General features: G+C 67.8%; 50 protein-coding genes (1 of these 50 running past the window's edge). 22 read left to right on the forward strand and 28 right to left on the reverse strand.

The genetic code is table 11. The features are described from left to right. Nucleotides 1–936, forward strand: a 936-nt coding sequence (locus ACTHQX_RS16745; protein WP_440158453.1) for an L-idonate 5-dehydrogenase, incomplete at its 5' end; no start/stop codon positions are given. A gap of 43 nt (nucleotides 937–979) precedes the next feature. Further along, nucleotides 980–1492, forward strand: a complete 513-nt coding sequence (locus tag ACTHQX_RS16750; protein WP_440158452.1) for a gluconokinase — start codon at nucleotides 980–982, stop codon at nucleotides 1490–1492. Nucleotides 1493–1494: 2 nt separating this feature from the next. Here ACTHQX_RS16750 and ACTHQX_RS16755 read toward each other — a convergent pair whose 3' ends face one another. The 6 genes from ACTHQX_RS16755 to ACTHQX_RS16780 all read right to left on the reverse strand — a co-directional run bounded on the left by ACTHQX_RS16755 (nucleotide 1495) and on the right by ACTHQX_RS16780 (nucleotide 8402). Next, nucleotides 1495–1947 (reverse strand): hypothetical protein, encoded by a 453-nt coding sequence (locus tag ACTHQX_RS16755; protein WP_440158451.1) that lies wholly within the window; start codon nucleotides 1945–1947, stop codon nucleotides 1495–1497. Nucleotides 1948–2252: 305 nt separating this feature from the next. Then, nucleotides 2253–3680 (reverse strand): DUF3100 domain-containing protein, encoded by a 1428-nt coding sequence (locus ACTHQX_RS16760; RefSeq protein WP_440158450.1) that lies wholly within the window; start codon nucleotides 3678–3680, stop codon nucleotides 2253–2255. After that, nucleotides 3677–4903: a M20 family metallopeptidase gene (locus ACTHQX_RS16765; protein WP_440158448.1), complete on the reverse strand. Its 1227-nt coding sequence runs from the start codon at nucleotides 4901–4903 to the stop codon at nucleotides 3677–3679. Before ACTHQX_RS16765 ends, ACTHQX_RS16760 begins: the two co-directional genes overlap by 4 nt. A gap of 13 nt (nucleotides 4904–4916) precedes the next feature. Further along, nucleotides 4917–6464, reverse strand: coding sequence for an aldehyde dehydrogenase family protein (locus ACTHQX_RS16770; protein WP_440158447.1), 1548 nt, complete (start codon nucleotides 6462–6464; stop codon nucleotides 4917–4919). 61 nt (nucleotides 6465–6525) lie between these two features. Next, on the reverse strand, nucleotides 6526–7458 hold the full coding sequence (locus tag ACTHQX_RS16775; RefSeq protein WP_440158446.1) for an NAD(P)-dependent oxidoreductase: 933 nt from the start codon (nucleotides 7456–7458) through the stop codon (nucleotides 6526–6528). A gap of 50 nt (nucleotides 7459–7508) precedes the next feature. Further along, nucleotides 7509–8402, reverse strand: coding sequence for a MurR/RpiR family transcriptional regulator (locus ACTHQX_RS16780; RefSeq protein WP_440158445.1), 894 nt, complete (start codon nucleotides 8400–8402; stop codon nucleotides 7509–7511). A 188-nt stretch (nucleotides 8403–8590) separates the two neighbouring features. On the opposite strand from ACTHQX_RS16780, the gene ACTHQX_RS16785 reads away from it, so the two are divergent. The 3 genes from ACTHQX_RS16785 to ACTHQX_RS16795 all read left to right on the forward strand — a co-directional run bounded on the left by ACTHQX_RS16785 (nucleotide 8591) and on the right by ACTHQX_RS16795 (nucleotide 12531). Continuing rightward, the gene (locus tag ACTHQX_RS16785) at nucleotides 8591–9229 is read left to right on the forward strand and encodes a GOLPH3/VPS74 family protein (RefSeq protein WP_440158444.1); all 639 of its coding nucleotides are present in this window, start codon (nucleotides 8591–8593) and stop codon (nucleotides 9227–9229) included. Nucleotides 9230–9352: 123 nt separating this feature from the next. Then, nucleotides 9353–11863, forward strand: coding sequence for a sensor domain-containing protein (locus tag ACTHQX_RS16790; RefSeq protein WP_440158442.1), 2511 nt, complete (start codon nucleotides 9353–9355; stop codon nucleotides 11861–11863). Nucleotides 11864–11970: 107 nt separating this feature from the next. Further along, nucleotides 11971–12531, forward strand: coding sequence for a DM13 domain-containing protein (locus ACTHQX_RS16795; RefSeq protein ID WP_440158441.1), 561 nt, complete (start codon nucleotides 11971–11973; stop codon nucleotides 12529–12531). Between the two features lie 256 nt (nucleotides 12532–12787). On the opposite strand, the gene ACTHQX_RS16800 is transcribed toward ACTHQX_RS16795, so the two are convergent. From ACTHQX_RS16800 to ACTHQX_RS16860, 13 genes are all read right to left on the reverse strand, one after another. After that, nucleotides 12788–13738 (reverse strand): sugar kinase, encoded by a 951-nt coding sequence (locus ACTHQX_RS16800; protein WP_440158440.1) that lies wholly within the window; start codon nucleotides 13736–13738, stop codon nucleotides 12788–12790. Further along, nucleotides 13735–14421, reverse strand: coding sequence for a bifunctional 4-hydroxy-2-oxoglutarate aldolase/2-dehydro-3-deoxy-phosphogluconate aldolase (locus ACTHQX_RS16805; protein WP_440158438.1), 687 nt, complete (start codon nucleotides 14419–14421; stop codon nucleotides 13735–13737). The genes ACTHQX_RS16800 and ACTHQX_RS16805 overlap by 4 nt, the downstream gene beginning before the upstream one ends. Nucleotides 14422–14519: 98 nt before the next feature. Beyond that, entirely contained in the window at nucleotides 14520–15911 is a 1392-nt protein-coding gene (locus ACTHQX_RS16810; protein WP_440158436.1) for an MFS transporter, read from the reverse strand. 98 nt (nucleotides 15912–16009) lie between these two features. Next, complete coding sequence (locus tag ACTHQX_RS16815) at nucleotides 16010–17062, reverse strand: NAD(P)-dependent alcohol dehydrogenase (RefSeq protein ID WP_440158435.1); 1053 nt, start codon at nucleotides 17060–17062, stop codon at nucleotides 16010–16012. After that, nucleotides 17059–18582, reverse strand: a complete 1524-nt coding sequence (locus ACTHQX_RS16820; RefSeq protein WP_440158434.1) for a mannitol dehydrogenase family protein — start codon at nucleotides 18580–18582, stop codon at nucleotides 17059–17061. Before ACTHQX_RS16820 ends, ACTHQX_RS16815 begins: the two co-directional genes overlap by 4 nt. 2 nt (nucleotides 18583–18584) lie before the next feature. Further along, nucleotides 18585–19802, reverse strand: a complete 1218-nt coding sequence (gene manD, locus ACTHQX_RS16825) for a D-mannonate dehydratase ManD (protein WP_440158432.1) — start codon at nucleotides 19800–19802, stop codon at nucleotides 18585–18587. Further along, nucleotides 19799–20779 (reverse strand): 2-hydroxyacid dehydrogenase, encoded by a 981-nt coding sequence (locus ACTHQX_RS16830; RefSeq protein WP_236805198.1) that lies wholly within the window; start codon nucleotides 20777–20779, stop codon nucleotides 19799–19801. Before ACTHQX_RS16830 ends, manD begins: the two co-directional genes overlap by 4 nt. A gap of 2 nt (nucleotides 20780–20781) precedes the next feature. After that, the gene (locus ACTHQX_RS16835; RefSeq protein ID WP_111905488.1) at nucleotides 20782–21771 is read right to left on the reverse strand and encodes a LacI family DNA-binding transcriptional regulator; all 990 of its coding nucleotides are present in this window, start codon (nucleotides 21769–21771) and stop codon (nucleotides 20782–20784) included. A gap of 265 nt (nucleotides 21772–22036) precedes the next feature. Then, entirely contained in the window at nucleotides 22037–23689 is a 1653-nt protein-coding gene (locus tag ACTHQX_RS16840) for an FAD-dependent oxidoreductase (protein ID WP_440158431.1), read from the reverse strand. After that, entirely contained in the window at nucleotides 23686–24771 is a 1086-nt protein-coding gene (locus ACTHQX_RS16845) for a zinc-dependent alcohol dehydrogenase (protein WP_440158430.1), read from the reverse strand. Before ACTHQX_RS16845 ends, ACTHQX_RS16840 begins: the two co-directional genes overlap by 4 nt. Nucleotides 24772–24780: 9 nt before the next feature. Further along, entirely contained in the window at nucleotides 24781–25101 is a 321-nt protein-coding gene (locus ACTHQX_RS16850; protein WP_440158429.1) for a YciI family protein, read from the reverse strand. Between the two features lie 141 nt (nucleotides 25102–25242). Beyond that, entirely contained in the window at nucleotides 25243–26139 is an 897-nt protein-coding gene (locus tag ACTHQX_RS16855) for a LysR family transcriptional regulator (protein WP_440158428.1), read from the reverse strand. Nucleotides 26140–26245: 106 nt separating this feature from the next. Then, a complete protein-coding gene (locus ACTHQX_RS16860) occupies nucleotides 26246–27574 on the reverse strand; it encodes an MFS transporter (RefSeq protein ID WP_236805193.1) in 1329 nt (442 codons plus the stop codon). 206 nt (nucleotides 27575–27780) lie between these two features. Here ACTHQX_RS16860 and ACTHQX_RS16865 point away from each other — a divergent pair, with 206 nt between their 5' ends. The 10 genes from ACTHQX_RS16865 to ACTHQX_RS16910 all read left to right on the forward strand — a co-directional run bounded on the left by ACTHQX_RS16865 (nucleotide 27781) and on the right by ACTHQX_RS16910 (nucleotide 38701). Continuing rightward, complete coding sequence (locus tag ACTHQX_RS16865) at nucleotides 27781–28566, forward strand: IclR family transcriptional regulator domain-containing protein (protein WP_236805192.1); 786 nt, start codon at nucleotides 27781–27783, stop codon at nucleotides 28564–28566. Next, the gene (locus ACTHQX_RS16870; protein WP_440158427.1) at nucleotides 28566–29363 is read left to right on the forward strand and encodes an IclR family transcriptional regulator; all 798 of its coding nucleotides are present in this window, start codon (nucleotides 28566–28568) and stop codon (nucleotides 29361–29363) included. The genes ACTHQX_RS16865 and ACTHQX_RS16870 overlap by 1 nt, the downstream gene beginning before the upstream one ends. A gap of 177 nt (nucleotides 29364–29540) precedes the next feature. Beyond that, nucleotides 29541–30932, forward strand: a complete 1392-nt coding sequence (locus tag ACTHQX_RS16875) for an MFS transporter (RefSeq protein WP_440158426.1) — start codon at nucleotides 29541–29543, stop codon at nucleotides 30930–30932. A gap of 60 nt (nucleotides 30933–30992) precedes the next feature. Continuing rightward, nucleotides 30993–32156, forward strand: coding sequence for a Gfo/Idh/MocA family protein (locus tag ACTHQX_RS16880; protein WP_440174631.1), 1164 nt, complete (start codon nucleotides 30993–30995; stop codon nucleotides 32154–32156). 2 nt (nucleotides 32157–32158) lie between these two features. Continuing rightward, nucleotides 32159–34294, forward strand: coding sequence for an oxidoreductase (locus ACTHQX_RS16885; RefSeq protein ID WP_440158424.1), 2136 nt, complete (start codon nucleotides 32159–32161; stop codon nucleotides 34292–34294). Further along, nucleotides 34291–35139 (forward strand): sugar phosphate isomerase/epimerase family protein, encoded by an 849-nt coding sequence (locus tag ACTHQX_RS16890; protein WP_440158423.1) that lies wholly within the window; start codon nucleotides 34291–34293, stop codon nucleotides 35137–35139. Before ACTHQX_RS16885 ends, ACTHQX_RS16890 begins: the two co-directional genes overlap by 4 nt. Beyond that, nucleotides 35136–35975, forward strand: coding sequence for an aldo/keto reductase (locus ACTHQX_RS16895; protein WP_440158422.1), 840 nt, complete (start codon nucleotides 35136–35138; stop codon nucleotides 35973–35975). The genes ACTHQX_RS16890 and ACTHQX_RS16895 overlap by 4 nt, the downstream gene beginning before the upstream one ends. A 20-nt stretch (nucleotides 35976–35995) precedes the next feature. Continuing rightward, nucleotides 35996–37813, forward strand: a complete 1818-nt coding sequence (locus ACTHQX_RS16900) for an FAD-dependent oxidoreductase (RefSeq protein WP_440158421.1) — start codon at nucleotides 35996–35998, stop codon at nucleotides 37811–37813. 33 nt (nucleotides 37814–37846) lie between these two features. Continuing rightward, nucleotides 37847–38179, forward strand: coding sequence for an ArsR/SmtB family transcription factor (locus ACTHQX_RS16905; RefSeq protein ID WP_440158420.1), 333 nt, complete (start codon nucleotides 37847–37849; stop codon nucleotides 38177–38179). Nucleotides 38180–38209: 30 nt separating this feature from the next. Then, complete coding sequence (locus tag ACTHQX_RS16910) at nucleotides 38210–38701, forward strand: SRPBCC family protein (RefSeq protein ID WP_440158419.1); 492 nt, start codon at nucleotides 38210–38212, stop codon at nucleotides 38699–38701. 88 nt (nucleotides 38702–38789) lie between these two features. Here the strand turns inward: ACTHQX_RS16910 and ACTHQX_RS16915 are convergent, their stop codons facing one another. After that, the gene (locus ACTHQX_RS16915) at nucleotides 38790–38972 is read right to left on the reverse strand and encodes a hypothetical protein (protein WP_111905501.1); all 183 of its coding nucleotides are present in this window, start codon (nucleotides 38970–38972) and stop codon (nucleotides 38790–38792) included. A gap of 272 nt (nucleotides 38973–39244) precedes the next feature. Continuing rightward, nucleotides 39245–39913, reverse strand: coding sequence for a GntR family transcriptional regulator (locus ACTHQX_RS16920; protein WP_440158418.1), 669 nt, complete (start codon nucleotides 39911–39913; stop codon nucleotides 39245–39247). A 79-nt stretch (nucleotides 39914–39992) separates the two neighbouring features. Here ACTHQX_RS16920 and acnA point away from each other — a divergent pair, with 79 nt between their 5' ends. Next, on the forward strand, nucleotides 39993–42635 hold the full coding sequence (acnA, locus tag ACTHQX_RS16925; protein ID WP_440158416.1) for an aconitate hydratase AcnA: 2643 nt from the start codon (nucleotides 39993–39995) through the stop codon (nucleotides 42633–42635). A 90-nt stretch (nucleotides 42636–42725) separates the two neighbouring features. Here the strand turns inward: acnA and ACTHQX_RS16930 are convergent, their stop codons facing one another. The 3 genes from ACTHQX_RS16930 to ACTHQX_RS16940 are packed head-to-tail and all read right to left on the reverse strand — an operon-like array spanning nucleotide 42726 to nucleotide 47030. Continuing rightward, entirely contained in the window at nucleotides 42726–44489 is a 1764-nt protein-coding gene (locus tag ACTHQX_RS16930) for an acetyl/propionyl/methylcrotonyl-CoA carboxylase subunit alpha (protein ID WP_440158415.1), read from the reverse strand. Further along, nucleotides 44489–46270: a 5-oxoprolinase/urea amidolyase family protein gene (locus tag ACTHQX_RS16935; RefSeq protein ID WP_440158414.1), complete on the reverse strand. Its 1782-nt coding sequence runs from the start codon at nucleotides 46268–46270 to the stop codon at nucleotides 44489–44491. The genes ACTHQX_RS16930 and ACTHQX_RS16935 overlap by 1 nt, the downstream gene beginning before the upstream one ends. A gap of 1 nt (nucleotide 46271) precedes the next feature. Further along, complete coding sequence (locus ACTHQX_RS16940; protein WP_440158461.1) at nucleotides 46272–47030, reverse strand: LamB/YcsF family protein; 759 nt, start codon at nucleotides 47028–47030, stop codon at nucleotides 46272–46274. Between the two features lie 104 nt (nucleotides 47031–47134). On the opposite strand from ACTHQX_RS16940, the gene ACTHQX_RS16945 reads away from it, so the two are divergent. The 3 genes from ACTHQX_RS16945 (at nucleotide 47135) to ACTHQX_RS16955 (ending at nucleotide 50349) form a co-directional block, all read left to right on the forward strand. Continuing rightward, a complete protein-coding gene (locus ACTHQX_RS16945) occupies nucleotides 47135–47809 on the forward strand; it encodes a GntR family transcriptional regulator (protein ID WP_440158413.1) in 675 nt (224 codons plus the stop codon). 348 nt (nucleotides 47810–48157) lie between these two features. Next, on the forward strand, nucleotides 48158–49519 hold the full coding sequence (locus ACTHQX_RS16950; RefSeq protein WP_440158411.1) for an MFS transporter: 1362 nt from the start codon (nucleotides 48158–48160) through the stop codon (nucleotides 49517–49519). Nucleotides 49520–49533: 14 nt separating this feature from the next. After that, entirely contained in the window at nucleotides 49534–50349 is an 816-nt protein-coding gene (locus tag ACTHQX_RS16955; RefSeq protein WP_236805172.1) for a putative hydro-lyase, read from the forward strand. A 74-nt stretch (nucleotides 50350–50423) separates the two neighbouring features. Here the strand turns inward: ACTHQX_RS16955 and ACTHQX_RS16960 are convergent, their stop codons facing one another. After that, the gene (locus ACTHQX_RS16960) at nucleotides 50424–51218 is read right to left on the reverse strand and encodes a carbon-nitrogen hydrolase family protein (RefSeq protein ID WP_440158410.1); all 795 of its coding nucleotides are present in this window, start codon (nucleotides 51216–51218) and stop codon (nucleotides 50424–50426) included. A gap of 32 nt (nucleotides 51219–51250) precedes the next feature. Between ACTHQX_RS16960 and ACTHQX_RS16965 the strand changes: the two genes are divergently transcribed. Then, a complete protein-coding gene (locus ACTHQX_RS16965) occupies nucleotides 51251–51907 on the forward strand; it encodes a GntR family transcriptional regulator (protein ID WP_440158408.1) in 657 nt (218 codons plus the stop codon). Between the two features lie 7 nt (nucleotides 51908–51914). Here the strand turns inward: ACTHQX_RS16965 and ACTHQX_RS16970 are convergent, their stop codons facing one another. After that, nucleotides 51915–53309 (reverse strand): MFS transporter, encoded by a 1395-nt coding sequence (locus ACTHQX_RS16970; protein ID WP_236805169.1) that lies wholly within the window; start codon nucleotides 53307–53309, stop codon nucleotides 51915–51917. A gap of 148 nt (nucleotides 53310–53457) precedes the next feature. On the opposite strand from ACTHQX_RS16970, the gene ACTHQX_RS16975 reads away from it, so the two are divergent. Further along, complete coding sequence (locus tag ACTHQX_RS16975) at nucleotides 53458–54144, forward strand: DUF2848 domain-containing protein (RefSeq protein ID WP_236805168.1); 687 nt, start codon at nucleotides 53458–53460, stop codon at nucleotides 54142–54144. 71 nt (nucleotides 54145–54215) lie between these two features. Here the strand turns inward: ACTHQX_RS16975 and ACTHQX_RS16980 are convergent, their stop codons facing one another. Next, a complete protein-coding gene (locus ACTHQX_RS16980) occupies nucleotides 54216–55088 on the reverse strand; it encodes a phosphatase PAP2 family protein (protein WP_440158460.1) in 873 nt (290 codons plus the stop codon). 254 nt (nucleotides 55089–55342) lie between these two features. Continuing rightward, nucleotides 55343–56620, reverse strand: coding sequence for a pyridoxal phosphate-dependent aminotransferase (locus tag ACTHQX_RS16985; RefSeq protein ID WP_236805165.1), 1278 nt, complete (start codon nucleotides 56618–56620; stop codon nucleotides 55343–55345). Nucleotides 56621–56750: 130 nt separating this feature from the next. Between ACTHQX_RS16985 and ACTHQX_RS16990 the strand changes: the two genes are divergently transcribed. Continuing rightward, a protein-coding gene (locus tag ACTHQX_RS16990; protein ID WP_440158407.1) for a hypothetical protein crosses the window boundary here: on the forward strand, nucleotides 56751–56768 show its 5' portion. Its footprint extends 450 nt past the window's final position; only the first 18 of its 468 coding nucleotides appear in the window; the start codon lies at nucleotides 56751–56753; its stop codon lies beyond the right edge, outside the window.

Raw genomic sequence — 56768 nt, forward strand, 5'->3', positions numbered from 1 at the left:
GGGATTTGCGGGTCGGACCTGCATTACTGGCTGCACGGCGCGGCGGGCGAGTCGATCCTGAAGGCGCCCCTGGTGCTCGGCCATGAGATCAGCGGCCGGGTGGTCAGGGCCGCCGCCAATGGTGCGGGGCCTGCTGCGGGGACGCCGGTGGCGGTGCACCCGGCCACCCCGGGCCCTGGGACGGGCCCGGACGCGCCGCGGTATCCGGCGGACCGGCCGAACCTGTCCCCGGGGTGCACGTACCTGGGGTCCGCGGCGCGGTTCCCGCACACGGACGGGGCGTTCAGCCGGTACGTGAACCTGCCGGTGAGGATGCTCCGGGCCCTCCCGGAGACCCTGGACCTGCGCACCGCGGCTTTGATCGAACCGGCGTCGGTGGCTTGGCACGCGGTGGGCCGGGCCGGGGACGTGGCCGGCAAGACCGCGCTCGTGATCGGGTCCGGCCCGATCGGGGCGTTGGTGGTCGCGGTGCTCAAACGCGCCGGCGCGGCCCGGATCGTCGCGGTCGACATGCATGAGAAACCGTTGGAGATCGCCACGGCGGTGGGCGCGGACGAGGTCCTGAACGCCGCCGATGGTGAGGCGATCGCCAGGGTGCAGGCCGACGTCGTGATTGAATCCTCCGGGAACCACCACGGCCTGGCCTCCGCGATCCAGGGCGCGGCCCGGGGCGGGACCGTGGTCATGGTCGGGCTGCTGCCCACCGGAGCGCAGCCGGTCCTGATCTCCCTGGCCATCACCCGGGAACTGGACCTCAAAGGCTCGTTCCGGTTCAACGACGAAATCGACGAGGTCATCACCGCCCTCGCCGACGGCACCCTCACCATCGACCCCGTCATCACCCACGACTACCCCGTCACCGACGCCCTCGAAGCCTTCGACACCGCCCGCAACTCCGCCCAATCCGGCAAAGTCCTCCTCAACTTCGCCAGCTAAACCGAGGCGCAGCTGAACAGGGCCATAGACGGAAAGAACAACAATGATCACAAACCTGCCGCCCCTGGTTGTCATGGGCGTCTCCGGTTGCGGAAAGTCGACCGTGGGTGCGTTGCTCGGCGAGCGGCTGGGCGTGCCCTTCTTCGACGGGGATGACTTTCATCCGCCGGCCAACAAGGCCAAGATGGCAAGCGGCACGCCTTTAAATGACGAGGACAGGGCACCGTGGCTCGCGAAGATCGGCGCCGCCCTGGCAACGCCCGGCGACGGAGCGCGCACGCGCATCATCGCCTGCTCGGCGCTTAAGCGGAGCTATCGGGACCTGCTGCGCAGCTACGCACCTGACCTGGTGTTCGTCCACCTTTCCGGCGAGGCCGCCACCATTTCCGGCAGAATCAGCGGCCGGGCGCACGAATACATGCCCAGCAGCCTCCTGGCTTCGCAGCTTGCCACGCTGGAGCCGCTGGGAACTGATGAGGCGCATATTCCGGTCGATATCGTCGGCGATCCGGCATCGCTGGTGGACGGCATCGTCCGCGAACTGGAACTTTCCTAGCCCTACCTCTGGGGCAGGATCCCGGAGGCCGTGGCCTTGGCGAGTTTCATCTCGGTGTTGATGATCTCTACGGAGCACTGAAACTGCGCGTTGCAGCTTTGCAGAACGACGGTGGCCGCGGCCGTGCCTTCGTTGAACGCCATCGCGTTGGGAACCACCCGGAGCGTGATGGTCTGGGCCTGCCTGGTGCAGCTGAGCTGTTCGTTGCCGAAGCCGGCGGCTATCCGTCCGTCACTGACTCTTTGGGTGAGCTGGATGACGGGTATCGCGATGAGCAGGGTGGGATCGGTGTCGCAGACGAAGGTCACCGGAATATCGACGGCGGCGCCGTCGGCGACGAGGATTCCGGGTCCCGCACTGACTAGCGTCGCGGGGGCCGCGTGGGCAGGGGCGGCGATGCCCATGAGACCGGCGGCGAGAGCGACGGCGGCGAGGCGGCTTGTGGTGCCTAACATCAGGTTCTCCCTTTAATCGGAAGCGTGGCGTCCTGCGTCGCCCGTGGCCGTGCCACCGCGGTGAGCGGGCGCCTGGATTTACGGGACCATGATTGTGCGGGTCGTGGCCCCTGACGGCGGCGCCGTTTTGGGGCGCCGCGCTGTACTGCCAAACTTCCGGGACCGCCGATCCTCCGGCGCGGCCGAAAGTCCGGCTGGCCGCACCATACTCATGTACCGGTTGCGCTGACAAGAGCCAAAAACAAAGGAAGCGGACGACGGCGGGAGGGCCCGCCGTCGTCCGCTTCTGTTTGTGCGTTAGGCCATTAGTGCCACAGGCCGAGGGCGAACTCCGCGATGACGGTGGACAGCAGGAACGATGCGGTGACGGCCACCAGACCCACCGGGATGATCTTCCAGCCGATGTTTTTCAGCAGCGGAATGTCCTTGCCCAGGGACAGGCCGGCGAGGGTCAGCATGACCGTGGCGATGGACAGGAAGTCGACCGACTTGATGGGCCCGGCGAGTGCTGCGGCGCCGAAGAACCACGGGCTGGAGATGTAGGCGCCGATGGTGGTGATGTAGACGATCGCCGAGATCTTCTTGGTGAGCTTGGCCAGGGCAATGCTGACCAGAACGAGGGCGAGCATGATCGCGTACCCGGCGACGATGGCCAGGCTGAAGCCCTTGGCCGCCACCGACGCGGTTCCGATGCCGAGGACGGTGAGGACCGAGAGGGAGAGCCACAGTGGCAGGTGCATGGCCGCTGACGATTCGGCCACACGCTCGCGGAACCGCCGGTTTTCCTCCGCCTGGGCTGCTTCCCGTGCGGTGCCGGAGCCGCCGAGCTCCGCATCAGCAACCCGGTGCCTGGCGGCAGCGCTGCGCTGGGTGTCCGCATGCTGTGGCGGGGCGCCGGCCGTGACCGCGGCCTCTTCCCGGGTCTGCCTGCGCGTGAGGAACCGGTAGAAACGGTCCGCCAGCGGAAGGGCGAGGTAGATGCCGACGTAGACGCCGAGGATGGTGGTGATCAGGTTGGAGATGGCCGCCATGCCGAGGATGGCCTCCTGGTCGCCGGGGTAGGCGGCGATGATGCTGGCGGAGGACGCTGCCATCATGGATCCGGACCCCACGCCTGCACCCATGGCCAGGGCCAGGGGGTCGAAGATCTTCCAGTTGGACACGAGGGAGGTCAGCAACGTGATGTACACGGCGCCGAACAGGGTTCCGAAAACGTACATGGCCAGGACGCCGCGGTACTGGTCGGAATCGGGGCCGTACTTTTCGGAGACCATGGCGAAGGACGGTTCCCGGTCAAGGGAGAACGTGGCGCCGACCGTCGCCTTGCCCATCCGGAGCAGCACGGCCAGCGGCAGCGCCAGGGCAATGGTGCCCAGCAGGTGGCCCACCTCCTGCAGGAGCAGCGCCGGCCCGGCCTTGAGCAGCGTGGGAAGGCTCGGCCCGATGTTGAACGCCAGCCTGGCCACCAGCAGCAGCACGGCAACGCCCACCAGGGCCGCGGCGACCCGCTGCAGGTCCAGGCCCAGCGGCTTGAACTTCTGGACCGAAACGAGCAGCCCGAGGATGAGGCCCCAGACCATGGGGAAGATGACGATCGCGCCGATGCCGACGTCGATCTTGGCCTGGCCGATCAGCTGGACCGCGAGGGCAATGACAAAGGCCAATGCGGCGATGGGAAGCGTCAGCCGGGTACCAGCCCTGTCTGTCCGCGCGGGTGTTGTGCTGGTGCTCATGATGTGCCTTCCTGTGTGACAGTCTGACGGCGGTAAGCCGCTTTGACCAGGCGTGCCCGTTCGGTGGGGGTGGTGGACGCGGCGGCGACTGTCCAGGCCAGCGCGACGGCGGCCTCGTGCATCACGGCGTAGGCAGCCGGGGAGTCTGCAAGTGCTGCGAAGCTGTGTGAGTGAATGGGCACGTCCGCACCGGGAATGCTGAGCCAGGGATGCAGGCTGGGGATGACCTGGGAGATGTTGCCCATGTCCGTGGAGCCGCCGCTGATGCCGGCCGAGGGGGAGGTGTCCTTGCCAAACATCACCATGGCCTCCGTCCAGTGCGCTGCCAGGGCGTCGTCCTGGATCAGCGGTTCGTAGAGCGGTTCCGTGTTCTCGACGGCCAGTGTGGTGCCGGTGGCCAGGGCGGCCCCCTCGAAGCAGCGGCGGACCCGCTCCAGCAGTGCCTCGTATTCCTTCAGGGTGAAGGCCCGGCATTCGAACTCCACCACCGCCCGTTCCGGAATGATGTTGGTGACGTGACCGGCCTCTGCGACATACATGGCGATGCGGTGGTCGCCGGGGATCTGCTGGCGCAGCAGCCCGACGGCCACCTGGCTCAGCACGGCGGCGTCCGCGGCGTTCACGCCCTGGTGCGGGGCTGCCGCCGCGTGGGCTGCCTGTCCGGTGAACGTCGCCCGGTACCGGCCGACGGCCTGGGCACTGGTGCCCGCCGGGTTGTAGGTCACCCCGTCCTGGACCGGATGGACCATCAGGGCCAGGCTGACACCGTCGAACGCGCCGCGTTCCAGCAGCAGCGCTTTGCCGCCGCCGTGTTCTTCTGCCGGCGTGCCGATGACCTTCAGGGTGATGCCCAGCTCATCCACGAAGGGCTGCAGAGCCAGGGCGGCACCCACGGAGGTGCCGGCTATCAGGTTGTGCCCGCACGCGTGTCCGATGTCCGGGAGTGCGTCGTATTCCACGCACAGGGCCACCGTCAGGTCGCCGCTGCCGGCGGTGGCGGTGAAGGCTGTCGGAAGGCCGCCCGTGCCGCGCTCCACCTCGAAGCCGCCCTCGGCCAGCAGGTCTGCAACCGCTTCGGCCGAGCGGACCTCCTCGAAGGACACCTCCTTGAATGCATGGACCTGGTGCGCCATTTCCTGCACGCGCGGTTTCCACCTGCTGGCCTCCTCGGCAAGGGCGGTGCGCAGGGTCTGCATGGACGGCATCGGTTCTGTCAGTTCCATGAGCGTGCCTGCCCTAATAGGAGAGGGACGGGAAGGGGGCGCCTGCTGCACGGGTCGGCACCCAGATGGCCTTGGTTTGCGTGTACTCGTCCAGGACGCCCGGGCCGGAGGAGCGGCCGTGGCCGGAGTCCCCGAAGCCGCCGAACGGAACAGCGACGTGGATGGTTTTGTAGGAGTTGATCCAGAACGTGCCGGCCTTCACCTGGCGCGCCACGTGGTGGGCACGGGAAACATCCGAGGTCCACACCGCGCCGGCCAGGCCGAAGTTGGTGTTGTTGGCCCGGGCAATCGCCTCTGCCTCCGTGTCGAAGGCATCGGCCCCGACGACGGGCCCGAAGACCTCCATGGTTTCCAGCCTGTTCTGCGGCGTCACGCCGTCGAGCAGGGTGGGCATGACCCAATGGCCACCGGCCAGCGGCGACCCCGCCAGGGCGTCGGGAAGCGTTCCGCCCGTGACCCGGCGTCCGCCGTCGTTCATTCCCGCCTCGATCAGTGAGGTGACGGTGGCGAACTGCTGGGCCGTGATGATGGGACCCACCTCGGTGTCCGCGCTCAGCGGGTCGCCGACGCGCAGCCTCGCTGCGCGGGCGGCGACCAGCTCCACGAACTGGGCGTGCACGCTGCGCTCCACCAGGAGCCGCGATCCGGCTACGCATGACTGCCCGGCTCCGGAGAAGATCGCCGCGATGGCGCCGTCGGCGGCCCGTTCCAGGTCCGCGTCCGCGAAGACGATGTTGGCGCTCTTGCCGCCAAGCTCCAGCAGGGCGGGAATGCCGGCCTGCGCGGCGGCGACGGCGACCCGGCGCCCGGTGGGGACGGAGCCGATGAAGCTGACCTTGCCGACCCGCCGGTCGCTGGTGAGGGCCGCGCCCACGGTCTGGCCCAGCCCCGCCGCCACGTTGAACACGCCGGCCGGCAGGCCAGCCTCGTGGGCCAGCTGGGCGAGGCGGATGGTGGAAGCCGGCGTGAATTCGCTGGGCTTGATGATCACGGCGTTGCCCGCGGCCAGGGGCGCGGCGGAGTTCCAGCCGGCGGTGAACAGGGGCGCGTTCCACGGGGTGATGGCGACGACGACGCCCCAGGGCACGCGTTCGGTGTAGGTGTGCCACGGGCCGGGAACAGGGATGGTCTGGCCGGTCAGCTTGTCTGCCCAGCCGGCGTAGTAGCCGAACATTTCGGCAACCTTGGCGGCCTCCACCCGGGCATCGCGGATGGGCTTTCCGGTGGTGGCCGATTCGAGGATGGCCAGCTCCTCCGCGTGCGCTTCGACGGCGCGGCTGACGTTGCGGAGGATGGCGGCCCGTTCGAACCCGTTCATTTCGCCCCAGGCTGTGGCGCCCGCCGCCGAGCTCTCCAGGATGGCGTTGGCGCCCTCGGTGCCGGGGTCGGCATAGGTGGCGAACGGTTCCCCGGTGGCGGCTGCGGTGAGGGTGATGTTCTCGCCGCTGCCGGGGACTGTCCGGCCGTCAAGGAATGCCCCGAGGCCGGCGGGGAAGGCTGCGTCCAGGACGGCCCGTGCGGTGGCCGCCGAGGAGGAGGTGGGTGCTGTGGTGGTGCTCAATGTGGTGGTCCTCTTTGTTGGGGAGTCGTTTTTGCTCAGTTTTGTCCGTGTGGGGGAGCCGTCAGGCGACGGCGGTGGTGTCGTTTGCGGTGCCGGGGGCGCCGGGTGCTCCGGCGGGGGTGATAGCCGGGGCGACGGTCCGCGCGATCTCGGTGAAATCCGCACCCGGCCCGAGGGCGGCCAGGGCTTCCTGCCACTGGCCGGCGACGGCGGCCAGCAGCGCCGGGTTTTCGCCGATCTGGGCGGCGACGTCGACGGCGAGGGCGGCGTCGCGTGCCATCAGCCCCAGTGCGAAACCGGAGTCGTGGGTTCCGGACAGCACCCAGTTGGGGTACATGTTCGCGGAGACCTTGCTGCCGCCTGAGGCTTCGCTGATGCTTGCGGCCGCCTTGGCCGGATCGATGCCGTAGGCCTTGGCGACTCCCAGGGCCTCGCCCACCGAGACCAGGTTGGCCGCCGCCAGGACGTTGTTGAGGAGCTTGACGACGTTGCCGCTGCCGGGTCCGCCGATGTGGTTGTACTTGCCGCCGGTGAGTGCCAGCAGAACAGGTTCGGCGGCGGCAAGCGCCGCATCCGTTGCCCCGACGAAGGCGCTCAGCGTTCCGGTTGATGCGCCGTCGCGGCCGCCGGAGACCGGTGCATCGACGAATGCTGCGCCCCGCGCTTCGGCGAGTTCAGCCATTTGCTTGCTCGTTGCCGGTTCAGAGGTGGTGGTGTCGATGATTGCGACGGTTCCCGGTGATGCCAGGAGCTGCGGGACGGTGGATTCCACCACGCTGGCCGCGGGCAGCGAGAGCACCGCGTAGGGGGTGCCGGCGAGATCTTCCACGCTGGCGGTGGTGGCGATGCCGGCGCCGGACGCCGCGGTCCGCGCTGCCTCGGAGGGGTCGAAGCCGGTGACCTCCCAGCCGGCCTTGTAGAGGGTGGCTGCCATCGCCCCGCCCATGGAGCCGAGGCCGATGACGGCGACGCGGCGTTCGGTGCTGGTGTTCATAAAGTTGCTCCTGGAAGAAGGTACGTGGGGTTCAAGCAGGGCGTGGGCGGTCAGTCGAGGTAGATGTCGAGGTCTTTCCACAGCTGCTGCGTGCGGCGGATGGCTGCGCGGCTGCGCTCGGGGTGCGCGGCCTCCATGCCTGCGAGCAGGCCGTAGACCAGTGAGTTTGCGGCGGTGACGGACTGGAAGAAGGAGATCCCTTCCGAGGCCACCACCAGGAGGTGGTCCGCGACCGCTGCCAGGCGGCCGCGGCGCATGTCGCTGATGGCGATGACCGTGGCGCCGGCCTGTTTCGCGGCTTCGGCAGTGACGATGATCTGCCGCATGGACCGCCACATGTTGATGACCACCAGGACGTCGCCCGGTCCCAGGGCGTTGGCGCTGGACGCGAGGTGGACCGCGCCGCGGTTCTCGAGGGTGATCGGATACCCCATGGTTGAGCCCAAGTGCACCATCACGCTGGCAGGGCCGGCGAACGAACCCAGTCCCAAGACGATGATGGACTTGGCCGCTGCCATGGTGGCGATGGCTGCCTCGGCGTCGTCTCCCGTGTTGGAGTCCAGGGTCAGCCGCAGGTTCTCGATGTCGTGGCTGAGTGCGTCATGGAGGGGACTGCGGTGCTCCCCGTGCTCGGTCAGGGTGTCCTCCGTGGAGATCATCACCAGGTAGCGGGACCGCAGTTCCCGCTGTAGGTCCGGCCAGCCCCGGTAGCCAAGGTGCTGGGCCGCGCGGACCACGGTCGAATTGTTGACGTCGGCCCGCTGGGCGATCTCGGCGATGTCCGCATACGAGGACAGCTGCGGGTTTCGCGCAATCACATCCACCACCCGGCTCTGTGCCTTGGAGAGCGGTACGTCCGGAAGCGCGTCGCCGAGCCACGCGTGGGAAGCGGGGGCGGACCCGGTTTCCGCGCTGGCTTCCAGCCGGGCGGTACGGGGGTTCAAGTCAGGCCTCTTTCTCTGCGCAGGATCTGTGACGCGTGCGGGATCTGTAACGCAGATCACTATGCAAGGGCGATTGCATTAAATGTACTCTGCAATCCCGTTTGCGAAAAGGGTTTCCGGTTTCCGCCCTGAAAATCAGGACCCAGCCGCCCATTGCAGCGGTGGTGTGACCGCGCCACCATGAAGGTATGACCTCGGAAAATCCGGGCGCCGGGGAGCTGAACCTCCCGCAGGCGTTCCTTCTTCTGGCGACAAATGACAAGGACGGCGAGCCGGAAGTGCCGCAGAGCGTGCTCAAAGCAGGCCTGGCCGGCGCAATCCTGGCCGAGCTGGATCTGCTGGGCGCGATACAGCTGCAGGGAAAACACGTAAGGGCCACCGGCGCTCCGCCGCAATCTGACTTCCGGCACCAGTGGGAGCTGATCCACGACAAGTCACGGCCGCACAGTCCGCGGCGGTGGATCGCCATGCTGGAAAGCCGCGCCGAACTGCACCGTGTCTATGAGGGAATGGCGGCTCTCGGCGTCGTGAGCCATGTGGGCGAAAAGCATCTTGGCGTCTTCAGGACCACCCGCTACCCGGAGAAGGACCACGCTCCCGAGGCGGCACTTCTGGCGAGGATTGAAAGCATACTCAACGGATCGGCGTCGGACGCCAGAACCGTTGCACTGATTGGAGTGCTGCACGCGGCAGGGCTCATGGACAAGCTTTTCCCCGGCGCCGGTCCCGCTCGGCTCAGGGAATTGACCGGTGACCACTGGCCTTCCCGTGCGGTGCGGGATGAGCTTCGCATGATGCGGCTTGCGGAGGCGGAGGCCGCCACGTAGCCGATACCCTTGCGGGAAAGACAGCCTACTGATTTACTTCCAGCACGGTTCCTAAGCAAACGGACCCGCCTCTTAGCGTGTCTTAGCGCGCTGCCATTGGGGGAGCACCTGTCGGAGGGGTTTATGGCCGGGGAACATCGTGACGACCTAGTGATGCAATCGCTGCTGCTGGACGAGATCGGCCAGTCGGTGATCGGCATGGACGGTGACTGGCGCATTACGTACTGGAACCGTGCGTCGGAGCGGTTGTACGGTTTGGGCCCGGACGAGGCGCTGGGGCTGAAGATCACGGACCTGCGCATCATCGGCGGTGCCGAGGGACGGGCAGGCGGTGCCACCGACAGGGAAATCGCGCACCGGGTGGCCCGCGGCGGGGACTGGGCCGGTGAACTGTGGGTCCGCCACAGCACGGGCCGGGAGTTTCCGGTCCACGCGACCGTCAGCCGAATCAGGGGCAGGCATACCGTACCCGTTGCGGTCGTGGCGATTTCGAAGGACATCACGGACCGCAAGCACACGGAGGCCATCCTTCGCAGGCTCTCCGCCATGGTCGAATCCTCCGGCGATGCCATCATCGGCGCCGACCTCACCGGCAAGATCACCAGTTGGAATGCGGGGGCGGCGAGGATGCTCGGCTGGAGCTCCTGGGAGGCCGTGGGGCAAACTCATGGGCTGGTGACCGCCGACGCCGGCGCCTACTTCGGCACGGAAGTCACCTCCCGTTCGGGGAACGGGGCGTTTGTCACCGGTGTGGAAGCCCGCTGGCGCTGCAAGGACGGGTCCGTGATCGACGTGGAACTGACAGTGTCCCCCGTCTACGACCAGGACGGCATCCGGGTGGGAGCGTCCGCCATTGCCAGGGACATCACCGAGATCCAGCGCCTGAAAGCCGCGGCCGAAGCCGAACGCGAGCGGCTGCTGGCTGCCCAGGAGATGGCCCATGTTGGAAGCGTCGAGCACACGGTGGCCACCGGCGAGACGTGGCATTCGGAGGAGTTCGACAGGATCTTGGGAATGCCGGCAGATTGCCCGAAGGACAGGGAAACCATCCTGGCTCGGACGCACCCCGAGGACCGCGACCGGGTCCGCGAGGTGTGGGCACGCCTGGACCACGGACTTGGCTTCGCCGACTTCGAGTACCGCATCATTCGGCCCACCGGCGAACAGCGGTGGCTGCACTCACGCATCAAGAGCATGAAGAGCGCCGACGGAAAGCCGATCCGCTTCCTCGACACCGTCCTGGACATTACAGACCGGAAGAACGCGGAACAGATCCTGGAGTGGCAGGCGCGCCATGACGCCCTGACCGGCCTGCCGAACAGGTACATGGTCACCGAGGTCCTGCAGGGGTTCCTCGACCGAACCGCCCGCCCCGTGGTGATGTTCGTCGACGTCGACCGGTTCAAGCTGATCAATGACGGCATCGGCCACGGTGCCGGCGATACGATCTTGGTGCAGCTGGGGGAGAGGCTGAAGGCCGCCGTCCGGGGCGGCGATACGGTGGGCCGGTTTGGCGGGGACGAATTCGTGGTGATTTGCGACAACCTGCAGATGGCCGGGGCCCAGGCCGTGGCTGAAAGGATCCGGGATGCAACCCGGCAGCCGTTCGACGTGGATGGCCGGCAGATTTACCTTAATGTCAGCGTGGGCATCGCCTTGGCGGACGAAGAGGACACCGCAGAATCGATGCTGCAGGGGGCCGATGCGGCCATGTACCGGGCCAAATCCGCCGGCGGGGATTCGTCAGCGATCTACGACGTCCGCATGACCGGACGGGCCACCGGGCGTTTGGACCTCGAGTCCGACCTGCGGCTCGCGCTGGAACGCAATGAGCTCTCACTGAACTACCAGCCGATCATTGACGTTTCCACCGAGGAGGCCGTTGGGTTTGAGGCATTGCTGCGCTGGCACCACCACGAGCACGGCCCCATCATGCCGGATGCCTTTATCCCCATTGCCGAGGAGACAGGCCTGATCCTGCCAATCGGCGCCTGGGTGCTCCGCGAGGCGCTGCGCCAGGTGCAGCAGTGGCGGACGCAGGTTCCGGGGGCGGAAAACTTCACGGCGGCAGTGAACATCTCCGGCCGCCAGCTCGTGGCCTGCGACTTTCCCGATATCGTGGAAGCGGCCATCCGCGACACCGGCATCGACCCGGCCGCCGTCCACCTGGAGATCACCGAGACCGTCCTCATGGACCAGCCGGACCTGCCCAAGGAAACCCTGCAGCGGCTGTCCCGCCTTGGCGTGGGCCTGTCCATCGATGACTTCGGCACGGGCTACTCCTCACTGAGCTACCTCAAGTGGCTCTCGGCCCGCACCCTTAAGATCGACCGCACCTTCGTCGAGGAGCTGGGCACCGATCCGCACGGGGCCACGATCATCGAACTGGTGCTCGGCATGGCGGAGAGCCTGCGGCTGGATGTGGTGGCCGAAGGCGTGGAGACCGCCGTTCAGCTGGCCGAACTCCGCCGGCTGGGTGTGCGCCTCGCGCAGGGCTACCTGTGGAGCAAGCCGTTGCCTGCCGAGCGGATCCCGGCCTGGCTGCAGTCCCATCCGGCCACGCGTCCGGCGGCGATTTCCGCCCCGAGGCCGTCGGGGATGTCTGCGGGGGAACCGATGCCCCGCGTCGGCTAGCCTCACTTTCGGTTCCGGTTTGTGTCCAGATATTGGCCTCTAAACGACCTTGAAGTCGCGACAAGTGAACAAAAACTCGCGTCCGGCGCCGGGTGTAGATTTGCAGCATGGAGGCCCGCACTCGCCAGCGCCGCTGGTTGATCGCCGCCGCTGCTGGTGCCGTAGTGCTGGCAGTGGGACTGGCGTTTTTCAAGCCGTGGCTTCTGTTTGTCGACGTGCTGGTGGATGAGCAGCTGCCCACCGTTGTGACTTCACCGGCTGCCCCTTCCCCCACCGGGGAGCCGTCCTCCGGAACTCCAACCACGGAACCTGCGGGGCCGGTGCAACTTGCCGAAGGCACGTTCATCAGCCACGAACACGCCACCACAGGAACAGTCCGGATAATTCAGCAGTCCGGCGGGAAGCGCGTGTTGACTTTGGAGAACCTCGATACGTCCAACGGCCCGGATGTGCACGTCTGGCTCAGCGCTGCCGACGTGGTCGAGGGAACAGCCGGATGGTTCACGGCCGGTTCTGCCGAATACTTCGACTTGGGCATGATCAAGGGAAACCAAGGCAATCAGGTCTACGCGCTCCCCGACGAGCTTGACCTGGCCAAGTTCAAGTCGGTGGATCTGTGGTGCGTCCAGTTCAGTGTTTCCTTCGGAGCAGCCCAGCTCACGCAGTGAACCAGCACTGCCGCGCATTGGAGTTTTTGTCCAGATCATGGCCGATAGACACCCCTGAAGCCGCGATACGTGTACAAAAACTCCTCACATGGGTCGCGGCGGGTGCCGAACTGCCAACAGACGCAAAAGGACGACGGCGGGTGGTCCCGCCGTCGTCCTTCGTTTGGTTTGAGTTTTTGTCCAAATAATGGGCGCTAAGCGCCCCTGAAGTCGTGACAAATGGACAAAAACCTCCAGGGGAAAGGGGAGGGGCCCGCTAGCGGGACACCGGCTCCTTTGATTCCAAAAGCGATAGTTCGTGGCGGCGGGGGAAGCCTTCCCAGTCGCCGGTGACCAGGCAGGCAAAGGCTCCGGTTGCCGTGGCGGTGCGGAGGCGTTCCTCGGGGCTGCCGCCTTCCATGAGTTCGGCCAGGTAACCGGCTACGAAGGCGTCGCCGGCGCCGACCGTGTCCACCACTGAAACGGGAACAGCCGCCTGCCGGAACACCTCGCCGTCAATCAGCGCGAGGGCTCCGTCGGCACCGAGCTTGATCACGGCCTGGCTGGGCCCCAAAGCGGCAATTCTTTGCGCCAGCTGCTCCGGGTCACCGGGGCCGACGGCGATTGCTGCCTCGTCTTCGCCCGCGAACACGATGTCGGCCAGTGGAATGATGTCGCGGTATACGCTGCCGGCACCCTCGGCTGACCAGAGGTTGCCGCGGAAGTTCAGATCGAAGGACACGGGGACGCCGGCATCCCTGGCCACGCCGATGGCATGCCGGAGCGTGCCCTCCGCCTGTGCGGAGAGTGCAGGGGTGATGCCGCTGACGTGCAGCAGCCCGGCGCCGGCAATAAGCTCCCGGGAAATGTCCTCGGGCGCAATCCGGGAGCCGGCGCTTCCGGCACGGTAGTAGCTGACGCGCTGCGCCTCGGGTGTCCGGCGTTCCTTGATCATGAGGCCGGTGGGGGCGGAAGGGTCGACGGTGATGCGGACGTCCACGCCCTCGGCGCGGATTTCGCGCTCGACGAGCTGGCCGAGGGAGTCCGCTCCGATGCGGCCGCACCAGACGGCCTGCACGCCGAGGCGGCTGAGGCCGATGGCGACGTTGGACTCGGAACCGCCCATGCCCAGGCTCATGGTGGAGGCGTGCGCGAGCGGGCCGACCTGGTCGGCCCGCATCAGCGCCATGGTCTCGCCGAACGTGAGCACGTACGGTGCGGTGCTCACTTGCCGGCCCTCAACTGCTCCGCGGCCTGGTCGATCAGCTCGCGGACCCGCCGTGCCCTTGCCGTGAGGTCCTGCAGGTCGCCGCCCTTAAACGCGTCGCCCAGCAGCGGTCCGCCGAGGCTGACCGCAAGGGCGCCGGCACTGATCCAGGCAGGCACGTCCTCGATGTTGACGCCGCCGGAGGGGATCACCTCGATGTCCGGGAACGGGCCGCGCAGCTGTGAAACGTAGCCGGCGCCGACCGTGGACGCGGGGAAGACCTTGACCGCGGTGGCGCCGAGCTTCCAGCCCGTGTGCAGTTCGGTGGGCGTCAGGCCGCCCGGAAAAACCGGGACGCCGCGGCGAACGCATGCGTCGATGACGCCGGGATCCGTGACAGGGGTAACGATGTAGGCAGCCCCCAGGTCGAGGGCCGTCTCCGCTTCCGCTGCTTCGGTGACCGTCCCGACGCCGATCTCCAGGGAGTGCCCGAACCGCTCCCGGAGGAGGGGAAGCTCCTCCCAGACGCCGGGCGTGCTGAGCGTGAGCTCGATGCTGAGCACGCCGCCGCGCTGCAGGGCCTCGATGACCGGCGCGTAGTCCGAGGCGTGCCTGGCCCGGAGGACCGCTACAGCCCGGGTGTCGCGGAGGGTTGCGGAGGGCGCCGGCCGGGCCACCGTGCCGGGGTTTTTGAGGCGGAGCATGGGATTCCTTTGGGGTTGGCGGGGCCTGCGATGGAAGTGCTGTAAAGCGGAACTGACAGTGCACGACGGCGGCGCGTGCCGCCGTCGTGCACCGGGCGTTACTTGACGGTCTGGGCGGCGGCTAGTTCAGCCGCCACCGTAGGGGTGGCGACCACGCCGCCGTCGCGGCGGGCGTCCTCGGGGTCGGTCAGGTCGCGGTTGACGGTCTCCGGGGAGAGTCTCGTGGCGATGAAGCTGATGAGCATGGTCACTGACATGTAGATGGCCACCGGGATCCAGGAGTTGCTGAAGAGGCCCAGCAGTCCGGCGCAGACCATCGGGGCGATGCCGCCGCCGATGATGGAGGAGAATTCGCGGCCGAGGGTGACGCCGGCGTAGCGGTAGCGGCTCCCGAAGATCTCCGGGAAGTAGCTCATGTGCACGCCTACTACACCCTGGCAGGCCAGCATGAAGCCCACAATGATCACCAGCACGATGGCCACGGGGGAGCCGGTGGTCAGGAGCATGAAGGCCGGTGCCGGGAAAAGGATCAGTGCTCCGGTGATGACGGAGACGACGCGCCGGCGGCCGATCTTGTCGGACAGGATTCCGAAGGACACGGCCGCGACGCCACCGCAGAGCGCACCGATGAGGAGCACCGGCGGGATGAACTTGGGGTCGGTGCCCACGACGGTGATCAGGTACGAAGCCATGAAGACCTGGATGGTGTAGGACTGGGTGCTGACGCCGAAGTTCATCAGGATGACGCGCAGGACGTTGGCCTTGCCGAACTTGGCGACTTCCCTGAGAGGCGCGGGAGGCTCGGTGCGGGCCTGCTTGATCTCTTCAAACACGGGGGACTCGTCGAGCTTGCGCCGGATGACGAGGGCGGCGATGGTGACGAAGATGCTGGAGAGGAAGACCAGCCGCCAGCCCCAGGTCAGCATGTCGTTCGGAGCCAGCGACTGCGCGGCGATCCACACCAGCGCGCCGAGGGCGGTACCGGCGGCCGCGCCCACCATGATCAGCGAGGCGAGCTTGCCGCGGGTGCCGGGAGAGGCGGATTCGGTGAGCAGCGTGGCGCCGCCGGATTGTTCGGCGCCGGCGCCGAATCCCTGGGCCGCGCGGCACACGCACAGCAGGATCGGGGCGAACAGGCCGATCTGGTCGAAAGTCGGCAGCAGGCCGATGGCCAGCGTGGCGCCGCCCATCAGGAGCAGCGTGACCACGAGGATCCACTTCCGGCCGAGGCGGTCGCCGAAGTGGGAGAAGAAGATGCCGCCCAGCGGACGGAAGAGGAAGCCGACGGCGAAGGTGGTGAAGCTGGCGATCAGCGCGGCAGCGGGGGAAACGTTGGGGAAGAACAGTTTGCTGAAGACGAGCGCCGAGGCGGTGCCGTAGATGACGAAGTCATAGAGTTCGAGGGTGGTGCCGATGAGGCCGGCGACGGCGGCCTTCCGGACTTTGCTTTGATCGACTTCCCCTGGGGGAACGTGCGCTGCTGTGGTCATTGCCAAACTCCTTTGAATGGATGTCCTGCGGTGGCTGAACTGGGGCCACGACCGCCGGGTTCCCTGGCCGAGCGTGCGAGGCTAGGGAGCGGTTGGGATCAGTAGGTGATGAGTACTTTGAGGTTGGTGGGGTCGGTCACCGGGGCTGTGAGGGCGGCCGCGGCGTCTTCGAGCGGGAACGTGCTGGTGATGATGGATGGCAGGTCCACGACGCCCGAGGAAGCGAGGTCTATTGCGGCCGGGAACGCATTGGCGTAGCGGAACGCGGTGACCAGGTCGATCTCGTAGCGCTGGAGGAACCCCAGCGGGATGCCGTCCACCGTGGGCTTGGCCTGGCCGACGACGGTGGCTCGGGTTGCCGGCGCCAGGGTCTGGATGGCGTCCGCCAGGGCCCTGGTGTTGCCGGAGCATTCGATCAGGCGGTCCATGTCCGTCAGGTCCAGTGCCGTGGTTGCGGTGTTGATGGTGCGGGTGGCGCCGAACTTTGCGGCGACGGCGAGGCGGTCGTCGTTCACGTCCGTCACCATTACTTCGGCAGCGCCCCGGGCGGCGGCTACCTGGGCCACCAGCAGGCCGATGGGCCCGGCACCGGTGATCAGCACGCGGTGGCCTTTCTCGACCTGTGCCCGTTCGACGGCCCAGACGGCGACGGCGAGCGGTTCGATCGCCGCTCCGACTTCCGCCGGGATGGTGTCCGGCAGCCGGTGGACAGCGGCGTCTGGCACCACGACGTGGCGGGCGAACAGCCCGTCCGTGGGCGGGGAGCCGAAGCAGGTTCCGGCCGGGCAGAGGTTGTAGCGCCCGGACAGGCAAGTGGGGCATTCCCGGCAGGGCAGGGCCGGTTCAATGGCGACGGCGGTGCCCGTGGCGACGGTGGCCTGCGGTCCGGCGGCGATGACGACGCCGGCGCCCTCGTGGCCCAGGACGGTGGGCTGGCGCAGCACGTTGGTGCCGTTGCGGCCGTCGGCGAAGTAGTGCATGTCCGAGCCGCAGATCCCGCCGGAGCGCATCTCGACCAGCAGGTCCTGAGGGCCGAGGGCGGGCAGCGGCCTGTGCTCGATGCGCAGGTCGCGGGCGCCGTGCAGCACCGCGGCCTGGGTACCGGTGGGAAGCCCCGTTGTCTCGGTTGACGGGATGGCTTGCGTGGTCATGGCGTGCTCCGGGTGGCTTGAAGGGAGGCGGCGGGAGCCAGATCGGTGTTCGCCTCGGCGATGCCGGCCAGCGGGCCCGCCGAGTGGATGATGTCGATGAACTCGCCGGTGCGGTGGATAAACTCGTCCCGCTCGGCCAGCTCTTCGCCGAGGAGGTGGTGCTCGCCGAGGACCTTGCTTGCGAGGTCCCTGCCCGAGCGGGACCCTGACGCCAGTCCTGCCAGCAGCCCGCGGGTCGGGTCCTCCATCGCGTGCGCCTGGGGCCCGGGATCGAACCCGGGCAGCGGGGCGATGCATGCGAGATACGCGGCGGTGGTGAGGGCCAGCAGCTGCGGCATCCGGCCGTCGTCGAGCATCTGCAGCGCCGGCAGCGGGATCCGCTGCCGGAGTTTGACGGCTCCGTCGGAGCCCACCTGGCTGGTGCGGTGGCCCAGGGCCGTGTTGCGCCAGCGGGAGAAAAGCTGTTCCTCGTAGGCGTCCACGTCCACGCCGGACGGCACCGAGACGCTGGGCAGGTATTCGTTGCGCAGTACGGAGCGGGCGGCCAGTTCGATGTTCGGGTGCGAGACGGATTCGGGGATGGTGACTGCGCCGGTAAGGGCTCCGAGGTAGGCAATCAGGGAGTGCGTGCCGTTGAGCAGGCGGACTTTCAACTGCTCGTAGCCGGCCACTTCGTCGGAGAACACGGCGCCGCCCGCTTCCCACGTGGGGCGTCCCGCAACGAAGTTGTCCTCGACGATCCACATGGTGAACGGCTCGGCGGGGACCGGAATCCGGTCAGTGTACCCGCGGTGGGATGCAACAAGGCTGCGGTAGTGGTCCGTGGTGGCGGGCACGATCCGGTCCACCATTGAGGACGGGAAGCTGGTGCGGGTGTCGATGAAGGCCAAAGCGTCGGCCGCTTCGGCGGGCGGGAGCAGGGACGCGAATTCGCGGACCAGCCGCTGCGTGTGGTGGCCGTTGTCGGCGAGGTTGTCGCAGCTGAGGATGGTCACCGGTTCGGCGTGGGTCCGGGACCGGTGCTGCAGGCCGCGCACGATTTGTCCGATTGGCGTCTTCGGTGAATCGGGGTGGGCGAGGTCGTGCCGGATGGCCGGGTCCTGCAGGTTCAGGGAGCCGGTGGCGGGGGTGTAGTTGTAGCCGTTCTCGGTGACGGTGAGGGACACAATCCGGGTGCCGGCGTTCCCGATGTCCTTGACCACCCGGTCCGGGTCGGCGGCAGCGGTGAATGCGTCTGTGTGGACCTGCGGAACGGAGAACTTGGAGCCTTGGGGTGAAATTTCCACGACGGTGTAGAGCATGTCCTGGGCGTGCATGGCATCCGGGATGGCGCTGGAACGGCTGGCGACGCCGATGATGCCCCAGTCGCCGCCGTGTGCGGTGACGGCGGCGTCGGTGTAGACGGCCTGGTGGGCGCGGTGGAAGTTGCCCAGGCCCAGGTGCACGATCCCGGCGGCCGGTGCCGCCGGGCGCCGCAGAATACCGGGGGTGGCTGCGGACAGCGGGGGAGTGGAGGTCATGGTTACCAGTCCTTCATGGAGCCGTCGACCTCACGGGCGATGGGCAGGTAGGCCTGCTTGTAGGGAAAGCGTGCGGCCGCGTCCTCATCCACGTGCACGCCCAGGCCTGGCTCATCGCCGGGGTGGAGGTAGCCGTCCTCGAAGCGGAAGCTGGACTGGAATACCTCGGACACCAGGGGGTCGTAGCCCATGTATTCCTGGATGGCGAAGTTGCTGGTGGCAAGGCCAAGGTGCAGCGAGGCGGAGAGGTTGATCGGCGAGACGTCGGAGGGGCCGTGCGGCGCGCCCTTGATCTGGTAGACCTCGGCCAGGGCGAGGATCTTGCGGACGTGCGAGATGCCTCCGGCATGGACGACCGCGGTGCGGATGAAGTCGATGAGGCGTTCGGTGATGAGGTGCTCGCAGTCCCAGATGGTGTTGAAGACTTCGCCGATGGCCAGCGGGATGGTGGTCTGCTGGCGCAGCGTGCGGAGGAGCCGCTGGTTTTCCGCTGGCGTGACGTCCTCGAGCCAGAACAGGTCCACGTCTTCCAAGGACCTGGCCAGCCGGGCGGCTTCGGTGGGGTTGAGCCGGTGGTGGACGTCGTGCAGGAGCTTGAGGTCCGGGCCGACATGCTCGCGGACCGCTGCCAGGACCTTCGGGGCATGGCGGAGGTAGGCCGAGGTATCCCAGTCCTCTTCGACGGGTCCGGCGCCGCGGCCGGCCGGCTCGTAGCTGGCGGCGCCCTTCGTTACGCCGTAGACCTTGTCCAGCCCGGGGACGCCGGACTGGGCGCGGACGGCGCGGAAGCCCTGTTCGCGGCGGCGGTCCACGGAGTCGAGGAGCTCGGGCACATCCCAGCCCGTCGCGTGGGTGTAGGTGAGGATTTTGTCCCGGGCGGCGCCGCCCAGCAGTTGGTAGACCGGGACGTCCAGGGCCTTGCCCTTGATGTCCCACAGTGCCAGGTCAATGGCGCCGATGGCGGCCATGGTCACCGGTCCGCGACGCCAGTAGGCGCCACGGTAGAAGTACTGCCAGGTGTCTTCGATGCGGTCGGCGTCCCGGCCGAGCAGGGCGGGGGCGAGGTGGTCACGGAGGTAGCTGGCGACGGACAGTTCGCGGCCGTTGAGGGTGGCGTCGCCCCAGCCGATCAGCCCGTCGTCGGTGGTGATCTTCAGGGTGACGAAGTTGCGGCTGGGGCTGGTGACGAGGACGTCGACGTCGACGATTTTTCGGGTCATCGGGAAATCACTACATTCTTGAGTGGCTGGTTCTCGGACAGGCGGGTGATGTTTTCGGCGATCTCGCGGGCGCGGCCGCGGAAGGTTTCGGCGGTGACACCGGAGGAGTGCGGGGTCATGATGACGTTGTCGAGCCGGCCGAACGGCAGGGCGGAGGGTTCGCCGCGGCCGTCGGTGGCCGGGTACTGGTACCAGACGTCGATGGCGGCGCCGGCGATCCGGCGGTCCTTCAGGGCCTCGTACAGCGCGGTTTCGTCGACGACGGGCCCGCGGGCGACGTTGACGATCTGCCCGTCGGGGCCGAGGTCGTCCAGTTCGGCCGCGCCGATCAGGGAGGTGGTTCCGGCGTCGAGCGGGATGCTGACCACCAGCACATCGGATTCGCTGAGGGCCTCGCCCAGGCGGTCCGTGGCGCCGGTCCAGCGCAGCGAGTTTTCCTCCGCGTCGACGGATCCGCTGCGGGTGATGGCAATGCCTTCCGCGCCGAACGCCTGCAGCAGTTTCCAGGCGGCGCTGCCGATGTGGCCGAAGCCGAGGAAGGTCACCACGGCGCCGCGCAGCGTTTCCGGCTGGCGGATGTCGGGGGAGTAGACCGAGGAGGACCAGACGCCGGTGCGCAGGGCGGCGTCCTGCCCCAGCAGGTTGCGGCGGAGGGCGACGAGCACGGTAGCGATGTGCTCGGCGATGGAGCCTTCGTGGTGGAAGGTGTTGGCGCAGACGGATCCGGCGGGGAGGGCATCAGCGTCGATGCCGTCGTAGCCGGCGCCGGCCACGTGCACCAGCCGGAGGTTCCGTGCTTCGGCGCCCATGGCGGCGGTGAACTTGGGTCCCACATAGACGTCGGCGTCCTTGAGGTCCGTCAGGACGGAGTGTTCGTTCCAGCTGTCGTGCCAGGAGGTGACGGTGCCTTCCGGCAGTGCCGCCTCGAAGGTGGCGCGCTGGGGCATCAAGTTGGAGTCTGCGATGACGATTCTCATGGTTACTTTCCCTGGAGGGTTTGGTCGGCGGTGCGTGCGGCGAACGTGGAGCCGCGCACGATGAGCTGCGAGTTGAGGTGGACCGCCTCGGTGGCGGTGGGCTTGCCCGCGATCTGTTCCAGGAGGAGTTCGAGGGCGAGGGCGCCGCTGCGATTGATGGGGACGCGGACGGAGGTGAGTCCGGGTTCGGCGGCCGCGGCGATGTCGAGGTCGTCGATGCCCACCACGCTGATGTCCTCGGGGCAGTGGTAGCCGAGCGTCCGGGCGCCGGCGAGCATGCCGATGGCGACGAGGTCGTTGTAGGCGATGACGGCGGTGGCGCCGCTGGCGACGACCGAAGCGGCGGCGGCCAGGCCGCCGTCGACTGTGGCGTTCTGGTTGCCCACGGTGACCAGTTCGATGCCCCATTCCCCGCAGAGGCGGGTGATGGCCGCGAGCCGCTGGCCGTTGGCCCAGGAGGAGGCCGGGCCGGGAATGTAGGCAAGCTTGCGGTGGCCGAGGGCGTAAAGGTGCTCGACGGCCTGCCGGATCCCTTCGCCGGCCTCCATCAGCACGCGGGCGGCCTGGTCAGCCTCGCCGTTGATCACGACGAGCGGTGCGTTGCCGGCCAGGTTATGGATCTGTTCCGACGGGAGGCGCGGGGAACAGAGGATGATGCCGTCCACTCCGGTGGCGAATGCCGCGAGGTGGTCGCGCTCGCGGGCGGAGGATTCGCCGGTGTCGGCTAGGACCATGCGGTGCCGGCCGTGCCAGGCCTGGTCCTGGATGGCCTTGATGAGTGCCGCGAACACGGCGTTTGAGATGTCCGGGACGACGACGCCGAACGTGCGGCTGCCGTTCAGCCCGGGGACGTCGTACCCCAGCTGGGCGGCCGCGTCCATGACCTTCTGCCGGGTTTCAGCGGCCAAGCGACCGGGGTCGCCGAACGCCCGTGAAGCTGTGGCGAGCGAGACGCCCGCGAGCTTTGCGACGTCCGTGAGTTTTGCCGCCATCGGTCCTCCAGTTGCTTCGTTGAAACCCTTCCCTCCAAGTATGGAAAAACTTGTACAAACTTGTCAAGGGATTTCCATGAGTTGCATCACAGGCGGGCGGTGCGGCAGGTCGGGACGGCATTAACGCAAGAAGGACGACGGCGGGAGGTCCCGCCGTCGTCCTCTTCGGTTGGAGTTTTTGTGCAGATAATGGCCGCTGAAGGCCCTAAAGTCGCGACAACTGGACAAAAACTCCCTCGAGGGGGCGGCCTAGTCGTGGGGCGCGTCAGAGGGTTGCCGCGAGGTGCTCACCTACTGCGAAGGCTCGCGTGATGGCCGAGCCAAGGGTTGCTCCGCCGCCGGGGTAGTTGTTGCGGAAAACCCCGGCGGAGACGTTGCCCGCGGCATAGAGCCTGGGGATCGGCTGCCGGTGGCGGTCCAGGACGCGGCCTCTGAAGTCGGTGTCCAGGCCGCCGGAGGTTCCCAGCACGCCGGCGGAAATCCGGACCGCGTAAAACGGGGCCGTCGCCAAAGGGGCGAGGCACGGGTTGGGCGTGTTGGCGGCGTCGCCCAGGAAGCGGTCCTGCGCCGTCGCGCCGCGATGGAACTCCGTATCCACGCCCTTCGCGGCGTCGGCGTTAAAGCGGCTCACCGTGGCGGCCAGCCCGGAGGGGTCGATTCCCACCTTGCCGGCCAGCTCTTCCAGCGATCCCGCGGCCGTCATCCAGTCGGCCGGAATGCCAGCCGCCGAACCAGCCACCGGGTATTTCGCCAGGTACGACGCATCGAACACGAGCCAGGCCGGATTGTTCTGCTGCCGGCCGGTCAGCGGGTCGACGGAGGCGAACACGCGGCATGCGTCGTGGTAGTTCAGCGCTTCATTGACGAACCGCTTACCGGCCGCATTCACCGTGATCGAGCCCGGGAGGGTCATTTCCACGTTTCCCATCCGGCCGGACCGAACGCCGTCGTACTGGTGGGCGGCCTCGGAAATCACCGGCACTCCCCAGATGGCGGTCATGTCCGCCACCGCGGCGCCCGCCTTCAGCCCCAGCTCCAGGCCGTCGCCCTCGTTGGACGGCGCGCTGATGGGTGTCACCGGAAACGGCAGGAACGCCTGGCGGAGCCGCGGGTTCCATTCGAAACCGCCGGAAGCGAGTACGACGGCGGCCGCTGAAGTAGTCTTGCCGGCTGCGGTGCCGCCGAGGGTCACGGTCCATATGTCCCCGTCGCGGGCCAAGCCTTCCATCGGCGCGGAGACCGCAATCTCCACGCCGCGGTCCAGCGCGCTGGCCAGCAGCGACCCCACCAGGGCGCCGCCCATGGTCCGCACGCCCGTGGCAGCACGCCGGGCCAGCAGCTCCGGATCCGCCGCCCGGCCGTTCAATTGGTCGCGTTCGGTCATGGTCAGAAGCGGAAAATACGACGACGGCCGAATCGCCTCCGAGAGGCCCGGGTACCCGGACGGGTCGAAGGCGCCGTTGTCCAGGCCGCGTCCGCCGTCGGCCGCACCGCGCCATTCCATGTGGTAATCCGGGCGTGCGATCGGTATCAGGGACAGCCGGGTTTCGCCGTCGAGATACGCGACGGCGCGCGGTGCCGTGCTGACGTACCACTCCACTTCCGCTGGGGTCAGCACGTGCCCGGCGGCCTCGGTGAGGTACGCGACCCCGTCCTCATGGCTGTCCCGGTATCCGGCCTGGAGGGCGAGGTGGTTGTTCGGTGCCCACATCACTCCGCCTCCGGCCGCTGTGGTGCCACCCAGCAGCGCCGCCTTCTCGGCCACCAACACCCTCAGGCCGGCGTCGGCCGCCCGGATCGCGGCGACCAGGCCGGCTGCTCCACTGCCCGCGACCACCACGTCGTAGGTGCCCGAGATGTTCCCGGCGGGGGTAAGGAGGGGGCCTGCTGCACCGCTCACGCCGTCGCCCGCGCTCACGGCTGGACCTCCGTAAGCGCGGCAGTTCCGGCCGGGGGAGTGGGCTGCCCGGCCGGCATGTCCACCACGATCTTGCCAACAGGCTCGGTGCGGCTGCGCATGAGTTCGAAGGCTTGCTGCAGGTCCTCGAAGCGGAAACGGTGCGTCATCAGCGCGCGGGCCTGGTCCCGGTGCCCGGCCAGCAGCTCCAGTCCTGCCGGGATGAGGTTCAGGCTGTTCCGGCTGCCCAGCAGGTCGATCTCCTTGAAAGGAATGGTGTTCATCGGAACGGACGCGGTCCGCGCCGAAATCCCTACCTGCACGATCCGTCCGGCGCTCGCCACCAGGCGGATGGCGGTCTCCAGCGAGGACGGAACACCCGTGGCCTCGATGACCAGCTGCGGCCCGGACGAATCCGTCAGCGCATCCAGCCGGACTGCCTGGTCGGCGCCGGGGAAGCCTGCCCGGGGATCGACGAGCAGCGTGTCCACGGCCCCGAACATGGAAGCCAGCGCCAGCCGGTCCGGTTCCGTGTCGGCGCAGACGACCCGCACGCCGAGGTCTGTCAGATGCAGCGTGGCGAGCAGCCCGATCGGACCGCTGCCCAGCACCAGGGCGGTCTCGCCGGGCGACGGCCTGCCCCGGTTCACCGCCTGCATGGCGATGGACGCGGGCTCCGCCATGGCGGCCAGATCCAGTTCCAGGCCCTCCGGCACGGGGCATAGCTTCTCGACCGGCACGCTGATCAGCTCCACGAGCGCGCCGTCCGAATAGCAGCCGATGCAGCCGATGTTCTCGCAGACGTTGAACCGGCCAAGGCGGCACGGCCGGCACTCCCCGCAGTAGACCATCGGGCTCACAGCAACCCGGTCACCGGCGCGGATGCCGGCGCCGTTCTGGCCGATGGACTCGACGACTCCCGCGAATTCATGGCCCTGGATGACGGGCAGCCCGGCCGGGTAGTCGTCCTCCCAGATGTGCAGGTCGGTGCCGCACAGGGTGACGTTGTGGACGCGGACCAGGGCGTGGCCGGGTTCGATTGCCGGATCCGGAACGTCCTCGTACCGGATGGTTTGCTTGGCGACGGTGCGCGCGATCAGCATGGCGCGCTCCTACTTCCGGGCGGCGTCGGCGTCGGCGTCGGCACCGGTGTTGGCGCCAAAAAACACGTTCCACTGCCGGATGCGGCGCTGCGCCACGAGGCCGTTGCGGTAGAACGGGTCCTGGTCCATCAGCGCTTCGACGGCGGCTTTCGAGTCCGCCTCGATGATCAGCAGCGCGCCCGGATCCTCCTCCGGCCCGAACGGACCGCTCTTTACCAGCCGGCCGTCGTCGAACTGCTTCTGCAGGAATTCGACATGGCGCGGGCGGTGTTCGTCCCGTCCCGCGGTGGAGGCGGCGGCGTAGTCGTAGGTGACAGCGAATGTTCCCATGGGGTGTGTCCTCATCGTTGAGCGGGTGGATGTTCCCCTCCATCGTGGCCACCGGGATTGTGCCGCGTCCAACACTTATTTGGTCAGTGAGTATGTGCGGAAAACACATAATGCACGACGGCGGGAGCCGGGTTGGGTGCCTCAGCTTGCCGGCGTCGGGAGGACTTCCTCGGCGACCGCCAGGGCCAGTGCCAGGGCCGGCGAGATGCCGGCCGGGTTCCACGCAAGGCCCGATTCCAGCAGCGGCGCGGTGCCGGTCAGCGGGATGAACACGGTCCCGCCGGGCATGATGCTGGCGACGGAGGCGGGCATCAGGCTCACGCCCACGCCGCCGGCCACCAGGGACAGGGCGGTGTAGGGGTCGGTGACCTCCTGGGCCACTTTGGGCCGGAACCCGGCTGCGGCGCAGGCCGCGAAAGTGGCCTCGCGGAGGGTGGATCCCTGGGCGGCGCGCATGGTGACGAACCCGTCGTCGGACAGCTCAGCGAGCCCGATTGCCGGCCGCTCGGCCAGCGGGTGGTCCACCGGCACGGTGGCACCCAGCGCTTCGAGGGCGATGGCGCGGGTGGACAGCGTGCCCGCGTCCAGCGGCAGCCCCACGAAGGCGAGGTCCAGCGAACCGTTCCGGAGCTGCTGCAGCGCGTCCTGGGTCAGCAGTCCTCCGGTAAGGGTCAGGTCCAGGGAGGGGTAGCGGTGGCGGAGGGCCCGGGTCAGCGGGGGAAGGGTCCGGTGGTTCAGCGCCCCGGAGAAGCCGATGCTGAGCCGGCCGTAGAACGTACCGGGTTCGGTGACGGCGGAACGGCGGGCGAGATCAAGTTCGTCGATGATCCGGCGGGCGTGGGGGAGGAAGGCGACGCCCGCCGTCGTCATGGCCACCGAGCGCGTGTTGCGCTCAAACAGGTCCGAGCCAAGCTCCTTCTCGAGCTTCCTGATGGTCTGGCTCAGCGGGGACTGGGCCATGCGTAGGCGGTGCGCTGCCCGGCCGAAGTGCAGTTCCTCGGCCACGGCAAGGAAAGCCTCGATCTGCCGAAGCTCCATGCAGTTCCTCCTGTGCCCCCGAAGCGGCCGACGCCGAACTCGCAGATAATGCCCTCAAATTAGCAATCTGAGGGCATTATCTGCTCGTTCGTGCTTCGGGGGGTAGCTACTTGACCGGGTTGCCCAGCTGCCGCAGCGGGGTCTTGTGGGTTTCGCGGGCCCAGTACGCGCCGGCCACCGCCAGCAGGGATGATGCGGCGACAATCCAGGCGGCCGGGCCCCAGTTGGCCTTGTCGGCGCCGACCAGCGCGGTGCCCAGCAGCGGCGTGAATCCGGCGCAGAGGATGCCGACCTGCAGGCCGATGGCCATGCCCGAGTAGCGGACCTTGACGTTGAACAGCTCGGAGAACCACGCCGGGTAGATCGCGTTGGACATAGAGTACGTGCCGGCGGTGATCACCGTGCTGGCGAGGAAGATCATGGGGATGTTGCCGGTGGAGATGACGGAGAAGTAGACGAAGATCATCAGCCCGGACCCCAGGACGCCGGCGATGAATACCGGTCGACGGCCGAAGCGGTCCGAGAGCCGGGCCAGCAGCGGCTGGCTGAACATGGCGATGACGTTGCCCACGATGCTCACCCACAGCATGGTCGACGCCGGGACGCCCACGGACACGGCGTAGGCCAGACCGAAGGACTGCATGAACGTGTTGGTCACGGTCTCGAAGGACATCAGGGCAACCTGGAAGAACTGCGCCGGGTGCGTCTTGAACATCTTGGCAAACGGAAGCTTGACCAGTTCGCCGTGGTCGTGCTTTTCCTCGAAGACCTCGGGTTCTTCGAGGGAGCGCCGGACCAGGTAGGCGACCACCAGCACCACGAGGGACAGCCAGAACGGGATGCGCCAGCCCCAGGCGAGGCGGTCGGCCTCGTTCATGGCGGCCACGGGAAGGAAGGCGAGGGAGGCCAGGACGATGCCGGCGGAGATGCCACTCATCGCGAAGCTGGCAAAGAAGCCGCGGTGCCCCTCAGGTGCTTCCTCGGTGGACAGGGCGGAAGCGCCGGCCGTTTCGGCGCCGGCGGACAACCCCTGCATGAGGCGCAGCACCACCAGCAGTGCCGGTGCCCAGTAGCCGGCGGCGTTGAAGTCGGGCAGTGCGCCGATCAGGAACGTGGCCGACCCCATCAGCACCAGGGTCAGGACGAGGGTGTTCTTGCGGCCGATCTTGTCCCCCAGGTGGCCGAAGACGACGGCGCCGAAGGGCCGTGCCACGTAGGCCACGCCAAAGGTGGCAAAGGAGGCGATGAGGGCGACGGTGGGGTCGCCGGAGGGGAAGAAGATCTTGGAGAAAACCAGTGACGCCGCTGTGGCGTAGATAAAGAAGTCGTAGTACTCCAGCGCGCCGCCCAGGAAAGCGGCGAGGGCGGCCTTCTTGGCGCGCTTCAACTGGTACTGCTTCGCCTCAGCGGTGGCAGTGGGGGCGAGATCGGTCATTGCAGGGGGTCCTTCCGCACTGAAAGACGGGTCCGGATTTTGGATTTGTGCGTATCGCGAACAGGCGTACGATATGCGACTAGAAAAAGGATAGCGCAGAGTGAAGTGACTCACAATCCGTTGTTTGCCGTCCTGCTCCCCGCCCGACCCCGGCCCGTATTCTTGGTAGGTCAGGAAAAGCGCGCAGCTTGAGGTGCAGGGAGCCCATGGACGAACAGCCGGCCTACTTCGTCAAATCGGTCGAGAAAGCGTTCGACGTGCTCCGGGCCTTCACCCCGAACCAGCCACGGCTGACGGTGTCCCAAGTGGCCGCGGCCGCAGATACCACCAGGGCTTCCGCCCGGCGGTTCCTGCTCACCCTGGCAGACCTCGGCTACCTGCGAACGGACGGGGCACACTTCGAGCTGACTGCCCGCTCACTGGAGATCGGGCGGTCCTTCCTGGCCAACCTCGAGCTTCCGGCCATTGCGGACCGGCATCTGAAATCCCTCGCAGCCGAGCTGAACGAGACCACCTCCTTATGCATTCTTGACGGCGTCGACGTCGTGTATGTCGCGTGCGTGCCCTCGCCGCGGCTGCTCAGCGTCACCATCACCGTGGGCACGAGGTTCCCCGCCTGGGCGACCTCCATGGGCCGGGTGCTGCTGGGAGCACTGACCGAGGCGGATCTGCAGTCCTACTTCGAAACCGTCCGGCTGCAGAAGCTGACCGAACACTCCATTGCCAGCGCCGAGCAGCTGCGGGTGGAGATTGACCGTGCCAGATCAAGGGGGTGGGCAATGGTGTCGCAGGAACTGGAAGAGGGGCTGCGTGGCGTGGCGGTGCCGGTGTGGCGAGGCCAGGACATAGTGGCGGCCGTCAACGTTTCCCTGCAGACGCACCGTTCCCCTGCCGAGGACATCGAAAAGTCCGTGGTGCCGCGCCTGCAGGAGGCTGCCCGGCAGATCGGCCTGGACTACGGCGGGGACGCGTCCGGGCTGCGGCGGGCCTGATGGCCAACTCGCCCTCCGGCGAATCAGTCATCCAGCGCGTGGTGAAAATCCTGGACGCCTTTTCGAAGGGCCGCCCGCGGATGTCGTTGAGCGAGCTAGCCCGGGCCACGGGCATGTCCAGCAGCACCGCGCACCGGCTGGCCAACGACCTCGTGGACAGCGGGCTGCTGAACCGCAGCAATTCCGGCGACTACGGCGTTGGCATGAAGATGTGGGAGCTCGCGTCCCGCAGCAATCCGCTGGAGGAATTCCGACGCCGGGGCCTTCCGTTCCTCGAAGGCGTCCACGCCGCTGTGCGTGAGCAGGTCTCACTTTCCATTCCCGACGTCGGCTCCGGCACCGTGCTGTACCTGGAGCAGCTGGACCGGCACGGCACCGCCACCAATCTTGCTGCCGTGGCCGGCCGGCTCCTGATCCACAACACCTCGTCCGGGATGGCCATGATGGCGCACATGCCGCGCGACGTGCAGGAGCGGTTCCTGGCCGGGCCGCTAGAGAAAACCACTGCCGCCACGGAGACCGACCCGGCGCGGCTGCGCGCCCAGCTCGCCCTGACCCGGGAACGCGGCTACGTCCGCATGGCCGGTGTCCTGGTGGAGGAAAACACCGCCTATGCTGTCCCCGTCTTTGGTGAGGGCAACAGCGTGATCGGCGCGATCGCCGTCGTTATTCCGACGGCGGACGAGGACCCCAAGGTGGTTCTTCCCGTCCTGGTGGCTGCAGGGCGCGGCCTGTCCCGGACCATGGGCGCAGAGCGCCGCCCGTACGGCACGAGGCCCTGGCTTCAGGGTTCCTGAACGGGGGCTTCCTCCTCTCAACCAGCTTCCCGTTGAACGGGAAGTTCGGCCACTGAGCTTCTCCCTGCTCCTAGTGTTTTTCCCCAGAGCGACAGCCACCCGGACAGGGTGCACGCTCAACTCTTCGGCCCCCGCCAGCAGGTGGCGGCCGCCCTGGAAACTCAACGAGGAGAACCTATGGGACACGTCCAGCCCCCCGCCCCCGTCGCGGAACCTGCCGTCCTGCAACGCGCGGACAGCCTCCCGGCGAAGACCCCAAAGAAGGCCGCACTGGCTTCCTTCCTTGGCTCCACGCTGGAGTACTACGACTTCTTCATCTACGGCACCGCAGCAGCGCTGGTGTTCCCGAAGATCTTCTTCCCCGGCGGAGACCCTGTAGTTGCCCTGCTCGGCGCGATGGCCACATTCGGCGTCGGCTACCTGGCACGGCCGCTGGGCGGCGTCATCATGAGCCACTTCGGGGACAAGATCGGCCGCAAGCAGGCGCTGATGATCACCCTGGTCATCATGGGCGTTGCCTCCATCGGCATCGGCTTCCTGCCCACCTATGACCAGATCGGTTACTGGGCCACGGCGCTGCTGCTGGCGGGCCGGCTGGCACAGGGATTCTCCGCCGGCGCCGAGGCCGCGGGTGCGTCCACACTGACCATGGAACACTCCCCGGAGGGACGCCGCGGCTTCTTCACCAGCTTCGTGATGACTGGCTACGCATCCGGAATGGTCCTCTCCACCGTGGTGTTCATTCCGCTCGCCGCCCTCCCCGAGGAACAGCTGCTGGGCTGGGGCTGGCGAGTCCCGTTCTGGCTGTCCGCCGTGGTGCTGCTGGTCGCCTACTGGATCCGCACCCGGCTGGACGAGCCGCCAGTGTTCGAAGAGACCGTGGAAACGAAGAAGCCCAAGGGCATTCCGGCGGCCGAGGTGCTGAAGACGCAATGGCGCGACGTCCTGCGCGTGGCCCTCGTGATGCTGTTCTCCGTCATGCAGACCACCTTCACCGTGTACGCCCTGGCCTATGCCACCGGCAAGGGGATCGGCCTGGACCGCACCCTCATGCTCACGGTCAACGCAGTCACCATCGGCCTGTCCATGTTCACCATCCCACTGGCCGGCATCATCTCGGACCGGTTCGGCCGCAAGAAGGTGCTCCTGGTGGGCTCCCTCGGCTGCGCCGTCACCTCGTTCGGCTACTTCTGGGCCATTAGCGAGCACAACATCGCCATGATCTTCGTCTTCGGGTTCCTGAACATGTCCGTCTTCTACTCGTGCTGGAACGGTGTCTGGACTGTCTTCTTCCCCGAGATGTTTCCGGCACCCGTCCGCTACTCCGGAATGGCCATCGGCAGCCAGGTGGGCCTGATCCTCACCGGCTTCGCTCCTGCGATCGCCACGGTCCTGGCCCAGCCGGGACCCGGCGGCTGGATCCCGGTGGCGGTCTTCACCGTGGCCTGCCTGGCGGTCTCCGCGATCGCCATCGCCACGGCCCGCGAAACCCACAAGACCCCGCTCGAGGAGCTTGGCCTGCCGCGGGAGCAGAGGCCGGTCCGCAGCTCCGTTTCCGCCGACGCCTAGCCCGGCCGCGCCCTCGCCAGTCACCAGCGCCCCCCGCCACTCAGAAAGAAAGTTGGAACCATGACCCAGCCAGCAACCGCCCCCCGCACGTACCGAGCCGGAATCGTGGGCTGCGGCGCCATCTCCCGCAACCACCTCGAGGCCTTCGGCGCCCTGGACAATGTGCAGGTGGTGGGGGTGTGCGACATCGACCTGGACCGGGCAGGCGCCACCGCCCGGCACTGGGACGTGCCGAACGCGGTGGACACCGTAGACGAGCTGCTGGCGCTGGGCGTGGACATCGTGTCGGTCTGCACGCCGCACCCCACCCATGAGCAGGTGGTGCTCAAAGCAGCGGCGGCCGGGGTGCATGTGCTGTGCGAAAAGCCGATTGCCACCCGGCTGGACTCGGCCGAGCGGATGGTTGAGGCGTGCGAGGAGGCCGGCGTGCACTTCGGGGCATTGTTCCAGCGCCGCTTCTGGCCTGCAGCCCAGAAAATCCGGAAGGCGATCGACGACGGAACGCTGGGCCGGCCGCTCATGGCCCAGTGTTCCGTGATGCTGCACCGCGCGCCGGAATACTACAACCGGGACGCGTGGCGCGGCACCTGGGAGAACGACGGCGGCGGCGTGCTCATGACGCAGGCCATCCATCAGATCGACCTGCTGCAGTGGTACCTCGGCGACGTGGCGGAGGTCTACGGCAAGGTCAACACCTACCGCCACGGCGACTACATCGAGGTGGAGGACTCCGCCACGGCGGTCATCACCTTCACCTCCGGCGCCATGGCAACGCTCGAGGCGTCGACGGCGGTGTCCCCCAACCTGGGCATCCAGCTGCGGATCACGGGCGAAACGGGCGCCTCGGCATCGCTCACGGAGTTCCCCGAGGGCAGCGACGGCCGGCTGGACCTGTGGGCCGTGGGGGAGAAGATCACCGTGGAGCCCGTCCATCCCGAGGGCGTGGAGCCGAATATTGACCTCTCCACCATCAACGGCCAGCTGATTCCACACCACACCAGCCAGGTCCGTGACTTCGTGCAGGCGCTGGACGGCGGCACCGAGCCTGCCATCACGGGCAAGGACGCCCTCAAATCGCTCCGCATCCTGCTCGCGGTTTACGAGTCCTCACGCACTGGCCACCCCGTCCGCTTCGCTGATGTCGAGGCTCCGGGCCGCGTCCAGGTGCCGGCCAACGTCGTGGTTTCAGCAGATCCCCGCGTTCCTGCGGAAGCGGCAGGCTAGCCATGACGGAACACGAAACCCGCCACGCCGCCCGCCCGCTCACCCTGGGCCGGAACGGCCGCACTCCACGGACCCTCCGCAACCGGCTCGCCTCCGCCCCGATGGAACGCAACTACGGCACGGCGGACGGGCATATCACCGAGCAGTACATTGACTACCTCGTCACCCGCGCCCGGGCCGGCCTCGGACTGGTCACCACCGAAGCTACGTACGTCCGGGCCGACGGCAAGGGCCGCACCCACCAGCTCGGCCTGCACACCGACGCCATGGTTCCCGGGCTGCGCAGGCTCACCGACGCGCTGCACGCCGAAGGTGCGCTGGCCGCCGTCGAACTTAACCACGGCGGCCGGACTGCGCAGACAGCGGTGTCCGGGCACAAGAACGTGGCGCCGTCGCCGGTGCCGTGTGCGGTGGCCGGCGGGGAGATTCCGCGCGAACTGACGGCCGGGGAATGCCACGACCTCGTGCAGTCCTACGCCGCGGCCGCCCGCCGGGCCGTGGCCGCGGGCTTCGACGTGATCAACATCCACGGCGCCCACGGCTACCTGATCCACCAGTTCATGTCGCCCATCTCCAACCACCGCACGGATGAGTTCGCCGCGCCGGAGCACTTCCTGAACCTGGTCATCGACGCCGTGCGCGGGGCCGCGCCGGACGCCATCCTCGGGGTGCGGGTGTCCGTCGTCGAGGGCCCGGCGGACGGCATCACCGCCGAAGACCAGGTGGCCGTCATGGCCAAGGCACACCTGGACCAGCTGGACTTTCTCGACCTGTCCGCCGGCAGCTACGACGCCGGTGAATGGATCGTCCAGCCCGGCGAATGGAAGCCCGGCCTGCTCCGGGACTACGCCACGGAATACCGGCAGTTCGGCCTTCCGCTGGGCATGGCCGGGCGGCTGAACTCGCCGGCCGTCATCGAAGAGGTTCTCGGCGACGGCGTCTGCGACTTCGTCAGCCTGGCCCGCGCCATCCACGCTGACCCCGCGTTTGTGCGCGGCGTCCTGCACGGCGAGACTTACCGTCCGTGCATCGCCTGCAACGTCTGCATCGACACCCTCGGCCAGGGGCAGGTCACGTGCACCGTTAACCCCGCCGTCGGACGCTCGCGGGTTCCCGTTCCGACGCCGGCTGTGCGGCCGGGTGCCCGCGTTGCCGTTGTGGGGGCCGGCCCGGCCGGCCTCACCGCCGCCCGGGAACTCGCCGTGGCAGGTGCGCAGGTTACCGTGCTCGACGGCGGCGTCCGGCTGGGCGGGCAGTTCGCCCTCGCCGAACAGATGAAATCCACCCCTGATTTCCACCGCTTCACCGACTGGTCCGCCGCCGAGAACGACAGGCTGGGCATTGACGTCCGGTTGGGCGGGCAGGTGGATCTTTCCGATCCGGGCGACGTTGCGGCGCTGGTCCGGGAAACCGGGGCCGACGCCGTCGTGCTTGCCACCGGCGGGACCCGGCCCGGGGCAGGCTTCCCCGGAGCCGATTTACCCGGTGTGACGGACGTGCGGGACTGGCTCGCCGCCCACCCCGAGGTGCTGCGCCCGGATGGGCAAGGTGGGAGCATTCCGGACGCCGTGACCATCTGGGGTGCGGACTCCGTGGCGATGAGCGTGGCCGATACCCTCGCGGGCCGCGGCACCGCCGTGCTGCTGGTGGGGCCGCAGGAGGTCCTCGCGCCGGAATCCGGGCGGCGGGCGAAGATCCTTGCCGTGCCCCGGCTCGAACAGAATCCGCGGGTGCGGGTCCGGCTCGGTGCCACGATCGAGGAGTACGACGGCGACCGGATCCGGATCGCCGGCACCTCCCCGGATGGGGCTCGAGACGGGTCCGGCCCGGAATGGCTGGACGCGCCTGGTCCGTTGCTGGTATCCCGTTCGGTGCTGCCGCTGGACGGTTCCGTTCCCGCGGCGGACCGTGAGGCCCACTTGGCCGGAGCGGCCGGTGTGCCGCTGGCGTTGGCCGGAACGGTGGTGGACCGGACCCCCGCCATCGCCTCAAACGCGGTGAAGAGCGGTTATGACGCCGCGCAGCGCATCGCGGCTGCGCTTGCCGCCGAGCCGTTCGCACCAGCCGCCGAATCGGCAGCGCCAGCCAGTGAATCAGCCCGTCCCGTAGAACTCAGCATGAACGGAGCAGCATCATGAGCGCACCGCGCCGCCCGCTGGGCCTGGCCCAGCTGTCCCTCCTCAACACCGCACCGCCGCAGCTGGTGGCCATCGCCGCCGAAGCCGGCTTCGACTTCATCGGCGCCCGCGTCTGCCCGGTCACTCCCACTGAGCGGCCCTATGACCTGCAGCCCGGGTCGCCGATGCTGAAGGAGACCCTGGCCCGGATGGCCGACACCGGCGTCACGGTCCGCGACATCGAGTTCCTGCTGCTGGACGGCACTGACCAGCGCGATGCCTGGCTTGCCATGATGGAGGCCGGGCAGGCCCTCGGCGCCGTATCCCTGACGGTGGCCGGGTCCGACCCCGACACTGCACGCCTTGCCGACACCCTGGCTCGCATGGCCGAGGACGGCCGCAGCTACGGCATCGTCCCCACCCTGGAGCCCATCTCCTACCAGGCGGTGAACTCCATTCCCGCCGCGGTGGCTCTTGCCCGGTCCTCGGGCTGCAACCTCGTGGTGGACGCGCTCCATTTGAACCGCTTCAGGGCCGTTCCGGGGTCCGCGCAGTGGGAGGACCTCCAGGCGAACCTCGACCTGGTGCCGCTGCTGCAGCTGTGCGACGGGCCGGCACAGGGTCCGGCTGGCCGGGAGGCGCTGGTGGCGGAGTCCCGCTCGGAACGCGGTGTTCCAGGCGAGGGTGGCTTCAACCTGGCCGCCCTGGTCAACGCCTTCCCCGCTGATCTTGCCGTGAGCGTCGAGGTGCCCTCGGACAGCACGGTGGCCCGGCTGGGGGAGCTGGGCTGGGCACGGAAGCTCAAGGAGGCAGCCGACACGGTGCTGCAAGCGGCAGGCAACCTCCAGAATGCAGGAACCAAATGAGCCAAAAAACAGAGGAAAACACGACGGCGGAACTGGCGCCCGGCGTCGTAATTCCCCTCATCGGCCTGGGCACCTGGCCGATGACCGGCGAGGAGGCCGCCGATGCCGTGGCCCGGGCGATAGCCAACGGGTACCGGCATATTGATACGGCGGAAAATTACCGCAACGAGGAGGCCGTGGGGGAGGGGATCCGCCGCAGCGGCATTACCCGCAGGGACCTGTTCCTTACTACCAAATTCAATAAGCAGTGGCACGGCAGGACGGGTGCGCGCGAGGCCTTCGGCGCGGCAACCCGGCGGCTCGGCACCGAGTACCTGGACCTCTTCCTGATCCACTGGCCGAACCCTGCCCAGGGCCGGTTTGTCGACGCAGCGGAAGGGCTCACCCGGCTGGCCGAGGAGGGGCTGATCAGGTGCTGGGGCGTTTCCAACTTCAAGCCGGCCCACCTGCGCGAGCTGCAGGCGGCAGGCCTCGACGTCCCGGTCAACCAGGTTCAAATCGACCCCGAACACCAGCAGCTCGACCAGCTGGCCTTCCACCGTGAACACAACATCGCCACCGCGGCCTACAGCCCGCTGGGCCGCAACGGCGGCTTCCTCGCGGCCCCTGCCGTCACCGGTCCCGCCGAGGCATACGCCAAGACGCCGCCGCAGGTGGTACTCCGCTGGCAGGTCCAGTCCGGCCGGGTGGCCATCCCCAAGTCCGCCGACGACCGGCGGCAGCGCGAAAACCTTGATGTCTTCGGCTTTGCCCTCACCGCGGCGGAAATGGCCGGCATTGATGCCCTGGACACGGGCGCGCCGCCGCGGCTGGACTCAGACGAATTCGGACACTGAAAGAACAACTGGAGCAAGAGATGACTTTCCCGACTGATGCAACAACCCCCACCGCTGCCGTAGCCAACCTGCCCGCGCTGAACTGCGACGTCCTGGTGGTGGGCTCCGGCGCGGGCGGCCTGGCCGCAGCCGTGACGGCCGCGTACCACGGGCTGAAAGTTGTGGTGGTGGAAAAAGCGGACGTCTGCGGCGGTGCCACGGCCTGGTCCGGCGGCTGGGCCTGGGCGCCGGGCAACCCGCTGGCCCGGGCCGCCGGCGTCAGCGAGGACAAGGAGACCTTCCGAACCTACCTGCGCGGAGTCCTGGGGGCCGACTACCAGGCGGACAGGGTGGACGCGTTCCTGGAGGCCGTGCCCCACATGGTGGGCTTCTTCCACCAGAAGACGTCGCTGCAGTTCGTCCCGGGTGCCAAGATCAATGACGTCTATGGCGGGCTTCCTGGCGCCGGGACCGGTCACCGCTCAGTTGGGCCCCAGCCCATGAACGCCCGGCGGATCCGTCCGGAGCTGCGCGCCAAGCTGCGGCACCAGCTGTATGAAACCTCGTTCCTGGGAATGGGCATCATGGCCGGACCGGACTTGACCAAATTCCTGTCCGCGTCCCGGGGCAATCCGCGCGGGCTCTTCCATGCAGGCTGGCGCTTCGGCTTGCACCTCCTGGATCTGCTGACGCATCGGCGCAACATGCAGCTGGTCAACGGCACGGCCCTGACCGGCCGGCTGCTGCAGTCGGCAGACCGCTTTGGCGTGGACATCCGCGTCTCCACACCGGCCCGCCGGTTGCTGACCGACGCGGCAGGCAAGGTGACGGGCGCCGTCGTCGGAACCCCCGAAGGGGAACTGCGGATCAACGCCGTACGTGGAGTGGTCCTGGCGGCCGGCGGCTTCCCGCAGGACGTGGAGCGCCGGAAGGAACTGTTCCCGCACACCCCAACCGGGCATGAACACTGGACGCTGGCGCCTGCGGAGGCCGGCGGCGACGGCATCAGCCTGGGCCAGTCGGTGGGCGCCCATTTCAGGACCGACGTGAAATCCGCAGCCGCGTGGTGTCCGGTGTCGCTGGTTCCGTACCGCAGCGGCCGGACCGGCACGTTCCCGCACATCATGGACCGTGCCAAGCCCGGCAGCATCGGCGTCCTGCGCAGCGGGAAGCGGTTCGTTAACGAAGCTAACGGGTATCACGACTACGTGGCGGCAATGCTGGCGGCCACGCCGGCGGGGGAACAGGCGGAGGCCTGGCAGATCGCCGATTCCCGCTTTGTGCGGCGCTTTCCGTTGGGCATGGCGAAACCGCTGCCCGTGCCGCTCTTCCCCTACGTGCGCTCGGGCTACCTGAAGAAGGGCCGCACGCTCGAGGAACTCGCGGCCCGCTGCGGCATCGATCCCGCCGGGCTGAAGGAGACGGTGGAGCGGTTCAACCGCCATGCGGCCGCCGGCACGGACCCGGACTTCGGCCGCGGCTCCACGCCCTTCAACTGCTATGGCGGCGACGCCTCGGTGAAGCCGAACCCGTCGCTGGGCCCCATCGAGAAGGGCCCGTTCTACGCCGTGCGGGTGGTGCCGGGGAGCTTCGGCACGTTCGCCGGGCTGGATGTGGACGGCCGCTCCCGCGCCCTTGACGACGGCGGCCGGCCCATCCCGGGCCTGTACGTCGCCGGCAACGACCAGGCCAGTGTGATGGGCGGGCACTACCCGGCCGGGGGCATCAACCTCGGCCCGGCTCTGGCGTTCGGATACGTTGCCGGCCGCGATCTGGCTGGGGCCGTGGAGTACGAGGACGACGGGACCGTGCCCGCAAAAACCGTGCCCACTGACGTGGCCACCGCTGCAGCCCATTGACACCCTTCCCCGGTGGTCATATCCTACAACCAAATGGTTGTAGATCAGCTTAGCGATGCCGAACTCGACCGCCTCTTCCAGGCGTTCGCGGACACCACCCGGCGGGACATTATGCGCCGGGTGACAGTGGGCGAGTATTCGGTGAGCGGCCTGGCAGCGCTCTACGCCATGAGCTTTGCCGCCGTCCAGAAGCACGTGGCGGTGTTGGAGCGCGCCTCCCTGGTCACCAAGGAGAAGCGCGGAAGGGAGCAGATCGTGCGGGGCAACCATGATGGCCTGGAGAAAGCCCGCCGGCTGCTTGATGAGTACGAGGCGATCTGGCGGCAGCGCGTCGCCCGGATCGCAGACATCCTGGCTCAAGAGTAGGACTGGCTGAAGAATAGGAAGGGTCCGGCAATGACGGTTATCAGTTCCACCAAGAACCCCGAGGCGCTTAGCTTCACCCTCGTGGCAGAATTCGACGCCGACGTGAAGCGCGTCTGGCAGATCTGGGAAGACCCGCGGCAGCTCGAGCGCTGGTGGGGCCCGCCCACCTGGCCGGCAACGTTCAGCCAGTACGAGTTCACTCCCGGCGGCGAGGCCAACTACTACATGACCGGCCCAGAGGGTGAGAAGGCCGGCGGCTGGTGGCGCATCACCGATATCCAGGCGCCGAACCACCTCGAGTTCGACGACGGGTTCGCCGACGCCGACGGCGCTCCGGTCGAGGCCATGGGCTCCTCGCACGCCACCGTCACCCTTGAGGACATCGGCGGCCGCACCCGGATGACGGTCCAGTCCGTCTTCGAGTCCGAAGAGCAGATGAAGACGATGATCGAGATGGGCATGGAGGACGGCATGAAGGAGGCCGCCGGACAGATCGACGCACTGCTGGCCGAGCACTCCTAGCGCGCTGCTCCGCTATTCAGGCAAAAACGCAAGAGGACGACGGCGGGAAGTCCCGCCATCGTCCTCTTGCGTTGTGTTTGGGTGCTGACTAAAGGGCAGCGGTGTTCAGGCTGAGCGTGAAGGTGTTCGGGCCGCTAAGGGTGACGGCGACGTCGCTCTTCTTTGCGTTGGCCCGGCTCGAGAAATCGTGCACCAGCGTCTCCAGCGTGTGGTTCACTGCAGAACGGTCCCAGATCTTGATCGTCATTGATTCGGCGGTCTCAAAGGTCATTTTTCAGTGCTTTCGTGTCTGGGCATGGCGCCAATGCGATGCCGCGGAACAGGTCAGCCCAGGAACGCTCGGAGGCCTTAGGCAGCTCGACGAGCTCACCGGTTTGGCCTCATTGCGTCCACCAGGATTTTGTTGTGTTTGAACTTCTGAACCACTTGCAGAAAAGCGTATTCCTCTGTGGTTCCTTTCCATGATGCACAGGCGCGATGGGGCTTTTCAAACGATTTGGCCCCAAATGGCGGGTGAGGTTTGCCACATACAGGGTTACAGTGCTACTCCTCGGCGAGGACGGCGATGGCGCGGCGGCCCAGGCTGCCCACGACGTGGCGCTGCATGATCTCGCGGGCGCGGACGGCGTCACCGGACACCACGGCGTCGGCGATCTCGATGTGTTCCTCGCGGACGCGCTTCTGGTCCTTCTGGGAGTCCTTCTGGCCCTGCAGGCCTATCTGGCGGTACCGGTCCGCCTTGTCCCACAGGCCCTCCAGGATCCCGATGAGCAGGGGGTTATGCGAGGCCATGTAGACAGCGCGGTGGAATTCGCGGTGCGCCGTCATGGCGTCCAGGTCCGCGGCGTCGTGCAGCGGTGTCAGCTGCTTGAGCGCGGCTTGGATGTTCTCGATGTCCCCGGGTGTCCGGCTTTCCGCCGCGAGCCCGGCGGCCAGCGGGTCCAGATTCTCACGGAGGATGTACAGGTCCTTTGCTTCATCCGCCGTGAGTGCGGCGACCCGGGCATCCCGGTGGGACTCCAGCTGGACCAGCCCCTCCGCGGCAAGCCGGCGCAGCGCCTCGCGCAGGGGCGTGGTGCTCACGCCGATTTCGTGGGCGAGCTGGGCCTGGCTGAGCACCGACCCGTGGGAGATCTCCCCGGTCAGGATCCGGCGCCGCATTTCCTCGTAGGCGTAGGCGCTCTTGGTCAGTGCTGGGGGCTGGTGTGCCACCGCTTGCTCCCTTCGGTTTGTCACCCTTGTTATAGGTTATAACCTATAACAAACCGCTGCTCCATGAGAAAGCAGAACCATGAGTATCCACACCGCACCCGGCTCCGACCCCTGCATCGCCAGCCTTTCCGTCAACGGCGAGGTCCTGCTGGCGGTGGACATCGAAAGTGCTGTCGGCCCCGGCTATTCCAGGCTGCCGGTGGTGCTGCGGCTGCTGGCGGAAAACGTAGAGCGGAATATGGCCGGCCAGGAGCGCGGGCGGGCAATGGAGGCCCTGCGGAACTGGCTGGCCACGGGCACCAGCACGGCCGAAATCGAGTTCCTGCCCACCCGCGTGCTGATGCACGACACCACCAGCACGCCGGCCTGGGTGGACATCGCGGCCATGCGGGACACGCTTGCCGAGTCGGGAGCCGACCCCATGGCCCTGAACCCGCTGCTGCGCGTGGACGTGTCCATCGACCATTCCCTGGCGGTGGAGGAATACGGGCGTGCCGACGCGGCCGCCCGGAACATCAAGCACGAGATCCGCCGGAACCGGGAGCGGTACCAGTTCCTCAAGTGGGCGTCCAAAGCGATGAACAGCGTGCACATCAACCCGCCGGGCACCGGCATCATGCACACCATCAACCTCGAGCAGCTGGCCACCGTGGTGACCACAATCGAGCGGGACGGCGTCCGGTGGGCGGTGCCGGACATGATGGTCGGCACCGACAGCCACACCCCGATGATCAACGGCCTCGGCGTCCTGGGCTGGGGCGTCGGCGGGCTGGAAGCACAGACAGTGATGTTCGGGATGCCTGCCACGCTGCGCATCCCCGACGTCGTCGGCGTCCGCCTGACCGGTGAGCTGGCGGCAGGGACCCTGGCCACCGACCTGGCGCTGGCCGTCACCCAGCGGCTGCGCCAGGTGGGCGTCACGGGGGAGTTCGTCGAGTTCTTCGGCCCCGGCGTCTCGACGCTGACTGTCGGCGAGCGCGCCGTCGTCGCCAACATGGCGCCTGAATACGGCGCCACCACCGGCTACTTCCCGATCGACGCGCACGTTCTCGACTACCTGGCCAGCACCGGCCGCAGTGCGGAACAGACGCGGCTGGTCGAGGCGTACGCACGGCAGACGGGCCTGTGGTTCGAACCCGACGCAACGCCGGTCTACACGAGAATCGTCGACGTCGACCTGTCCGCCGTCGCGATGCACGCCGCCGGTCCGCGGCGTCCCCAGGACCTCCTGCCCTACGGCGGCATCCGCAAGGCGCTGGAGAAGGAGCCCGGCCCGGCGGGTGCCGGCAGCGCGGCCGTGGGCACCGGCGCCCTGCCCGCCTTCCCCGTTTCCCTGGCCGCCATCACCAGCTGCACCAACACCTCCGACCCGCGCCTGCTCATTGCGGCCGGGCTGCTCGCCCGCAATGCCCGCCGCCGCGGGCTGACCGTGCCGGACTGGGTCAAGACCTCGCTGGCCCCGGGCTCACCAGCGGCGGCCAGCTACCTCAAGCGTGCCGGGCTCACGGACGACCTGGCCTCCGTGGGGTTCGACCTCGTCGGGTTCGGCTGCACCACCTGCATCGGCAACCCGGGCCCGCTGACGCCGGTGATAGCCAGGGCCCAGGCCGACGGCGTGAGCGAACCGGTGGCGATCCTGTCCGGCAACCGCAATTTCCCGGGCCGGGTGCATCCCGACGTCGAACTCAGCTTCATCATGTCGCCACCGCTGGTGGTGGCGTTCGCGCTGGCCGGTGACGCCAAGCGGGACCTCAGCGAGGAGCCCGTGCAGCACGCCGCCGACGGCACGCCCGTTTACCTCAGCGAGCTCTGGCCGTCCCGCGGTGAGATCGACGCCTTCGTGGCCAAGGCCAACGATCCCGCCGATTTCCGCCGGGACTTCGCCATCGCCAGCCGCGATCCCCAATGGAAGCGTGTGGAAGCACCGGACGGGGCACAGTACCCGTGGGATGACGGCTCCACCATCCTCCGCCGTCCCCCCTTCGCCGCCCTGACCGAGGGAAGCCTCCTCGGGAAGTTCAGCGCTCGTCCGCTCCTGGTGCTCGGCGACGACATCACCACCGACCACATTTCACCGGCCAGTGCCATCCCGCCCGCCAGCGGCGTAGCAGACTTCCTGGTGGACAGGGGCGAGGACCGGAGTGACCTCAACGTCTTCGCCTCCCGCCGCGGCAACTGGGAGGTCATGGTCCGCGGCGCCTTCCACAACAAATCCGTCAGGAACCTTCTGCAGCCCGAGGGGCCGGTGGCACACACCATCCACTCGCCGTCGAACGAAACCCTGCCCATCTGGGATGCCGCCCAACGGTACCGGGAAGCCGGCGAATCCGTAGTCATGGTTGCCGGCGAGCGCTACGGCATGGGTTCGTCCCGGGACTGGGCGGCGAAGGCCCAGCGGCTGCTCGGTGTCCGGGCGGTCATCGCCGCCAGCTTTGAACGGATCCACCGATCCAACCTGATTGGCATGGGCATCCTGCCGCTGGTCATGCCGGCGGACATGAGGGAGAAGCTCCTCAGCCTCGCACCCGGCGACACGATTGCGCTCGACGCCCCCGCGGAGCGCATCCATCCCCGCGCCGGGATCGCCGCGGCGATTGTTTGCGCGGACGGCACGAGGGAGCCTTTCATGGCCACCGCCGCCGTCGAAACGGGACTGGAGTGCGAGGTCCTCGCCGTCGGCGGCGTCATCCCCATGATCCTGCGGCGGACCTTGGCGGCCTGAGCCGAAAAGCAAGAGAACGACGGCGGGTGCTCCCGCCGTCGTCCTCTCGTTGCCTTTCCCGGCGTACGGCCTCGCCAGTACACGGCCGCCCTAGCCGATGAGTGCCAGAACCGAGCCGGCGGTGATGACATCACCGCGGCCGGCGGCGACGCCGGAGAGGACGCCGCCCCGGTGGGCGGGGACGCTGGTCTCCATCTTCATCGCCTCCAGAACCACCACGGGATCACCGGCAGCCACCTCGGCGCCCGGCTCCACGAGCCACTTCACGATGGTGCCGCTCATGGCGGCGCGCAGTTCGGCCGGGTCTGAGGTGCCGGACCCGCCGTCGGGAGAGCCAGCGGCCGGCGAGGCACCCAGTCCGCCCGGAAGCGCCTGCCCCGAACGGGCCCATCCGTCCAGCAGGTCGGCCGGAAGCCCGACGGCGAGCCGGCGGCCGTCCACGTCCACCGTGATGGTGCGCCGGCGGCCTTCGGGACCGGCGGCGCTGAAGTCTGGATCGGCCGGAATGCTGTCGGCGAAGTCGGTCTCGATCCAGCGGGTGTGGACGTCCAGGCCGGTCTCGGACGTGAAGTCCGCTGCCTCCACCACAGCCCGGTGGAAGGGCAGGACGGTGGCCACGCCGCCGATGCTGATCTCGGCCAGTGCCCGGCGGGCGCGGCGCAGGGCCTGCTGGCGGTCGGCGCCGGTGACGATCAGCTTCGCCAGCAGCGAGTCGAACTGTGGTGCCACAAAGGAGCCGGAGCGGACCCCGGTGTCCAGCCGGATGCCGGGACCGGTGGGTGCGGTGAACTCGCTGATGGTGCCGGGGGAGGGCAGGAAGCCGCGCCCCACGTCCTCGGCGTTGATCCTGAATTCAAAGGCATGGCCGCGCGGAGCCGGGTCTTCCGTAAGGGACAGGCGCTCACCGGCGGCGATCCGGAACTGTTCCTGGACCAGGTCGATCCCGGTGGTTTCCTCGGTGATGGGGTGTTCCACCTGCAGCCGCGTGTTCACCTCGAGGAAGGCGACGGTGCCGTCGGCGGCGACCAAAAACTCCACGGTTCCGGCGCCGGAGTAGCCGGCTTCCCGGCAGACAGCCTTGGCGGCGTCGTAAATCTGGCCCCGCTGACTGTCGCTGAGGAACGGCGCGGGGGCCTCCTCCACCAGCTTCTGGTGGCGACGCTGGAGGGAGCAGTCCCGGGTTCCGACGACGATGACGTTGCCGTGCGTGTCGGCCAGCACCTGGGCTTCGACGTGCCGCGGCCGGTCCAAGTAGCGTTCCACGAAGCATTCGCCGCGGCCGAATGCGGCCACGGCCTCGCGCACGGCGGAGTCGAAGGCCTCCTCGACCTCGTCCATGTTCCGGACCACCTTGAGGCCGCGACCGCCGCCGCCAAACGCAGCCTTGATGGCGATCGGTAGTCCGTGCTCCTCCGCGAAGGCGCGGGCCTCGGCGGGGGACTCCACCGGCCCGTCGCTGCCCGCCACGAGCGGGGCGCCGGCGCGGACCGCGATCTCGCGCGCCGTGATCTTGTTGCCAAGCTGGCGGATGGCCTCCGGCGACGGCCCGATCCACGCGAGTCCGGCATCGAGCACCGCCTGCGCAAAATCCGCATTCTCGGACAGGAAGCCGTACCCGGGGTGGACCGCGTCGGCTCCGGAGGTGGCAGCAGCGCCGAGGAGCTTCTCGATGTTCAGGTAGGTGTCCGCCGGGGAGTTGCCGCCGAGGCTGAAGGCCTCGTCCGCGGCGATGACGTGCATGGCGTCCGCATCGATGTCTGCATACACAGCCACGGAGGCCAGCTGCGCGTCGTCGCAGGCCCGGGCGATCCGGACGGCGATTTCGCCCCGGTTGGCAATGAGGACCTTGTGCATCAGTTACTCGCTTTTCGTTGGGAAGTCTGTTCGTGTGGAGTCTTGTCAGAGGGGCCGGCGGGCGCGGAGATTTCGGGGGCGATGCGGAAGCGGATGCTGCCGCCGATCGGGACCTGGGCGGCCAGGTCGAGCTGGTGATCGACCACCACGCCGATCACCGGGTACCCGCCCGTGATGGGATGGTCGGCGAGGAAGAGCACGGGCAGGCCTTCGGGCGGCATCTGGATGGCGCCGGCCACCGTTCCCTCGCTGGGAAGCTCACCGGTGCGGCTCCGCTGCAGGGGTGTTCCCTGCAGCCTCATCCCCACGCGGTTGGACTCGGGCTTGACCGTCCAGTCCTGCCCGCAGAGGGAATCGATCGCGGCCTGGTCGAACCAGTCCGCGCGCGGGCCGGGGACAATGTCCAGCACGGTGACGCCCTCGCCGGGATACTCGGGTTGGATTTCCGGGCTGCCCACGACGCCGGATTCGGCGGCGCCGCCGGACGGCAGCAACTGGTTCGCTGCCAGCGGCTTGGGGCCGATTCCGGACATCGTGTCCGTGGACCGGCTGCCCAGGACCGGTGGTGCATCGATGCCGCCGCGGGCCGCCACGTAGCTGCGGAAGCCGGCGTCGGGAACCCCGATGGTGAGGATTTCGCCGTCGAGCAGGGCGAACGGCGCGGCCACCGGGACGGTGCGCTGCCGCTCGGCGGCTGCCGGGTCATCGCCGTCGGGGGAGTCCGACGGCGTCACCACGGTGAGTGCCGACGGTGCGCCGGCAACGGCTAAAACCTGGTCCCCGACGGCCTGGAGCTTGAGCCCGCCGGACACGGTCTCGATGGCGGCGGCGGACGGCGCGTTCCCCACCAGGCGGTTGGCCCGGCGGAGCGAGGCCCGGTCCAGCGCACCGGCGGCGGAGACGCCGAGGGCCGAATGCCCCTGCCGGCCCAGGTCCTGGATGAGGCTATGGATCCCGGGCGACAGGACGCGGAGGCCGGAGGTGGTTTGGGTGGCTGTCTGCTGGCCGCTGTCCTGGGATCCTTGAGTAGCCATTTGGACCACTTCGCGGACGGCGCGGAACTGCACCCGGTGCCCGGGGCTGGCCAGTGCGGGTTCGGGACGGTCGAGGTCCCACATCTTGGCTCCCGTGCGGCCGATAAGCTGCCAGCCACCCGGCGACTTGCGCGGGTAGACCGCGGAGTAGTTGCCGGCCAGCGCCACCGATCCCGCCGGGACCGCAGTGCGCGGTGAACTCCGGCGTGGAACCTCGAGCGCCTGGTTCTCGCCCACCATGTACCCAAAGCCTGGCGCGAAGCCGGCGAAGGCAACGGTCCAGACTTGGCCCGTGTGGGCTGCGATCACGCCGTCGGCACCGAGGCCGGTCAGTTTCCCCACTTCGGCGAGATCCTCGCCGTCGTACACGGTGTCTATGGTTACCAGGCCGCCGGCCTGCTCCGCCGGTGCTGTGAGGTCCATCTTCAGGAGGGCCTGCCCGATCCGCCGTGCGGCTGCGGGGGATTCGGCCCTGACCATGACGGTCTCGGCGGCGGCCAGGACATCCTGCTGGCCCGGAAACGGCGCCTCGAGAAGCGCTGCCTGCAGGGCGAGGACGTCCTGCGTCCCGGAAACCTCGGCGAGGACGGTGCGTGTTCCCACCGGCCGCACCGCGCGGACCCTGCCGGGGCGGGGGCCGTTCCAAGGCGCGGTGTTTGGGGGCGAGTCCGGGGCGGGCCGGCCGGACGAGGCGGAGGGCACGTCAACGTTGGTGTTTGCCAGGGGGTCCTGGATCCGTCGCTTCATGCTAGACGAACGCCTTGATGCTGATTCCGGCGGCGTCGAGCGCCCTCTTCACGGCGACCGCCATGGCCACCGCGCCGGGTGAATCCCCGTGGACACAGACTGATTCCGCATTGATCTTCAGCTCGGAGCCGTCGATGGCCGTGATGGCCTCCCCGGTGGTCATCTGCAGGACGCGGGCGGCAACCGACTCAGGGTCCTCCAGGACGGAACCGGGCTGGGAGCGGGAGGTCAGTGTGCCGTCGGGGTTGTACGCGCGGTCCGCGAATGCCTCGGAGACGGCGCGGAGCCCTGCCTCCTCAGCGATCCGCAGCACCTCTGATCCGGGCAGGCCAAGGATAGGGAGGCCGGGATCCACTGACTTCACTGCGTCCACCACGGCGCGTGCCTGCGCGGTGTTGTGGACGATGGCGTTGTAGAGGCCGCCATGCGGCTTGACGTAGCGGACCCGGGTGCCGGCCGTTGCTGCCAGCGCCTGCAGCGCTCCGATCTGGTAGACGACGTCATCGGCCAGCTCGCGGGGATCGACGTCCATGTACCGGCGGCCGAATCCGGCCAGGTCCCGGTAGCCAACATGCGCCCCGACCACGACGCCCGCTCCGGCGGCGGCCTCGCAGGTTGCGCGGATGACGCTGGGGTCCCCGGCGTGGAACCCGCAGGCCACGTTGGCGCTGGACACGGAAGCCATCATGGCGGCATCGTCTCCCAGGCTCCATCGCCCGAAGGATTCACCGACGTCACTGTTCAAATCAATTGCGTGCATTGTGACCCTCATCTCAACTCGTCCTTACACAAGGATGCACCCTCCGGCAAAAATGTTCAACAATTCAACAATCCAATTGTGGGTGGTTCGTGTAAATTCGGTGTATGGCCACAGTGAATCCGAGTTCAGGTGTCTCCCGGCTGCGCGTCGCCGTGCCCGCGGTGGCCACCCGCGTTGCGAGTGAGCTGCGGCTGCAAATTGCCGAGGGTGCGCTTCTTCCCGGTACGAAGCTGAAGGAAGAAGCGCTCTCCGAGGAGCTCGGGGTTTCACGCAACACCGTACGCGAGGCGTTTGCCGAACTCGCCAGCGAGCGACTGGTGGTCCGCCAGCCGAACCGCGGCGTCTTTGTCGCCAGCCTCGAGGTCAGCGACATTCATGACGTCTATGCCGTCCGGCGCGCCATCGAGGTCAGTGCGGTCCGCGGTGGCGGAAGCGCCGAAAGCATAGGTGCCGTGCGCGCGGCCGTGGAGGAAGGCAAGCGCGCCGCCGAGGCCGGCGACAGCGAGGGGCTGGGCAGCGCGAACGCGCATTTCCATCGTGCCCTGGTGGCGATGGCCGGCAGTGAACGCCTGAATTCCATCATGTCGCAGGTCCTGGCCGAGATGCGGCTGTTCTTCCACAAGGCCTCCATTGACGGCGGCTTCTACCAGGATTACCTGGCGGACAATGACCAGATCTGCAGCGCCCTCGAAGTCGGGGACAACGACCTCGCGGCCGAGCGCCTCCTCGCCTACCTCGTTCGGTCCGAAGAGCACCAGACGGCGGTCCACGCGTCCTAGCTGACGCCTCGTTCCCTCGCAGCGCGAACGGACACTCGTGGCCCCTGGGAAACGCTTCCCGGGGGCCACAGCTGTCCCTTCGCGCTTTTTTTAGCTGCGGCCGCTGCCCCTTGGCCGGTGCGATGCATGTCTTGACGGTGTGATCCAGGTCGCGTACATTGTTCAACAAGTTTGGATTGTTCTACATTTCCACAATCCAACAGAAGCTCCGCTTTCGGCGGCTGTCCGGGGGAAGCCGCCAACCAGCCCCAGTGCCCGCGCCTTGTCAACGTCGCAGGTCCGGGCGGGCTGGCACACCAGCGCATCCGTGGCACAACGGAGGCATCCACACCCTTTCTGGAGGAACAAATGGCCAATCAATCCGCAATGGCCTCCGCAGGTCCCCGGCCCACTGTCGGGCGCAAGGACATGTATAAAGCGTTCGCGGCCAGCCTCACCGGGACCGCGCTGGAGTTCTACGACTTCGCGGTCTACTCCGCCGCGGCCGCCATAGTTTTCCCGCTGATCTTCTTCCCGGCGTCGGACCCGGTGACGGGTACTCTCCTGGCATTCTCCACCTACGCGGTGGGCTACATTTCCAGGCCCGTCGGCGGCATTATTTTCGGCCGGCTCGGCGACGAGATCGGCCGCAAGAAGATTCTGGTCATCACGCTGATGCTGATCGGCGTCGCCACCTTCCTCATCGGCCTGCTGCCTACCTATGGCAGCATCGGCATCCTGGCCCCGGCCATCCTCGTCTTCCTGCGGTTCGCGCAGGGCGTGGGTGTGGGCGGCGAGTGGGGCGGCGCTGTCCTGCTGTCCAGCGAATTTGGTGAACCCAGCCGTCGCGGCTTCTGGGCTTCCGCGGCGCAAATCGGCCCGCCCGCAGGCAACCTGCTGGCCAACGGCGCACTCGCCGTCCTCACGCTGACCCTGTCCGAGCAGGCCTTCCTGGACTACGGCTGGCGCATTGCGTTCCTGATCTCGGCCCTGCTGGTGGCGTTCGGGCTGTGGATCCGCCTCAAGCTCGAGGACACCCCCATCTTCAAGGCCATGGAGGCCCGCGGCGACCAGCCCAAGGCCCCGATCAGGGAAGTCCTCACCACGCAGCGCCGTCCGCTCCTTGCTGCCATGCTCAGCCGCATCGGCCCGGACGTCACCTACGCATTGTGCACCGTCTTCACCCTGACGTACGGCATCCAGGAACTTGGCTTCGACCGTGGCCAGGTCCTCGTGGCGGTGCTGGTCGGTTCAGCCCTCCAGCTATTCACGATGCCGCTTGCGGGCGCCATCTCCGACCGGATCAATCGGCGCCTTGTTTACGGCATCGCTGCAGTTGCTGCCGCTGTCTGGGCCTACCTGTTCTTCATCGTGCTCGACGGCCGTTCCCCGGTGATGCTCGTGGTGGGAACCGTGCTCGGCCTGCTCTGCCATTCCTTCATGTACGGCCCGCAGGCCGCGTTCGTCGTCGAGCAGTTCACGCCGCGGCTGCGCTCCACGGGAAGCTCGCTGGCTTACACCTTCGCGGGCATCATCGGCGGAGCCATTGCACCGTTCATGTTCACCCTGCTGCAGAGCACCTTCCACAGCTGGGTCCCGGTGGCCATCTACCTCAGCGTCGCCTGCCTGCTGACCATCGTGGGCCTGGCCATCGGCCGGGACTCCAATGTGGCGGAGGACGAGGAGTACCTGAACGGATCCACCGAAATAGTAGAGAGCGGCACCCGATGAGCCAGGAGAACGCCATGAGCCAGGAGTATGCCATCAGCCAGTCGAACGGACTCGTGGCGCCGGCCGAAGCCCGCCGGCAGTTCCGCAGCGGCCTAGTCACCCCCACCTCCGGCTGGAGCGATGGCTACACGCAGGCGAACCTGATAGCGGTGACGGCCGACTACGCCGAGGAATTCCTCGAGTTCTGCCGGCTCAACCCCAAGGCCTGCCCTGTCATCGACGTCATTCCTGCCGGGAAGTTCGAAAGTTCCCTCGCCGCGGGTTCGGACATCCGCACCGACATCCCCGCCTATCGGGTGTGGGAGGACGGCGTCCTTTCCGCCGAGGTCCCGGACGCCACCCCGCTCTGGCGGGATGACATGGTGGGTGTGCTGATCGGCTGCAGCTTCACCTTCGAAGCCGCCTTGGCCAGCGCGGGCATCCCCCTGCGCCACACTGAAATGGGCCGCAATGTGCCGATGTACCGGACCAGCATCGAGTGCACCCCGGCAGGGCGGATCCACGGCCCCATGGTGGTCTCGATGCGTCCGATGCCGGCCGAGATGGTGGAAACCGCCATCAGCGTCACCGCGGAGGTGCCGAAGGTCCACGGCGCGCCAGTCCACGTCGGATCACCCGAGGACCTGGGCATTGCGGACATTTCCCGCCCCGACTTCGGCGATGCCGTGGACATCCGGCCCGGAGAAGTACCGGTCTTCTGGGCCTGCGGCGTCACGCCGCAGAGCGCCGTGATGGCGTCCCGGCCGGCCTTCGCGATCAGCCACGCCCCGGGGCACATGTTCATCACGGACATCCCGGAAAGCACGTACCGCGTGCCGGCAGGGCACTAGTTAGAGGAAGAAGCGGGGCGTGGACACCCATGGTGGCCACGCCCCGCCGTCGTAATTCCCGGAAACGGTCCGGACTAGAAACTCCGGGCGTTCGCCAGCACGGGCAGCTTTCCGCGGACCTCCGGGATGATGGCCGGATCAATGTCCACTACGGCAAGTTCGGGTTCGCCGCCCAGCGCCACCAGTGGAGAACCCAGCGGGGAAATCACGGCGCTGTGGCCGATCCCGGTGGGCGCGGTGCCGGCGGACGGTAGCCCGATGCTGGCCGGATCGCCCTGCCCGCAGGCCACCACAAACGTGGTGCTGTCCACGGCCCGGGCGCGGACCAGCAGGTCCCACTGCTCGGCCTTTCCTTCGCCCGCACCCCAGGAGGCGCAGACAATGTTGACGGCGGCGCCGGCCCTCGCGTTGGCCGTGAACAGCGCAGGGAAGCGCACGTCGTAGCAGGTGGCCAGGCCGATCACCGTGCCGTTGACTTCGAAGGTGACGGGCGATGTTCCCGCATCCACCGAATCCGACTCGGCAAAGCCGAACGCGTCAAAGAGGTGGATCTTGTCGTAGGACGTGTCTATGCTGAGGCCGGTCACCAGCAGGGTGTTCCGCACCCGTCCTCCCGCCCCGGGCGTGAACATGCCAACGACGACGGCGATGCCCAGTTCCGCGGCAATGGCCCGTACCGCTGTGGCCCACGGCCCGTCCAGCGGTTCAGCGATTTCCGCCAGCGGATTACCGAAGGCGCGCATGGCGGCCTCGGGGAACACCACGAGTTCGGCGCCTGCCGCTTTTGCCCGGGTGGCGTAATCTCGGACCAGTTCCAGATTGGCCGTGAGGTCGGCGCTGCTGACAATCTGGGCGACTGCTAAACGCATGAATATGCTCTTCTCTGTTGTATACCTGATGTATGCGAAAAAGTTCGGGGACGGCCGCGTCCGGCCGGGAGAAGGCCTACGAGTACCTGCGCGAGAACATCCTGACCGACCCGGAAATGCAGGGGCGCTTCCTCAATGAGCAGGAGCTGGCCGCCCAAATCGGTGTTTCGCGCACCCCGGTCCGGGAGGCCCTCCTCCTGCTGGTCTCCGACGGGCTGGTGGAGCTGATTCCGCAGCGCGGCGCTTATGTTCCGCCGGTGACCGGCCGCGAAATCGCGGAATTGATGGAGCTGCGCGGAGTCCTGGAAAGCCACGCCGCCCGTCTGGTCATTGAGCACCGGAGCGTGCCGGCAGCCAAGATGCGGGCCACCCTCGACCAGCAGACCCAACTGCCCGAAGGCCAGGGGGCCGAGGCTGCGCACGAGTTCATCCGGCTGGACACGCTCTTCCACCAGCAGCTGATTGACGCGGCGGGCAACGAGCTGATTTCCCGGACCTACAGCAAGCTGCACGTCCGGCAGATCGTCGTCGGGGTTTCCGCCCTGTTCCGGACCGGCGGCCGGCGCGAGCAGGTGTGCTCCGAACACCAGGACATCCTCGATGCCCTGGTGTCCGGAGATGCCGCGAAGGCGCAGGAGGCCATCGACCACCACCTGGCCGTCACTCGCGACATCCTCCTCCGCACCTGATGGAGTTTTAGACCGCGCCGGACTGCTGGCGGGCAGAAGCGGAGCCTTCCAGGAGCAGCCGGTAGTCCAGGTCCTCGATGGTGTCGTTGTCCCGGCCAAGTGCCAGTCCCACCAGCGTCACGGCTGCTGCCACCGCCACGTAGATGGCCACCGGAATCCAGGTTCCGAATTCGGCCAGCAGGACGGTGAACAGCAGGGGTGCGATCGCGCCGCCAATGACGCCGGCGAAGGTGTACGCCAGCGAGCTGCCGGTGGACCGGAGCCGCGGCGAGAACTGCTCCACAATGAAGGCGGCCTGCGGGCCGTACATGAAGGAGTGCGCCATGAGGCCGAGGACGATGCCCACGATGAGCATCGGCTGGTTGTTGCCGCCGAGGACGCCGAAGAAGATGAACGTCCAAACTGCTCCCACCACAGCGCCGACGCCGTAGACCAGGCGGCGGTTGAAGCGGTCGGAGACGGCGCCGGCCAGCGGGATCATGAACAGCTGGAAGGCTGATCCGATCAGGACGGCGGTCAGGACCTGGTTGCGTTCGTAGCCGAGGACCTGGATGCCGTAGGTGAGCGTGAAGACGGTAAACAGGGCGTACAGGACGTCCGGGCCCACGCGGCACAGGATGGCCGCGATCAGCGGGCGGAGTTCCTTGCTGAAGACCTCGCGGACGGGGGCATGCGGCTGCTCGCCGTGGGCCTCGATGGCCTTGAAGATGGGGGTGTCCTCAAGCCGGAGCCGGATCCAGAGGCCAAAGCCAACCAGCACTGCGGAGACCAGGAACGCGATGCGCCAGCCGAAGCTCAGGAACTGCTCCTCGGTGAGGGAAACGGTCAGGACGGCGAGCGCGCCGTTCGCCAGCAGGTTGCCGGCGGGCGGACCCACCTGCGCAGCGGAAGCCCAGAACCCGCGGCGGTGCGGGTCGCCGTATTCACTGGAGAGCAGGACGGCGCCGCCCCATTCGCCGCCCACGCCCACGCCCTGCGCGAACCGCAGCAGGACCAGGAGAATTCCTGCCGTGGCACCGATGTTTGCGTAGCCGGGCAGCACGCCGATCAGCACCGTGGCCACGCCGATGATCATCAGGGTGGTCACCAGGACCTTCTTGCGGCCGATGCGGTCCCCGAGCCGGCCGAAGATGATGCCGCCGACCGGGCGGGAAACGTAGCCCACGGCGTAGGTGGAGAAGGCGAGGATGGTTCCGGTCAGGGGATCGGTCGCGGGGAAGAAAACGACGGGAAATACGACGGCGGCGGCCGCCGAGTAGACGGCGAAGTCGTACCACTCGAGTGCGGTGCCGGTGAGGCTGGCGGCGAAGGCCTTGTAGAGGCCCTTCGGGTGCACCGCGGGGTGAGGGGTGGCGTGTGGATGCGGCGTTGTGCCCGGATCCGGAACTGGAGCGTTGGCCATGGTGTTGTCCTCCACGAGGTTCTTATAGTGACGCCTGTCACGCTGGCGTTAAATGTATACATTACGCATACTGGATGTACATTGGCGACCGTTTCCGGTTTCCGATCTGTAAATTTCCGCAGCAGCACATGCAAAGGATGGATCCACGATGACGACTCTGAGCTTTGAACTACCCGATGGCCGGACGCAGGACGTGGAGGTCAAGCACCTCCTGAATGCCGGCTACGCAGGGCGTGAGCAGGATGAGGTCCAGGCCCACATTGCTGAGCTCGCTGAACTCGGCGTTCCGGGTCCCACCACCACTCCCGCCCTGTATCCAGTGTCCCCCTATCTGGCCCAGCAGGTATCGGAAGTTCGGGTTCAGCATGGACGGACCTCCGGCGAGGCTGAATGGGCCCTGGTCATTACCGAGGCCGGTGTGCTGCTCACGGTCGCCTGCGACCACACGGACCGGGCGCTGGAGGTGCACGGCGTGGCCTGGAGCAAGAACGCCAGCCCGGATGTGCTGGGGCGTAAGGCCTGGAAGCTGGACGACGTTCGGGGGCACCTGGACCAGATCACGCTCAAGGCCTGGGTGGGGGAAGGGGATACCCCTGACACCCTTATCCAGGACAGTTCCCTCGAGGCCCTGCTGACCCCGGACTACTGGCTGGACGTCCTCACCGAACGCGGCCTGAATGCACCCGGGACCGTCCTCATCTCCGGCACCGTGGCCATGACCAGCGGAGTGGACCAGTTCGCCCGGAGCTGGAAGGTGGAAATGTCCGATCCAGTGGCCGGAAATTCCGTCGACGTCCAGTACGTCGTGGAACAGATGGCTGAACCGATCGGCTAGCGCTCGCAGCAAAGGCAGGCGGACGACGGCGGGAGCCTCCCGCCGTCGTCCGCCTGCCTGGATTCGGGTGCTTAGGCGCGTCCTGCCTTAGGGGCAACTGCCCCGGGCGCCGTTCCCGCCGGGACCTCACCGCGTGCCCGCCGCTTCCGCACTGTCAGGTAGAGCCGGTGGGCGGTGATCACGAGGGCCAGCCAGGCGGCGCCGAGTGCCCACGCGGCGAGGACGTCGGTGAGCCAGTGGTGGCCGAGGTAGACCCTGCTCAAGCCCATGGCTGCGGCGAAGACGGCGGCGGCCGCGCCGGCGAGAATGCGGCTGCGCGCGGTCTTCAGCCGCAGGATGACCAAGTAGGCCACAATTCCCGCGATCACTATTGCATTCAGGGAGTGGCCGCTGGGAAATGACGCCGAGTGTTCGTAGGGCGGAACTGCGTCGCTGAGGTCGGGGCGGGTGCGGCCGATCAGCCGCTTGCCCGCGATGGTCATCAGAAGGGAGCCCAGGCCCGCGGTGACAATGAGAATGACTGGAGTCCAGGACCGCCGCCGGTAGGCAAGGACACCCATGACCGCCAAGGCCAGGACGGGCATGCCGATGGTACCGCCCACATCGGTGAAGGCGGTGATGGCGGCATCCAGTCCGGGGGAGCGCATGCTCTTGCCGGCCGCCAGGACAGGGTGATCCAGGCCGGCAACCCCGTCCGTTTCAACTACTGACTCGTACACCTCGGCAAAGGCTGCGGTGAGGGCGGCGGCGATGACCGCCCCCAGCATCAGGGTCAGGACCAGGGCACCGTGCGGGCCCAGGAACTGGCTGATGCGCTGGACGGCCCCGACCAGAAGGCGGCCGAAGCGGCTCTGCCAGCGGGTGAGGTCCTTGCCTCCGACGGTTGTGTCCTGGCGGAGTTCGCCGCGCACGCCTGTCTGCGGTGTTCCCTGTTGATCGGTCAAGGGGCTTCCCGTCAGGAGCTTGTCCGTCAACGGCTTGTCAGTCAGCGGTTCGTCAGGCAACGGGGGGTTCCTGTCTCTCGTCGGTGGCAGCGCACACGCACCAGGCCAATTAGTAAGCAACCTTACTGGTTGCTTGCCGGGCCGTCCACGCGACCAGCCGCCCAGGGAACAGGGGGCACGCCGAACACAAAAGCGGACGACGGCGGGAGCCTCCCGCCGTCGTCCGCTTTCCTGGGCCGCTGGGGCGGCAGTGTTCAGGCGCTCAGTTCGTCCGTACCGTGGTGGGCGTTGCCGGACATGGCGCGGGCGCGGCCCGCTTTGGCCCGGTACGAGGACAGGAAGGTGGAGATACGGCGGACCGCCTCGCGGATGTCGTCAACGGCGGGCAGGATGACGAACCTGAAGTGGTCAGTCGCGTGCCAGTTGAACGCCGTCCCGTGCGAGACCAGGATTTTCTGGTCCTGAAGCAGATCAAGGACGAACTGCTCGTCGTCCACGAACGGGTACATCTCCGGATCCAGCTTCGGGAACAGGTACATCGCACCGGCCGCCGGCACGCAGCTCACGCCGGGGATCTCGTTGAGTAGCCGGCAGGCAAGGTCGCGCTGTTCGCGCAGGCGCCCGCCGGGCCGGATCAGGTCCGTGATGCTTTGGTAGCCGCCCAGCGACGTCTGGATGGCGTGCTGCGCGGGAACATTGGGGCAGAGCCGGAGCGAGGCCAGCAGCTCCAGCGACTCCCGGTACGCGGCGGTTGCCCAGCGCGGCCCGCTCACGGCCACCCAGCCGGCCCGGTACCCGGGCATCCGGTACGCCTTGGACAGGCCGGAAAACGTCAGTACCGGAATGTCCCGGGCCACGGAAGCCGTGTGGATGTGGACTTTGTCCTCGAACAGGATCTTCTCGTAGATCTCATCGGAAAACAGCACCAGGTCATGGCGGCGGGCCAGATCGGCGAACCCCTCGAGGACGTGCCGGGGATAGACGGCCCCGGTCGGGTTATTGGGGTTGATGAGCACGATGGCACGCGTGCGGTCAGTGATCTTCGCCTCGACGTCCGCCATGTCCGGCCACCAGTTGTTCTCCTCATCGCACATGTAGTGCACGGCGCTGCCGCCGCAGAGCACCGTGGCGGCAGTCCACAGCGGATAGTCAGGGGACGGGATGAGGACCTCGTCGCCGTCCTCCAGGAACGCCTGCAGCGTCATGGAAATGAGCTCGCTGACGCCGTTGCCGATGAAGATGTCCTCGACGCCGATCTCCATCAGGCCCTTGGTCTGGTAGTACTGCGAGATGGCGGTCCGGGCGGAGAAAATGCCCTTCGAATCGCTGTAGCCCTGCGCCTCGCGCAGGTGGTGGATCATGTCCACCACGATGGACTCCGGCGCATGCAGGCCGAACGGCGCCGGATCCCCGAGGTTCATGCGCAGAATGCTGTGGCCTTCCGCCTCCATCTTCTTCGCCGCGTGCTGCACCGGACCCCTAAGGTCGTACCGGACATCTTGCAATCGGCTGGAATTCTGCATGGCGCGCATGAGGCATGCTTTCACAGCCGCGCCGCTCCGGACAACGTGAAGCCCTGAAGCTGGCGTTGCCGCCATCACGGGACAACACGTAAGTTTCAGCGTAGGAGTGCCCAGCACACGGCCAGAAGGAGAGTTGAGGATGTCCCTGTTCAGAGGA

The organism is Arthrobacter sp. SAFR-023 (assembly GCF_051965295.1).
Lineage (GTDB): Bacteria > Actinomycetota > Actinomycetes > Actinomycetales > Micrococcaceae > Arthrobacter.

What these genes read in the sequence shown, in the direction of transcription:
- ACTHQX_RS16805 (WP_440158438.1), bottom strand. Translation starts at nt 14,421, where the DNA reads ATGCTCCGCCTCAAAAACCCCGGCACGGTGGCCCGGCCGGCGCCCTCC.
- ACTHQX_RS16935 (WP_440158414.1), bottom strand. Translation starts at nt 46,270, where the DNA reads ATGAAGCGACGGATCCAGGACCCCCTGGCAAACACCAACGTTGACGTG.
- ACTHQX_RS16845 (WP_440158430.1), bottom strand. Translation starts at nt 24,771, where the DNA reads ATGCTGATCGCGCGCACCGTCGCCAAGCAAACCATCCGGTACGAGGAC.
- acnA (WP_440158416.1), top strand. Translation starts at nt 39,993, where the DNA reads ATGAGTATCCACACCGCACCCGGCTCCGACCCCTGCATCGCCAGCCTT.
- manD (WP_440158432.1), bottom strand. Translation starts at nt 19,802, where the DNA reads ATGACCCGAAAAATCGTCGACGTCGACGTCCTCGTCACCAGCCCCAGC.
- ACTHQX_RS16790 (WP_440158442.1), top strand. Translation starts at nt 9,353, where the DNA reads ATGGCCGGGGAACATCGTGACGACCTAGTGATGCAATCGCTGCTGCTG.
- ACTHQX_RS16885 (WP_440158424.1), top strand. Translation starts at nt 32,159, where the DNA reads ATGACGGAACACGAAACCCGCCACGCCGCCCGCCCGCTCACCCTGGGC.
- ACTHQX_RS16865 (WP_236805192.1), top strand. Translation starts at nt 27,781, where the DNA reads ATGGACGAACAGCCGGCCTACTTCGTCAAATCGGTCGAGAAAGCGTTC.
- ACTHQX_RS16915 (WP_111905501.1), bottom strand. Translation starts at nt 38,972, where the DNA reads ATGACCTTTGAGACCGCCGAATCAATGACGATCAAGATCTGGGACCGT.
- ACTHQX_RS16910 (WP_440158419.1), top strand. Translation starts at nt 38,210, where the DNA reads ATGACGGTTATCAGTTCCACCAAGAACCCCGAGGCGCTTAGCTTCACC.
- ACTHQX_RS16795 (WP_440158441.1), top strand. Translation starts at nt 11,971, where the DNA reads ATGGAGGCCCGCACTCGCCAGCGCCGCTGGTTGATCGCCGCCGCTGCT.
- ACTHQX_RS16905 (WP_440158420.1), top strand. Translation starts at nt 37,847, where the DNA reads ATGGTTGTAGATCAGCTTAGCGATGCCGAACTCGACCGCCTCTTCCAG.
- ACTHQX_RS16895 (WP_440158422.1), top strand. Translation starts at nt 35,136, where the DNA reads ATGAGCCAAAAAACAGAGGAAAACACGACGGCGGAACTGGCGCCCGGC.
- ACTHQX_RS16900 (WP_440158421.1), top strand. Translation starts at nt 35,996, where the DNA reads ATGACTTTCCCGACTGATGCAACAACCCCCACCGCTGCCGTAGCCAAC.
- ACTHQX_RS16960 (WP_440158410.1), bottom strand. Translation starts at nt 51,218, where the DNA reads ATGCGTTTAGCAGTCGCCCAGATTGTCAGCAGCGCCGACCTCACGGCC.
- ACTHQX_RS16940 (WP_440158461.1), bottom strand. Translation starts at nt 47,030, where the DNA reads ATGCACGCAATTGATTTGAACAGTGACGTCGGTGAATCCTTCGGGCGA.
- ACTHQX_RS16835 (WP_111905488.1), bottom strand. Translation starts at nt 21,771, where the DNA reads ATGGCGGCAAAACTCACGGACGTCGCAAAGCTCGCGGGCGTCTCGCTC.
- ACTHQX_RS16815 (WP_440158435.1), bottom strand. Translation starts at nt 17,062, where the DNA reads ATGACCACGCAAGCCATCCCGTCAACCGAGACAACGGGGCTTCCCACC.
- ACTHQX_RS16930 (WP_440158415.1), bottom strand. Translation starts at nt 44,489, where the DNA reads ATGCACAAGGTCCTCATTGCCAACCGGGGCGAAATCGCCGTCCGGATC.
- ACTHQX_RS16880 (WP_440174631.1), top strand. Translation starts at nt 30,993, where the DNA reads ATGACCCAGCCAGCAACCGCCCCCCGCACGTACCGAGCCGGAATCGTG.
- ACTHQX_RS16850 (WP_440158429.1), bottom strand. Translation starts at nt 25,101, where the DNA reads ATGGGAACATTCGCTGTCACCTACGACTACGCCGCCGCCTCCACCGCG.
- ACTHQX_RS16755 (WP_440158451.1), bottom strand. Translation starts at nt 1,947, where the DNA reads ATGTTAGGCACCACAAGCCGCCTCGCCGCCGTCGCTCTCGCCGCCGGT.
- ACTHQX_RS16955 (WP_236805172.1), top strand. Translation starts at nt 49,534, where the DNA reads ATGAGCCAGGAGTATGCCATCAGCCAGTCGAACGGACTCGTGGCGCCG.
- ACTHQX_RS16975 (WP_236805168.1), top strand. Translation starts at nt 53,458, where the DNA reads ATGACGACTCTGAGCTTTGAACTACCCGATGGCCGGACGCAGGACGTG.
- ACTHQX_RS16750 (WP_440158452.1), top strand. Translation starts at nt 980, where the DNA reads ATGATCACAAACCTGCCGCCCCTGGTTGTCATGGGCGTCTCCGGTTGC.
- ACTHQX_RS16855 (WP_440158428.1), bottom strand. Translation starts at nt 26,139, where the DNA reads ATGGAGCTTCGGCAGATCGAGGCTTTCCTTGCCGTGGCCGAGGAACTG.
- ACTHQX_RS16985 (WP_236805165.1), bottom strand. Translation starts at nt 56,620, where the DNA reads ATGCGCGCCATGCAGAATTCCAGCCGATTGCAAGATGTCCGGTACGAC.
- ACTHQX_RS16820 (WP_440158434.1), bottom strand. Translation starts at nt 18,582, where the DNA reads ATGACCTCCACTCCCCCGCTGTCCGCAGCCACCCCCGGTATTCTGCGG.
- ACTHQX_RS16760 (WP_440158450.1), bottom strand. Translation starts at nt 3,680, where the DNA reads ATGAGCACCAGCACAACACCCGCGCGGACAGACAGGGCTGGTACCCGG.
- ACTHQX_RS16830 (WP_236805198.1), bottom strand. Translation starts at nt 20,779, where the DNA reads ATGAGAATCGTCATCGCAGACTCCAACTTGATGCCCCAGCGCGCCACC.
- ACTHQX_RS16965 (WP_440158408.1), top strand. Translation starts at nt 51,251, where the DNA reads ATGCGAAAAAGTTCGGGGACGGCCGCGTCCGGCCGGGAGAAGGCCTAC.
- ACTHQX_RS16870 (WP_440158427.1), top strand. Translation starts at nt 28,566, where the DNA reads ATGGCCAACTCGCCCTCCGGCGAATCAGTCATCCAGCGCGTGGTGAAA.
- ACTHQX_RS16875 (WP_440158426.1), top strand. Translation starts at nt 29,541, where the DNA reads ATGGGACACGTCCAGCCCCCCGCCCCCGTCGCGGAACCTGCCGTCCTG.
- ACTHQX_RS16890 (WP_440158423.1), top strand. Translation starts at nt 34,291, where the DNA reads ATGAGCGCACCGCGCCGCCCGCTGGGCCTGGCCCAGCTGTCCCTCCTC.
- ACTHQX_RS16765 (WP_440158448.1), bottom strand. Translation starts at nt 4,903, where the DNA reads ATGGAACTGACAGAACCGATGCCGTCCATGCAGACCCTGCGCACCGCC.
- ACTHQX_RS16970 (WP_236805169.1), bottom strand. Translation starts at nt 53,309, where the DNA reads ATGGCCAACGCTCCAGTTCCGGATCCGGGCACAACGCCGCATCCACAC.
- ACTHQX_RS16945 (WP_440158413.1), top strand. Translation starts at nt 47,135, where the DNA reads ATGGCCACAGTGAATCCGAGTTCAGGTGTCTCCCGGCTGCGCGTCGCC.
- ACTHQX_RS16950 (WP_440158411.1), top strand. Translation starts at nt 48,158, where the DNA reads ATGGCCAATCAATCCGCAATGGCCTCCGCAGGTCCCCGGCCCACTGTC.
- ACTHQX_RS16775 (WP_440158446.1), bottom strand. Translation starts at nt 7,458, where the DNA reads ATGAACACCAGCACCGAACGCCGCGTCGCCGTCATCGGCCTCGGCTCC.
- ACTHQX_RS16785 (WP_440158444.1), top strand. Translation starts at nt 8,591, where the DNA reads ATGACCTCGGAAAATCCGGGCGCCGGGGAGCTGAACCTCCCGCAGGCG.
- ACTHQX_RS16860 (WP_236805193.1), bottom strand. Translation starts at nt 27,574, where the DNA reads ATGACCGATCTCGCCCCCACTGCCACCGCTGAGGCGAAGCAGTACCAG.
- ACTHQX_RS16810 (WP_440158436.1), bottom strand. Translation starts at nt 15,911, where the DNA reads ATGACCACAGCAGCGCACGTTCCCCCAGGGGAAGTCGATCAAAGCAAA.